Annotated in this window: 58 protein-coding genes and 1 riboswitch (1 of these 59 only partly in view); of the genes, 31 read left to right on the top strand and 27 right to left on the bottom strand. The window is 32.2% G+C overall.

The features are described from left to right. A protein-coding gene (locus HHX25_RS00295) for a metal-dependent hydrolase (RefSeq protein WP_169668905.1) crosses the window boundary here: on the top strand, positions 1–165 show its final stretch. It extends 858 nt beyond the left edge of the window; the window shows 165 of its 1,023 coding nt (coding positions 859–1,023); the start codon falls outside the window, past its left edge; its stop codon occupies positions 163–165. Here the strand turns inward: HHX25_RS00295 and HHX25_RS00290 are convergent. Further along, on the bottom strand, positions 152–1,381 hold the full coding sequence (locus HHX25_RS00290) for an aminotransferase class I/II-fold pyridoxal phosphate-dependent enzyme (RefSeq protein WP_169668903.1): 1,230 nt from the start codon (positions 1,379–1,381) through the stop codon (positions 152–154). The two genes, HHX25_RS00295 and HHX25_RS00290, sit on opposite strands and share 14 nt — an antisense overlap. 164 nt (positions 1,382–1,545) lie before the next feature. On the opposite strand from HHX25_RS00290, the gene HHX25_RS00285 reads away from it, so the two are divergent. The 8 genes from HHX25_RS00285 (at position 1,546) to HHX25_RS00250 (ending at position 7,512) form a co-directional block, all read left to right on the top strand. Continuing rightward, a complete protein-coding gene (locus tag HHX25_RS00285; RefSeq protein ID WP_169669844.1) occupies positions 1,546–2,004 on the top strand; it encodes an Lrp/AsnC family transcriptional regulator in 459 nt (152 codons plus the stop codon). A 10-nt stretch (positions 2,005–2,014) separates the two neighbouring features. After that, positions 2,015–2,641: a CPBP family intramembrane glutamic endopeptidase gene (locus HHX25_RS00280; RefSeq protein WP_169668894.1), complete on the top strand. Its 627-nt coding sequence runs from the start codon at positions 2,015–2,017 to the stop codon at positions 2,639–2,641. Positions 2,642–3,196: 555 nt separating this feature from the next. Next, on the top strand, positions 3,197–3,616 hold the full coding sequence (locus HHX25_RS00275; protein WP_169668891.1) for a hypothetical protein: 420 nt from the start codon (positions 3,197–3,199) through the stop codon (positions 3,614–3,616). A gap of 626 nt (positions 3,617–4,242) precedes the next feature. Further along, entirely contained in the window at positions 4,243–4,749 is a 507-nt protein-coding gene (locus tag HHX25_RS00270; RefSeq protein WP_169668889.1) for a hypothetical protein, read from the top strand. Between the two features lie 9 nt (positions 4,750–4,758). Beyond that, entirely contained in the window at positions 4,759–5,517 is a 759-nt protein-coding gene (locus HHX25_RS00265; RefSeq protein ID WP_169668886.1) for a hypothetical protein, read from the top strand. Continuing rightward, the gene (locus HHX25_RS00260; RefSeq protein WP_169668884.1) at positions 5,493–6,305 is read left to right on the top strand and encodes a sensor histidine kinase; all 813 of its coding nucleotides are present in this window, start codon (positions 5,493–5,495) and stop codon (positions 6,303–6,305) included. Before HHX25_RS00265 ends, HHX25_RS00260 begins: the two co-directional genes overlap by 25 nt. 340 nt (positions 6,306–6,645) lie before the next feature. Beyond that, on the top strand, positions 6,646–6,957 hold the full coding sequence (locus HHX25_RS00255; protein ID WP_169668882.1) for a GIY-YIG nuclease family protein: 312 nt from the start codon (positions 6,646–6,648) through the stop codon (positions 6,955–6,957). 249 nt (positions 6,958–7,206) lie between these two features. After that, positions 7,207–7,512, top strand: coding sequence for a GIY-YIG nuclease family protein (locus tag HHX25_RS00250; protein ID WP_317169053.1), 306 nt, complete (start codon positions 7,207–7,209; stop codon positions 7,510–7,512). Between the two features lie 70 nt (positions 7,513–7,582). Here the strand turns inward: HHX25_RS00250 and HHX25_RS00245 are convergent, their stop codons facing one another. Genes HHX25_RS00245 through panB form a run of 3 tightly spaced genes read right to left on the bottom strand, consistent with a single transcriptional unit; the run spans position 7,583 to position 10,566 of the window. Further along, complete coding sequence (locus HHX25_RS00245) at positions 7,583–8,962, bottom strand: aldehyde dehydrogenase (protein WP_169668880.1); 1,380 nt, start codon at positions 8,960–8,962, stop codon at positions 7,583–7,585. Between the two features lie 26 nt (positions 8,963–8,988). Then, a complete protein-coding gene (locus HHX25_RS00240) occupies positions 8,989–9,687 on the bottom strand; it encodes an RluA family pseudouridine synthase (protein WP_169668878.1) in 699 nt (232 codons plus the stop codon). Between the two features lie 60 nt (positions 9,688–9,747). After that, complete coding sequence (gene panB, locus HHX25_RS00235) at positions 9,748–10,566, bottom strand: 3-methyl-2-oxobutanoate hydroxymethyltransferase (RefSeq protein ID WP_169668876.1); 819 nt, start codon at positions 10,564–10,566, stop codon at positions 9,748–9,750. 120 nt (positions 10,567–10,686) lie between these two features. Between panB and HHX25_RS00230 the strand changes: the two genes are divergently transcribed. Then, positions 10,687–11,148 (top strand): nuclear transport factor 2 family protein, encoded by a 462-nt coding sequence (locus HHX25_RS00230; protein ID WP_169668874.1) that lies wholly within the window; start codon positions 10,687–10,689, stop codon positions 11,146–11,148. A gap of 102 nt (positions 11,149–11,250) precedes the next feature. Here the strand turns inward: HHX25_RS00230 and HHX25_RS00225 are convergent, their stop codons facing one another. From HHX25_RS00225 to HHX25_RS00195, 7 genes are all read right to left on the bottom strand, one after another. Next, entirely contained in the window at positions 11,251–12,348 is a 1,098-nt protein-coding gene (locus HHX25_RS00225) for a serine hydrolase domain-containing protein (RefSeq protein WP_169668872.1), read from the bottom strand. A gap of 163 nt (positions 12,349–12,511) precedes the next feature. Next, complete coding sequence (locus HHX25_RS00220; RefSeq protein WP_169668870.1) at positions 12,512–13,123, bottom strand: SRPBCC family protein; 612 nt, start codon at positions 13,121–13,123, stop codon at positions 12,512–12,514. A gap of 64 nt (positions 13,124–13,187) precedes the next feature. Continuing rightward, positions 13,188–14,036 carry a helix-turn-helix domain-containing protein gene (locus HHX25_RS00215; RefSeq protein WP_169668868.1) on the bottom strand — a complete coding sequence of 283 codons (849 nt, stop codon included), beginning with the start codon at positions 14,034–14,036 and terminating at the stop codon, positions 13,188–13,190. 76 nt (positions 14,037–14,112) lie between these two features. After that, entirely contained in the window at positions 14,113–14,748 is a 636-nt protein-coding gene (locus tag HHX25_RS00210) for a hypothetical protein (protein WP_169668866.1), read from the bottom strand. 78 nt (positions 14,749–14,826) lie between these two features. Continuing rightward, positions 14,827–15,393 carry a Crp/Fnr family transcriptional regulator gene (locus HHX25_RS00205; RefSeq protein ID WP_169668854.1) on the bottom strand — a complete coding sequence of 189 codons (567 nt, stop codon included), beginning with the start codon at positions 15,391–15,393 and terminating at the stop codon, positions 14,827–14,829. A gap of 38 nt (positions 15,394–15,431) precedes the next feature. Further along, positions 15,432–15,722 (bottom strand): hypothetical protein, encoded by a 291-nt coding sequence (locus HHX25_RS00200; RefSeq protein ID WP_169668852.1) that lies wholly within the window; start codon positions 15,720–15,722, stop codon positions 15,432–15,434. Between the two features lie 27 nt (positions 15,723–15,749). Further along, positions 15,750–17,171 (bottom strand): L-serine ammonia-lyase, encoded by a 1,422-nt coding sequence (locus HHX25_RS00195; protein WP_169668849.1) that lies wholly within the window; start codon positions 17,169–17,171, stop codon positions 15,750–15,752. 183 nt (positions 17,172–17,354) lie between these two features. On the opposite strand from HHX25_RS00195, the gene dnaK reads away from it, so the two are divergent. The 3 genes from dnaK to HHX25_RS00180 all read left to right on the top strand — a co-directional run bounded on the left by dnaK (position 17,355) and on the right by HHX25_RS00180 (position 22,205). Continuing rightward, a complete protein-coding gene (dnaK, locus tag HHX25_RS00190; RefSeq protein WP_169668847.1) occupies positions 17,355–19,265 on the top strand; it encodes a molecular chaperone DnaK in 1,911 nt (636 codons plus the stop codon). A 380-nt stretch (positions 19,266–19,645) separates the two neighbouring features. Then, complete coding sequence (locus tag HHX25_RS00185) at positions 19,646–20,842, top strand: T9SS type A sorting domain-containing protein (protein ID WP_169668839.1); 1,197 nt, start codon at positions 19,646–19,648, stop codon at positions 20,840–20,842. A 133-nt stretch (positions 20,843–20,975) separates the two neighbouring features. Continuing rightward, positions 20,976–22,205, top strand: a complete 1,230-nt coding sequence (locus tag HHX25_RS00180; RefSeq protein WP_169668837.1) for a class I SAM-dependent rRNA methyltransferase — start codon at positions 20,976–20,978, stop codon at positions 22,203–22,205. Between the two features lie 22 nt (positions 22,206–22,227). On the opposite strand, the gene HHX25_RS00175 is transcribed toward HHX25_RS00180, so the two are convergent. Continuing rightward, entirely contained in the window at positions 22,228–22,728 is a 501-nt protein-coding gene (locus HHX25_RS00175; RefSeq protein ID WP_169668835.1) for a nicotinate-nucleotide adenylyltransferase, read from the bottom strand. A 177-nt stretch (positions 22,729–22,905) separates the two neighbouring features. On the opposite strand from HHX25_RS00175, the gene HHX25_RS00170 reads away from it, so the two are divergent. After that, complete coding sequence (locus HHX25_RS00170; protein ID WP_169668833.1) at positions 22,906–23,853, top strand: NAD(P)H-dependent flavin oxidoreductase; 948 nt, start codon at positions 22,906–22,908, stop codon at positions 23,851–23,853. Here the strand turns inward: HHX25_RS00170 and HHX25_RS00165 are convergent. Further along, positions 23,846–24,202, bottom strand: coding sequence for a hypothetical protein (locus tag HHX25_RS00165; RefSeq protein ID WP_169668831.1), 357 nt, complete (start codon positions 24,200–24,202; stop codon positions 23,846–23,848). The genes HHX25_RS00170 and HHX25_RS00165 overlap by 8 nt on opposite strands. Positions 24,203–24,354: 152 nt before the next feature. Between HHX25_RS00165 and HHX25_RS00160 the strand changes: the two genes are divergently transcribed. The 3 genes from HHX25_RS00160 (at position 24,355) to HHX25_RS00150 (ending at position 26,713) form a co-directional block, all read left to right on the top strand. Then, positions 24,355–24,960: a pyridoxamine 5'-phosphate oxidase family protein gene (locus tag HHX25_RS00160; protein ID WP_169668829.1), complete on the top strand. Its 606-nt coding sequence runs from the start codon at positions 24,355–24,357 to the stop codon at positions 24,958–24,960. A 9-nt stretch (positions 24,961–24,969) separates the two neighbouring features. Further along, a complete protein-coding gene (locus HHX25_RS00155) occupies positions 24,970–25,956 on the top strand; it encodes an aldo/keto reductase (RefSeq protein ID WP_169668827.1) in 987 nt (328 codons plus the stop codon). 14 nt (positions 25,957–25,970) lie between these two features. Next, a riboswitch (cobalamin riboswitch) is annotated at positions 25,971–26,104 on the top strand. 114 nt (positions 26,105–26,218) lie between these two features. Beyond that, the gene (locus tag HHX25_RS00150) at positions 26,219–26,713 is read left to right on the top strand and encodes a PAS domain-containing protein (RefSeq protein WP_169668825.1); all 495 of its coding nucleotides are present in this window, start codon (positions 26,219–26,221) and stop codon (positions 26,711–26,713) included. A gap of 3 nt (positions 26,714–26,716) precedes the next feature. Here the strand turns inward: HHX25_RS00150 and HHX25_RS00145 are convergent, their stop codons facing one another. Continuing rightward, positions 26,717–27,601, bottom strand: a complete 885-nt coding sequence (locus HHX25_RS00145) for an AraC family transcriptional regulator (protein WP_169668823.1) — start codon at positions 27,599–27,601, stop codon at positions 26,717–26,719. A 103-nt stretch (positions 27,602–27,704) separates the two neighbouring features. After that, positions 27,705–28,340 (bottom strand): GyrI-like domain-containing protein, encoded by a 636-nt coding sequence (locus HHX25_RS00140; protein ID WP_169668821.1) that lies wholly within the window; start codon positions 28,338–28,340, stop codon positions 27,705–27,707. A 165-nt stretch (positions 28,341–28,505) separates the two neighbouring features. Here HHX25_RS00140 and HHX25_RS00135 point away from each other — a divergent pair, with 165 nt between their 5' ends. Continuing rightward, the gene (locus tag HHX25_RS00135; protein WP_169668819.1) at positions 28,506–30,269 is read left to right on the top strand and encodes a serine hydrolase; all 1,764 of its coding nucleotides are present in this window, start codon (positions 28,506–28,508) and stop codon (positions 30,267–30,269) included. 315 nt (positions 30,270–30,584) lie between these two features. Further along, a complete protein-coding gene (locus HHX25_RS21110) occupies positions 30,585–31,808 on the top strand; it encodes a hypothetical protein (RefSeq protein ID WP_205957964.1) in 1,224 nt (407 codons plus the stop codon). A gap of 19 nt (positions 31,809–31,827) precedes the next feature. Here the strand turns inward: HHX25_RS21110 and HHX25_RS00125 are convergent, their stop codons facing one another. Both HHX25_RS00125 and HHX25_RS00120 read right to left on the bottom strand, forming a co-directional pair. Then, positions 31,828–32,172, bottom strand: a complete 345-nt coding sequence (locus HHX25_RS00125) for a hypothetical protein (protein ID WP_169668817.1) — start codon at positions 32,170–32,172, stop codon at positions 31,828–31,830. Continuing rightward, the gene (locus tag HHX25_RS00120; protein WP_169668815.1) at positions 32,109–32,561 is read right to left on the bottom strand and encodes a hypothetical protein; all 453 of its coding nucleotides are present in this window, start codon (positions 32,559–32,561) and stop codon (positions 32,109–32,111) included. Before HHX25_RS00120 ends, HHX25_RS00125 begins: the two co-directional genes overlap by 64 nt. A gap of 185 nt (positions 32,562–32,746) precedes the next feature. Between HHX25_RS00120 and HHX25_RS00115 the strand changes: the two genes are divergently transcribed. After that, complete coding sequence (locus tag HHX25_RS00115) at positions 32,747–33,070, top strand: DUF1801 domain-containing protein (RefSeq protein WP_169668813.1); 324 nt, start codon at positions 32,747–32,749, stop codon at positions 33,068–33,070. Positions 33,071–33,180: 110 nt separating this feature from the next. On the opposite strand, the gene HHX25_RS00110 is transcribed toward HHX25_RS00115, so the two are convergent. Next, positions 33,181–33,816, bottom strand: a complete 636-nt coding sequence (locus HHX25_RS00110) for an alpha/beta hydrolase (RefSeq protein WP_169668811.1) — start codon at positions 33,814–33,816, stop codon at positions 33,181–33,183. Positions 33,817–33,868: 52 nt separating this feature from the next. Here HHX25_RS00110 and HHX25_RS00105 point away from each other — a divergent pair, with 52 nt between their 5' ends. From HHX25_RS00105 to HHX25_RS00085, 5 genes are all read left to right on the top strand, one after another. Next, a complete protein-coding gene (locus HHX25_RS00105) occupies positions 33,869–34,294 on the top strand; it encodes a PaaI family thioesterase (RefSeq protein WP_169668809.1) in 426 nt (141 codons plus the stop codon). Between the two features lie 3 nt (positions 34,295–34,297). Further along, entirely contained in the window at positions 34,298–35,431 is a 1,134-nt protein-coding gene (locus HHX25_RS00100) for a chorismate-binding protein (RefSeq protein WP_169668807.1), read from the top strand. 448 nt (positions 35,432–35,879) lie between these two features. After that, complete coding sequence (gene menD / locus HHX25_RS00095; RefSeq protein WP_169668806.1) at positions 35,880–37,634, top strand: 2-succinyl-5-enolpyruvyl-6-hydroxy-3-cyclohexene-1-carboxylate synthase; 1,755 nt, start codon at positions 35,880–35,882, stop codon at positions 37,632–37,634. Positions 37,635–37,732: 98 nt separating this feature from the next. Further along, positions 37,733–38,071 (top strand): DUF2853 family protein, encoded by a 339-nt coding sequence (locus tag HHX25_RS00090; RefSeq protein ID WP_169668804.1) that lies wholly within the window; start codon positions 37,733–37,735, stop codon positions 38,069–38,071. Positions 38,072–38,192: 121 nt separating this feature from the next. Beyond that, positions 38,193–39,023 (top strand): CvfB family protein, encoded by an 831-nt coding sequence (locus HHX25_RS00085; protein ID WP_169668802.1) that lies wholly within the window; start codon positions 38,193–38,195, stop codon positions 39,021–39,023. On the opposite strand, the gene HHX25_RS00080 is transcribed toward HHX25_RS00085, so the two are convergent. Further along, positions 39,015–39,443, bottom strand: a complete 429-nt coding sequence (locus tag HHX25_RS00080) for a hypothetical protein (protein ID WP_169668800.1) — start codon at positions 39,441–39,443, stop codon at positions 39,015–39,017. The genes HHX25_RS00085 and HHX25_RS00080 overlap by 9 nt on opposite strands. Before the next feature lie 315 nt (positions 39,444–39,758). Next, a complete protein-coding gene (locus HHX25_RS00075) occupies positions 39,759–40,187 on the bottom strand; it encodes a hypothetical protein (protein WP_169668798.1) in 429 nt (142 codons plus the stop codon). 386 nt (positions 40,188–40,573) lie between these two features. Between HHX25_RS00075 and mnmE the strand changes: the two genes are divergently transcribed. Together mnmE and HHX25_RS00065 are read left to right on the top strand one after the other, a co-directional pair. After that, positions 40,574–41,971: a tRNA uridine-5-carboxymethylaminomethyl(34) synthesis GTPase MnmE gene (mnmE, locus tag HHX25_RS00070; RefSeq protein ID WP_169668796.1), complete on the top strand. Its 1,398-nt coding sequence runs from the start codon at positions 40,574–40,576 to the stop codon at positions 41,969–41,971. A gap of 370 nt (positions 41,972–42,341) precedes the next feature. After that, complete coding sequence (locus tag HHX25_RS00065; protein ID WP_169668794.1) at positions 42,342–43,484, top strand: ankyrin repeat domain-containing protein; 1,143 nt, start codon at positions 42,342–42,344, stop codon at positions 43,482–43,484. A gap of 317 nt (positions 43,485–43,801) precedes the next feature. On the opposite strand, the gene HHX25_RS00060 is transcribed toward HHX25_RS00065, so the two are convergent. The 7 genes from HHX25_RS00060 to HHX25_RS00035 all read right to left on the bottom strand — a co-directional run bounded on the left by HHX25_RS00060 (position 43,802) and on the right by HHX25_RS00035 (position 51,903). Next, a complete protein-coding gene (locus HHX25_RS00060; protein ID WP_169668792.1) occupies positions 43,802–45,394 on the bottom strand; it encodes a tetratricopeptide repeat protein in 1,593 nt (530 codons plus the stop codon). Between the two features lie 746 nt (positions 45,395–46,140). Beyond that, a complete protein-coding gene (locus HHX25_RS00055; protein ID WP_169668790.1) occupies positions 46,141–47,040 on the bottom strand; it encodes a 3-keto-disaccharide hydrolase in 900 nt (299 codons plus the stop codon). A 303-nt stretch (positions 47,041–47,343) separates the two neighbouring features. Beyond that, on the bottom strand, positions 47,344–48,648 hold the full coding sequence (locus tag HHX25_RS00050) for an ArnT family glycosyltransferase (RefSeq protein ID WP_205957963.1): 1,305 nt from the start codon (positions 48,646–48,648) through the stop codon (positions 47,344–47,346). A 77-nt stretch (positions 48,649–48,725) separates the two neighbouring features. Further along, on the bottom strand, positions 48,726–49,520 hold the full coding sequence (locus tag HHX25_RS00045; RefSeq protein WP_169668786.1) for a glycosyltransferase: 795 nt from the start codon (positions 49,518–49,520) through the stop codon (positions 48,726–48,728). 241 nt (positions 49,521–49,761) lie between these two features. Continuing rightward, entirely contained in the window at positions 49,762–49,962 is a 201-nt protein-coding gene (locus tag HHX25_RS21505) for a GDCCVxC domain-containing (seleno)protein (RefSeq protein WP_394352849.1), read from the bottom strand. A gap of 6 nt (positions 49,963–49,968) precedes the next feature. Further along, positions 49,969–51,219 (bottom strand): sensor histidine kinase, encoded by a 1,251-nt coding sequence (locus HHX25_RS00040; protein WP_169668784.1) that lies wholly within the window; start codon positions 51,217–51,219, stop codon positions 49,969–49,971. A gap of 3 nt (positions 51,220–51,222) precedes the next feature. After that, positions 51,223–51,903 (bottom strand): response regulator transcription factor, encoded by a 681-nt coding sequence (locus HHX25_RS00035; RefSeq protein ID WP_169668782.1) that lies wholly within the window; start codon positions 51,901–51,903, stop codon positions 51,223–51,225. A 436-nt stretch (positions 51,904–52,339) separates the two neighbouring features. Between HHX25_RS00035 and HHX25_RS00030 the strand changes: the two genes are divergently transcribed. The 4 genes from HHX25_RS00030 to HHX25_RS21135 form a co-directional block, all read left to right on the top strand. After that, on the top strand, positions 52,340–52,783 hold the full coding sequence (locus HHX25_RS00030; protein ID WP_169668781.1) for a hypothetical protein: 444 nt from the start codon (positions 52,340–52,342) through the stop codon (positions 52,781–52,783). Positions 52,784–53,217: 434 nt separating this feature from the next. Next, a complete protein-coding gene (locus HHX25_RS00025) occupies positions 53,218–54,522 on the top strand; it encodes a hypothetical protein (RefSeq protein WP_169668778.1) in 1,305 nt (434 codons plus the stop codon). Between the two features lie 170 nt (positions 54,523–54,692). Next, the gene (locus HHX25_RS00020) at positions 54,693–56,144 is read left to right on the top strand and encodes a T9SS type B sorting domain-containing protein (RefSeq protein ID WP_169668776.1); all 1,452 of its coding nucleotides are present in this window, start codon (positions 54,693–54,695) and stop codon (positions 56,142–56,144) included. A gap of 43 nt (positions 56,145–56,187) precedes the next feature. Continuing rightward, a partial coding sequence (locus HHX25_RS21135; RefSeq protein ID WP_240964182.1) for a PorP/SprF family type IX secretion system membrane protein occupies positions 56,188–57,671 on the top strand: 1,484 nt, incomplete at its 3' end.

Here is a 57,671-nt window from a genome sequence, read left to right as displayed (position 1 = left end):
GATTTGAGGTACCCGATTTTAGATGAAAACAATCCGAATTCTTCTGTTTTTAGTTTGACACTTTATAAAGACAATGATCGGTTAAATATAAAACCTTTCGAACCAAAATTTGATGATTTTGAAACAGCTATGTCCAATTTATGGGAACGTATTAAAGGGATTTAACAGTTGCTGTTTTTGCATTTAGAATGTTTAGGGTTTCCATACAGGCTCGCATCATTTGATAAGTGCGTTCAATATCTGCATCCAAGCCTATGGAAAAACGGATTAAACCATCGCTCAGTCCCATTTCTTTTTGTGCTTCCTCTGGAATTTCAGAAGAGGTAGAACTGCCAGGAGCACTAAAAAGCGTTTTGTAAAACCCGAGACTTACGGCTAAATACCCTAAATTTTCATCTTGCATCATTTCCATAAGTTCGTTCGCCTTATCTAAGGAACCAACATCAATGGTTAGCATGCCTCCAAAACCATATTTTTCATTCATCATGCTTTTAAATAATTCATGAGATGGATGTGATTTTAATCCGGGGTATACCGTTTTTAAACCGTCCGCTTCAAATTTTCTAGCCAAATAAGTTGCATTATGGCTGTGTTGTTGCATTCTAATATGTAATGTTCTTAGGTTTTTTAAAATGGATGCCGCCCTCAAGCTGTCCATTGTAGAACCCAATAACATAGAAGCGCCATCATTCACGTTACGTAATTCATTTATAAATTCTTGAGTTCCGCACACAACACCACCAACAGTATCACTAGACCCATTAATGAATTTAGTTAAACTGTGTATAACGACATCGGCACCTAGCATGGCTGGAGATATCGATAATGGAGAAAAGGTATTGTCAACCACTAATGTCAAGTTATGTCTCTTGGCTATATTTGCTAAACCTTTTATATTCGCAACCTCTAAAAGCGGATTACTCACAGATTCGCAATACAATACTTTTGTGTTTTTTGTGATGGCATTTTCAACAATGTCTAAGTTGGTGATATCTACAAAAGAAGTTTTAATATTAAATCGAGGCATGAAATTTTTTAAAAACGCATAGGTACCCCCATAAATAGTCCTACTGGAAATGATATGGTCTCCTGTATTACATAATTGTAACAGTACGGGGGTAATGGCTCCCATTCCAGATGCAGAAACATTGGCAGTTTCCGTGCCTTCCATAGCAGCTAAGGCTTCCCCTAAATATAAATTTGAAGGCGATGAGTGACGCGAATATAAATAGCAACCATCTGCATTGCCTTCAAAAGTATCAAACATCGTTTTTGCAGATAAAAAGGTATAGGTTGAAGAATCCGAAATAGAAGGGTTTACACCTCCAAATTCTCCAAAATATTGTAAGTCTTGTATACTGTTTGCAGGTTTAAAAGCCATCTTGTTTAAGTTTTGATTAATTCTATAACAAAATTCATCATTATAAGATTATAAAACAATGAATATTGAGTTATTTAGAAAATAAAACTTGTTTATTTGGTTTTTGTAGATTTTTATATGGTAATTAAGATGTTTTTGTATACCTTAATGAAAAATTTTCAATGATGATATTTGATGATACCGACAGGAAACTCCTGTATTATTTACAAACAGATAGTAAACAGACCAATAAAGAACTTTCAAATAAATTAAATATCTCTGTAACAGCAGTTTACGAACGTATAAAAAAACTAGAAAGGGAAGGGTATATAAAAGGATATGTGGCCCTGGTAAATAAGGAACAGGTAGATAAGGCTTTTGTGGCATTTTGCCATATTAAGCTTATACAGCACAGTCAGGAGTATGTTATAAAATTTGAAAAAGAGGTCGCTAATATAAAAGAGGTGTTAGAATGTTATCATATTAGTGGTGATTACGACTACTTGTTAAAAGTTTTAGTAAAAGATATGAAAGCGTTTCGTGGATTTATGGTTGAAAAATTAACAACAATCAACCATATAGGGAGTACACATAGCATGTTTGTAATAAACGAAGTAAAACATACCACAGCAATTAAAATTTAATTGGTATAATATGAGCACAACAACTTATAAAGGGATTGAATTTTTAATCATTTTTATTTTATTACCAATTAGTTTTGCTATAGACTATTCCATAAAACTGAAAATGGGTATTGGACTCATTGGTTTTTTATATGTTATTTACGTATTGTTAAAGGTTGAAAAGAAAAAAATTAAAATAGCTCCAGATTTAAAATGCCAGATATTCTGGAAACAAACTATTTTAAAGTTAGTAATTATTGGGATCCTTACCTTTTTATTTGTTTGGCTAACAGATAATAAATCACTTTTTAATGTACTGTTGAATAAGCCTAAATTATGGCTCTTTATATTGTTTGTTTATAGTTTCTTTTCTGTATACCCTCAAGAAATAATTTACAGAACTTTTTATTTTGAACGTTATAAAGAGTTATTTAAAAATGAAACGTTATTTATTTTTCTAAATGCTATTATATTTTCTTTAGGACATATCTTTTTTAGAAACAGTTTAGTGATTATACTCACATTTTTAGGCGGATTGCTATTTGCAACAACTTATGTTAAAACTCAATCTACCATATTGGTATCTATTGAGCATGCTATTTATGGTAGTTGGCTGTTTACCGTGGGCATGGGAGCGATGCTTGGTTTTCCTACTTGATTTTTATGATATTTTTTTTGAATATCCGTATCAATCATAAGGAGCTACGTCAACCTGAACTTGCCTGTGCTGAACTTGTTTCAGTATTTCAGGTTCTCATTATAATGGTTTTACAATCAGCTTAATGTGATTCCGAAATAAATTCGGAATGACACTAAAAGTATCATTCTGACACAAAACAGACATTCGATTATTTTTTTAACACAAATTTAGTTTTGCAGTATTTTATATTTTAAGATGCCACGAATTAGACTTTCGGTCTATCGAAATGAATCTATTGGGCAGGTCTGTAGCGGAGTATAAATGTCCATTATTCTTAAACAGCACAAGTATAAGATACCATGAAAAAGTAGCTGCCAGTAGGGATGGATAGCTTTAAGACACTTTTTATTTATATAAAAAAATGATTTTAATTGCTTTAAAAATTTTACATAACTAATTTAAAATCTATTTTTGATAAATTTTAAAAATCTAATTTTATGAAAAATAGATTGCATTTCAAAAATGCATGTATCTACTCATGTATGTGTATATCTATTTTCAGTTGTTCTAAAGATGAAAAAAAATAACAAAGACTCTAATTTTCGCGCTCCAAAAGGCGTTATTACAGAAGATCGCGGTAAAGAATTAAGTAACGCATGGTCTTCAAAAAATTCGGCATTATTTAGTAAATCTGGAAAAAAAGCGGGTGAAGGTGAAATAAAATATTTAAGATGGTCGCTAGAAGATTTACGTAACTATCTAGATTACGCCGAACACGAAGCAAATAAAAAGGGGTATGACATGACAGGTGTGCGGGTTTATTTTGCTGCTTATCCAGAAAAAAGAGGGCAGAATACCCTGTTTTTTGCACCAGAAGGGCGTAAATTGGTTTCCAATACGCGTAAGATTTCAGCTAGTTTAAGAAGTAAAGATGAAGAAAATATCCCTATCCCTCCTTTTAATAATGGTGAAGGAGGTTCTGGAGGTTATTAATCGAAAAGAATTCCTCGACGCTCTGTGTCGGGGTTTCCGTTGAAATTGTCATTCCCGTGAAATCGTAAGATTCATGAATTCATTATTATAAAAATATAAGGCAATGAATAAAACGGGAATCTAAATAACATAATTTCGATTTTTGCCTGAAAAGGCAAAATGAAACAAGCGAAATACCTCAATGACTCTGCCTCGAGGATAGTTCGTTTCAAGAAATTACTTTATTAAGTTGATATATGGATGAGTTATAAGACAAAACGATAGTTTTTAATTCTGTGGTGTATAATTATTAGCAGCTTATAAGTTTACTTCTTTACAAAAAGTGCAAATTTATAAGCTGCTTGATTTTATGGTTTTTAAAAGCAGTTAAAAGCTGAGTTCTTATTTTTAGGAATTATTATTCGCAAGAACTTAAGAGAAAACATAATCTACCTTACTGATATCTATGGAGCATGCTATTTATGGTAGTTGGTTGTTTGCTGTAGGTATAGGGACTGTGTTAGGTTTTCCTACTTGATTTGTCTGCTGATGTGTTATAGTACTTTGGGTTTTGGTAAAAGACTACGTTATTAAATCTTTTTCTTATTTTTGGTCAGCTATTTATTAACCATTAACCAATTAACAACATGAAAAAATTAAGTTACATTATTTTGGGATTTATTATTGGAGCTGTATTAACCTATTATTTTTGTCCGAGAGATATTGGTGACACTAAACCTCCAATGGCAGAAAGACCAGATAATGCTATAGAGATGAGCAAGGCGCAAGAATTGAATAATAACTGGACAGAATATAGAGAAGCAGCAGTAGATTCTGCAGCACAGCAGCAAGGGAGAAAAAAAGACAACCGTTGGACTCTTTGGTCATTAAATGAAGTAGAGAAATATTTGGCTTACTCACAGTATCAATCTTATAAATTAGGCTACGAGATGACAGGTATTCGCGTTTATTTAGGTGTTTATGGAGACAATGCAGGGCGAAAGAAAAAGAATTTAACAACGATGTTTATGGTACCTACGGGTAAAAAATTACACGATAAAGCTAGTATGGTACCATTTAGTTTAAGAGGCAATGATGAAGATATTCCTGTGCCTCCTTTAAATAATGGAGAAGGAGGTTCTGGAGGTTATTAATAAGATGATATGGATGAGTTTATAAGGCAAAACTATAGTTTTATAACTCATAGTGTAGAATTATTAGCAGCCGTAATAGGTTTATTAGTTTTTAGAAAGTATAAATCTACGGCTGCTAAATATTTCATTTATTTTTTAGTCTATCTAACTCTTTGTGATTTTATTAGCATGTATGCTAGAGCAGTAAGACCCGATAGGTTTTTAAATTTTCTCATAGGGACCATTTTTGAAAAAAATTATTGGTGGGCTACATTGTATTGGAATGTAGGAGCTATTTTATTTTTTGCTTTTTATTATTATAAAATCCTCAAAATAGGACTCTTCAGAAATGTTGTAAAATTCGCTGCCTATATTTTCTTTGTTTTTTCAATAATATATATAGCTCTAAATTGGGACGACTTTTTTGTTCGTTTTTTTCCTGTAATAAGTATACTAGGAGCTATTGTTATATTATTATGTGCGGTATTTTATTTTATTGAAATATTGCAAAGTGATAAAATCTTAACTTTTTATAAATCAATAAATTTTTATATAAGTCTGGCTATATTTATTTGGTGGCTTATTATCACACCCATAGTATTCTATGATATATATTACACATATGATATCAAGAGTTCTACTAGCTTAGATTCTGTGATGTTAAAGCGGGAAGTATATAGAGATTGGGATTTTGTAATATTAAGACGGCAAATTTATTTATTTGCTAATGTATTTATGTATTTAACTTATACCTTTGCTTTAATATGGTGCAAACCGGAGAACGATTAGCCAGTACAGCTTCCGAACGTTATTTATTAATATATATGATTGCTGTTTTAGCGATTATCACATCGTTGGTCATTATCTTTTTTATAGTATTTCAAAAACGAAAAAATAAATTGTTGTTAGATCGAATTAAGCAGCAACAGGCTTTTGAAGAAGAAATAGCACAGGCGCAAACCGAAATACAAGAACAAACACTTAAAAACATTGGATGGGAATTACATGATAATGTGGGACAATTGTTGTCGTTTGCCAGTATGCAACTAAGTATTTTAAAAATGCAGGTAGCAGATGATGTTAAAGAAAAGTTTAAGGATACTAGTGAGGCACTTAAAAATAGTTTATCTGAAGTACGGGCACTTTCAAAAACATTAAATAATGAAGTTGTTTTAAATATAGGTTTTGAAAAATCTATTACTAATGAGTTAGATCGACTTAAAAAGATGAAATTTGCTTCTGCCGAACTTAAAACTATAGGAGCGAAAATCGATTTTTCGAATAGAAAACATGAAATCATTATTTTTAGAATACTACAAGAGTTTATGTCTAATTCGGTGAAATATTCTGAGGCTGAAAACCTAGCCATTACCATTGAATATCAAATAAAAAGTTTAAAAATTACTGCCAAAGATGATGGTAAAGGGTTTGATATGAATGATATAGAGAAGGGGTCTGGGTTGATAAACATGAAAAGTAGAGCGTCGTTAATTAATGCAGAATTTGAATTATCGTCTAAACCAAATGAGGGGGTTCAATTGATAATAGATTACCCTATTTCCTATAGCAATACCTAGAATTTTCAAAACCCATAAATAATTGGTTTTAGTTTTTAATATGTGTGTAATCATGATATCAATGTTTCGTGTTTTTGAGTGATATGTGAAAATTAGGTAACTAAAACGAAGTCTTAATTGATTATCGTTTTTTTGAATAAACATCGTTTGTCATTCCTGCGAAGGCAGGAATCCACTTATAAAAGTATAATGCTCATGTATAAAACCTACCTCCAATATTACTTATACATCTTAACCAACAAAACTTGTAGCATCCTATTAATTATTGTTTTCTATTGCCTGAATGTCGTTTGTCATTCCTGCGAAGGCAGGAATCCACTTAAAATAATATAATGCTTCAATGTATAAAACCCACCACCAATATTACCTATACATCTTAACCAATAAAACCTGCGGAACCCTATACATTGGCGTAACAAACGATTTAGAAAGACGCATGTTCGAACACAAAAACAAATTAGTTGAGGGTTTTACCAAGAAATATGGATTGTATAAGTTACTGTATTTTGAAACTTATCAGTATGTTAACGATGCCATTAGGAGGGAGAAAAATATGAAAAAGTGGAAACGCCAATGGAAAATAGACCTCATAGAAAAAGATAACCCTAATTGGAAAGACTTATCTAAAGATTGGTCTTACGTACTTGAATAGGATTATTTGATTTACGAGTGGATTCCTGCTTTCGCAGGAATGACATGGTTTTTTAAAAGCATATAAGTGATTGATCATTGGTTTTTTAATATGTTTGTAACCATTATCAGCGCTTAGAATTTCGAGTAATGAGGAAAAGATTAGATGACTAAAAATATGTCTTAATCGATTATTGTTTTCTATTGCCTGAATGTCGTTTGTCATTCCTGAGAAGGCAGGGATCCACCTATAAAAGTATAACGCTCATGTATAAAACCCACCGCCAATATTACTTATGCATTAACCAATAAAACCTGCGGAACCCTATACATTGGCGTAACAAACGATTTAGAAAGACGCATGTTCGAACATAAAAAAAAATTAGTTGAGGGCTTTACCAAGAAATATGGATTGTATAAGTTACTGTATTTTGAAACTTATCAGTATGTTAACGATGCCATTAGGAGGGAGAAGAATATGAAAAAGTGGAAACGCCAATGGAAAATAGACCTCATAGAAAAAGATAATCCCAATTGGAAAGACTTATCTAAAGATTGGTCTTATTTACTTGAATAGGATTATTTGATTTACGAGTGGATTCCTGCTTTCACAGGAATGACAAAATAAATTTAAATAAGCAATATAATTAGGAAAAATACTTAAACATTTTTTTTAAAAGCCCCAATTTTCCTTTATATGGCGCATATCTTACGCCTGGGTCAGACCAGTTTCCTCGCTTGGATATGGCTTTATGGTGTGAAAATGTATCGAAACCAGTTTTTCCATGATACGCTCCCATACCACTGGCACCAATACCTCCAAAAGGTAATCTATGATTTCCAAAATGGATTAACAGATCATTTATCACGCCACCCCCAAAACTATACTTTTTAATGGTTTGTTCAATAAAGGTCTTATCATTAGAAAACACATAAAGTGCTAAAGGCTTGTCGTAATGCCAAATAATATTTTCTATATCCTGTTCAGTATCGTAAGTTAAAATTGGTAAGACTGGTCCAAAAATCTCATCGCTCATTATTTTACTATCCAAATCTGGAGAATCAATTAATGTAGGCGATATATAGCAATCTTCTATATCTATATGACCACCATAAATTATTTGAGATCCTTCCAACATATCTGCAATTCTAGAAACGTTTCTTTTATTAATAATTCTTGGTAAGTCTGGAGATTCTTTTGGATTATCGCCGTATCTTTTTATAATTTCGGTTTTTAAGGCTTCAATAAATGCATCCTTGATATTTGATTTTACTATGATGTAGTCCGCAGAAATACATGTTTGTCCAGCGTTTAAAAATTTTCCCCAGGAAATGCGCCGGGCGACTAGTTTTAAATTGACTGTATCATCAATAATGCATGGTGATTTTCCACCCAATTCTAAAGTAACAGGTGTTAGGTAGTTTGCAGCTGCACGTGCCACAATTTTTCCAACAGAAACGCTGCCTGTAAAAAATATATAATCCCATTTTTGAGCCAGTAACGCTGTTGCCGTTTCAACACCACCTTGTATTGATTTAGCTATGGTTTCTGGAAATGTTTTTTGCACTATATCCGTGATAAGCTGTGAGGTGTGCTTAGTGAGTTCACTAGGTTTTAAAACAACTGTATTTCCTGCTGCAATAGCCATGATTAAAGGCTCCATGGCTAATAAAAATGGATAATTCCAAGGAGCAATAATTAATATATTTCCGTAAGGTTGTTTGTAAATATAATCTCGAGATGGAAATGTTAACATTGACGATTTTATTCGTTTAGGAGCTGCCCACTTTTTAAGATGTTTAATAACTAAATTCAACTCAGAAATAACGAGTCCAAATTCACTGATATAGGTTTCGAATTCTGGCTTTTTGAAATCTTTTTTTAGGGCGTCATAAATGGCTTGCTCATTAGAAAGTATTTCCTGTTTTAATGTCTTTAAAAGAGATAGCCTATACGGGACCTCCTTCGTTTTTTGAGACTTAAAAAATTCCTTTTGTTTTAAAAGTATTTCAGGTATGGTATTCAAAAGTGTTTTTTATAAAGATATTTAAATTATAGGAAACAAGCATCCCAAATAGCATCTTTTGGTAGTGGTGCCGAAATAATTATCGGTTCTTTTTTAACGGGATGGATAAACGCTATGTGTCTTGCATGTAAATGGATACTGGCATCTTTGTTGCTTCTGTTGAAGCCATATTTTAGATCGCCTTTAATGGGGCATCCAATATTTGATAATTGGGACCGTATTTGGTGATGTCTACCAGTTTCTAAGTTAACTTCAAGTAAATAATAGTTATCCAACTTCTTTAATAATTTATAATGAAGTATGGCTTTTTTACTGTCTTTAACCTCTTTTGTGTAAGCCGTGGATTTATTGTTTTTCGGATTTTTTTTGAGCCAATTTGTTAAGGTGTCTTCAGCTTTTTGAGGTGTATTTTTAACTACGGCCCAATATGTTTTTTTTATATCCTTTGAAAGAAACAATTTATTAAGCCTAGGTAGGGCTTTACTTGTTTTTGCAAAAATAACAAGCCCTGTAGTAGGTCTGTCTAAGCGGTGTACAACGCCTAAATATACATTTCCAGGCTTGTTGTATTTATCTTTAATATATTCTTTTACAATATCACTTAATGGTTTATCGCCTGTTTTATCACCCTGAACAATATCTCCAGCACGTTTATTGATAATAATAATGTGGTTGTCTTCGTAAAGAACCTGCAAATTAGATTTCTTGGAGACAACCTTGGACATTTTTGATTTGTTAAATAGAATTTTTAACCACTAATACACGAATAATTTTACCTACTATGATTAGTACTGTTCACTATCATTTGGAAAATCAAGGTTTTTTACATCATCAGCATACTTAGAGATGGCATTGGTCATATCCTCATATAAATTCATATAACGGCGTAAAAAACGCGGATTAAATTCGTGGGTCATTCCTAACATATCATGCAAGACTAATACTTGGCCATCTACACCATTTCCAGCTCCTATACCTATAATAGGAATGCTTACACTTTCTGCGACTTCTTTGGCCAACTTAGCAGGTATTTTTTCAAGTACGATTGCAAAACAACCTATGCGTTCTAACATTTTGGCATCCTCTATAAGTCGCTTGGCTTCTTGTTCTTCCTTAGCTCTTACGGTATAGGTTCCAAATTTATATATGGATTGCGGCGTTAAACCTAAATGTCCCATGACGGGAATACCAGCATTTAATATGCGTTTTATTGAATCTTTTATTTCTTTACCCCCTTCTAATTTAACCGAATGCGCACCACTTTCTTTCATAATTCTGATAGCAGATCGCAAGGCTTCTTTGGGATCGCTTTGATAGCTTCCAAAAGGGAGGTCTACAACCACTAGGGCACGATCTATAGCACGAATTACAGAAGAGGCATGGTATATCATCTGGTCTAAAGTAATTGGCAATGTAGTTTCATGCCCAGCCATAACATTACTTGCAGAATCTCCAACAAGGATAACGTCAATACCTGCTTCGTCAACAATTTTTGCCATGGTATAATCGTATGCTGTTAACATGGATATTTTTTCTCCATTGGCTTTCATATCAACCAATGTTTTAACAGTGACGCGCTTGTATTCTTTTTTAGCTACAGACATAATTTTTCTGATTTTTTAAATAGTACGTAAAAGTAATGAATTAAGTATATATGTTAAACTTTTCTTTAAGTTGTGTCGTCATTAAGTATGTTATTCTATTTTAGTTAAAATTTATATATCATGGCTAGAACAATATTCTATTTATTTGTCTTAATTACATCTACGATTTATGCTCAAAAAGATGAGCAAACAAAAGCAAAAAAGGCAGTAGATACATTTTTTGAAGGATTTCATAAAGGTGATACCGCACTCATGAAATCTGTTATGATGGATAAAATAATCATGCAAACAGCTTATAGAAATAAGGAAGGAAAGGATGTTTTGGTTACTGATGAACCCGAAAAACTTATAAATACCATAGCGAACAGGCCAGAAGATCAAAAATGGGATGAGCGTTTATTGGATTATAGTATCCAAATTGATGGGAATATGGCCAACGTTTGGACACCCTATGAGTTTTGGTTTAATGACAAATTTAGCCATTGTGGGGTCAATTCCTTTCAATTGTTTAAAGATGGGGATACTTGGAAAATTATTTATCTAATTGATACAAGACGTAGGTCTACTTGCGATATTAATTAAGCTTCAATCTTATTCCGAAATAATATCATATGCTACTCATGTTTCACTAGTATGAAACACTAAAACTGAATTTAATCTTATAAAGTTAGTTGTTTGGTTGATTTAATTTTGAAACAATTCTGCTATTTCATAAGAAAGTTTTTCGGCAACAAAAAAGTCTCCTGTAGTCATTGCAATAATTGAGTTTTTTGTTTTTAAATCATAGAGCGTGAATGAAAAGTAACCAGCAACACCTCCGCCATGTCCGTAGTAAATTTTACCGTTGTGCTCTATTTTGTAAATACCAAGCCCGACATATTGATAAAATTGGTCTGCATCCCAAGGTTTAAATGAAATAAATTCATTGAAGTAAGTTTCAGAAAGAAACTTATGGTTAAATAAAGCCTGATACCATTTCATCATATTTTTAGGTGATGAGATCATAGCTCCAGCTGCCCAAGTAGAAGTGTATAGTGCTGTGCGAGGGACATTGTTTAGATCTTTATCACCTACCCAGGGATGTGTAAGTGTTTTTGGATTGGACTCATAAACTTTAAAATAGGTATCAGTAAGCTCCAGTGGTTCTGTGATATATTTGCGCATAGCAACATGGAGTTGCATTCCTGTAACTTTTTCAATAATTATTCCTGCAATTATAAAGTTAGCATCTGCATAATAATCTACAGTGTCTGGTTTTCCAATAGGTTTTGGAATGTAGTTTAAAGCTTCCTTTGGTTCCCATTTTTTTAAAGGAAAACTGGAAAGTTGTTCTGTGAAATCTTGAGACTCATAAATATTTACTAATCCGCTATGGTGTTGTAAAATTTGTCTAATGGTAATATTGGAATCAATGTTCTTATACTTTGGGATATATTTCCCTATTTTATCATTAATATTTAGAAGTCCTTCTTCTGCTAATTTTAAAGTTAAGACAGCAACAAATGTCTTAGTATTACTTCCAATACCCCAGAGCATGTCTTTAGTTACGCTTTGATTGTCATGAGAAACACCATTAACGCATTGAATAAAAGTGTTGTTTTTATAGTTATATATACCAACAGATATGCCTTTTACACTGGTACTATCAAAATACTTTTTAGAAAGGTTTGTTATTTCATTACAGTGATTTCTTTCTGTTTTAAATGAAATATTGAAAGCAATTAATAGTGTAAGTAAACTTAATAGAATTCCAGATTTGAATAATATTTTAAATTGTTTCATTTTATGAATTTGAAAATTGAAAAAGAGCATTGAGCTAAATTATTTTAAATTTATTACAAACCCAATTCTAATCAAACAAATACAATTATATAATTGATGGTTTATGAAACTAAAGTCTATACTTTATTTATACAGTATATACTTAATAATGATATGTTTTGAATTAAAAAATATTTTTCTTTTTCAATTTAACCATCCTTTCTTTTTTAGCTTGAGATACATCACCTGTTTCTGCATATACTTTTAGCTCTTGTAGCGCTTCCGGTAGCTGCTTTTCAATGGTTCTTTTCAATTTGCCCCCAAACAGAAAACCCATAAACCGTTTCATACGTATGGAGGCATGCATCTTTAGCGTACATTGGTTCGGGCTAATTTCTTTGATTGTCCAATGGTTACCAGCAAATATCATAAAACTTGGGGCACCAGAAGTAAGCTCATAAGCAAGTTCTCTTTTTTCTTCATCAAATAGGGTGAGCTTTTCATGTATTTCACTGTAGCCTTTTAAATTTACATAACAGGTGCGTTCACTACAGGTAGCACCTTCAAATTCAGGTTCACCTTTACCAACTGCATGGTCAATACCGCTAAAATATACGCCCACATTATCGAACTTTTTAACGATATTCCATAGAGAGTCTGCAGATACATTTATAGTGTCACTTGCTTTAATGATGTTAATTTCCTTGTACTTTTTTTTCTTTTGTGCCATAACTGTTAAATTAAATAGAAATAATGCACCTATTAGAGTTAAGATGCTTAATCTGTTATTTTTCATATCGTTTAATTTGATACTCAAAAATAATAGCGTTATGAAAATGGGATTTAACTGAGAAGTTTTATTACTTGTCTGAAAAGTTTAATCGGTACTCAGAAGGAGATACCCCATATTTAGTTTTAAAAACTCTGGACATGTGTGCTAGTGTTTTGAATTCACAATCGTAGGCGATATTGGTAATTGGTTCTTCTGACTTGGGTAATAATTCAGCAACTTTTTCTACTCGTTTGTTTATAATATAGTTGTTAGGTGTGTCATTATAAATTCGCTTGAATTTTTTCTTAAAAGTAGAAAGACTCATGTTGTTTAAACTGGCTAATTCTTCTAAGCTAACAGAAGAACAGATGTGGGCTTTTACTATTTCTTTAAATTCAAAAGTTTTTTTCTCAAAGAGATTGGTCATTATACTTTGAACTTTGGATGTGTCCTCTGTTTCTAAAAGTAATAAAATAACTTCTTTAAGTTTTAATATTATAAGATCATCGGTTAAAAGTTCGGTATTATTAAAATAAGTAATGAGATTTTCAAGGTATTGTTTGAGTAGCATATTTACATTTAACTTAACACTATTTGCTACATTATTTTCACTTTTAATTTTATAAAAGGGGGCAGGTGTATCTTTATAAATGTTTTCTAGAGTATCTTTATAAAAGCGTATTGAAATGGCACTATATTTTGGGTTTTTATCAACTGCAAATGTTTTCAACGAGCTATTGCCACATTTAGCAAGTATAGCATCGCCTTTTTTTAGTTTAATTTCTTCTATTTCAGAATAACTTACACAAGCACCTTTTAAAGTATATACAAATGCCGCTTCATTTTCGGGCATTGGTGTTGGCATTGATACCAGATTATCAAATGTTATCAAAATAAAAACAGGCTTCCCATATAAATCAATAGATTTAATATTCATTTTTTAGAGGTTAAGATAAATAAAATATGTTTTATATAATTTGTCTGAGAAGCTTATTTTTTTGTCTTAAAAGTTTTTAATTTTTTGACCTTATTAATGACGCTCCTGTGCATAAAATCCAACCAACAATACTAAAAACAAAAACTCTAAACCCTACAAGATTAGTAAATGCGAACCCAGTAATAGCTCCAATAATAGTTGAAATTAAAATGATTATACCTAAATAACCAATCCATTTTGATAATTGTTCTAACAGAATTATGATAAATGAATAGATAGCAATAGCAGTGCACATACCAGCAATAAACACATAATCTAAAGCTTTATTAGTAGCAAAACTATAATGGGTTATAAGCTCTAAAGTGTCTAAGTTTTGCTCAAAACTTTCAGAAAATTCACCTAGAAAAGATGGTAGCACTAAACCATTAAAAATGGCAGCTAACATGGCAGCTATAAATGCTAAAGAAATAATTAAGAATGCCAACATTGATAGTTTCCATTTGCCTAATAATTTTAGAGATACCCCATAAAAACCAAAAAGAATAAATGGTATGCATAAAATAGCTAATGCATGAGCAAATTTCATGGGAGTAACTATTTTAATAAGATATTCAATACTTCCTCCAGAGGGGTGAAGTATCATTGTAATTATGGCTAAGGTAGATCCTACGAGGAGCGAAACTCCAGTACTTTTGTGAAAATTTGTTTCCATTGAATATAATATTTTAGTGAAAAGCAAATATCAATGGATGTTGTAGAATCAACACTTGATTCAAATCAAGAAATACGTTTAACCAAGTCTTTTTCTAACTCTACTTAAGGTTTCAGGGGTTATTTTGAGGTAAGATGCTATTAGCTTCTGAGGAAATGTTTGAAGCAATTCAGGTTTGTTTTCCAGTATGTAAGCATACTTTTCATCTGGAGTGTAGTTATTATCAAAAAAGCTCACTCTGGTAGTAGATTCTTCTAGAATTCTCATTAATTGTAAAAACGTCTGAGATTTGCCAATAAGTTTATGTGCAGATTCTATGGATAGTTTATAGATAATACTGTCTTCAAAAGCTTGAATGATATGTTTTGAAGGTTGTCTAGACGAAAAGCTTTTATGATTGAGGGCCCAATCATTTTCTACACTAAGGTCAATAATGTGGATATTAAGATCTGTATCAGTATAATATTGATAAAAACTTCCAGAAACCACAAAACAAGCAGAAGAGCAGATGTCACCTTCGTTAAGTAGAATGTCATCTTTCTTCAATTCTTTAAGTTGAAGCTCTTGTTTTAGTAGTTGCTGTTCTTCTTTGGAAAAAGAACCTATTGAACTTAGGATTTTTAGGAATGATGAATGTACTGACATGTTTGTAAATGTAATCTAGAACTAGTCCTTTGTCAAAACTAATTAGCCGTTTTAGTTAATTCACACCAAATTTCTGTTCCAGGTGAAAAGTCTTCTTGTCTTCCAGATTTCAACATAATTAAATATTGAATTTCTTCTTCTTTTGATTTTAATCTAGGAATTGTAAATATAATTTTTCTCTTTTCAAAAGAACCATTAGGTAGACGCAATTCAGCATATTCTGGAATTTCATGGCTATTAAAGAACGAAATAGGTATCATAGGGAGAAATATTAAACCTCTTTTATTACCCATATTTATAATTTTTTCTATGGTTAGTATCTTTTGCATTTTCTAAAGAAAAGTTTGTTATTTTGTTTAACAATCACTCAAATGTACTCCAACCGCCAAACCACCTTCACTGGTTTCTTTGTATTTGGTATTCATATCTTTGGCAGTTTCCCACATGGTTGAAACGACTTTATCTAATGGGACTTTTGCATTTTTAGGATCCGTATCCAAAGCCATTTCGGCAGCGTTTATAGCTTTAATAGCCCCCATGGCATTACGTTCAATACATGGTATTTGTACCAATCCGCCAATAGGGTCGCATGTTAATCCTAAATGGTGCTCCATAGCTATTTCTGCTGCAACAAGCACTTGTTCTGGAGTGCCTCCCAAAAGCTCGCAAAGTGCTCCAGAAGCCATGGCCGATGATACCCCTATTTCTGCTTGACATCCCCCCATGGCAGCACTAATTGTAGCCCCCTTTTTAAAGATGCTCCCTATTTCTCCTGCGACTAATAAAAAACGCTTGATATCTTCAAAATTGGCATCATGATTTTCGATCACCAAATAATACATTAAAACTGCTGGGATAACTCCTGCACTTCCATTTGTAGGTGCAGTAACAACTCTTCCCAGGGATGCATTAACTTCGTTTACGGCAAGCGCAAAACAACTTACCCATTTTAAGATTTGTCGAAACTTAACTTCAGTATCTCTTATGGCATAAATCCACTCAACAGGGGTTGTATATGTAGTACTACCTTTTAAGCTCTGATGCATATCGAAAGCACGACGTCTCACATTTAACCCACCAGGAAGACTTCCTTCTGTGTGGCAGCCTATGTACATGCATTCAAGCATGGTATTCCAAATACGCTTTAATTCTTTATTTATGTCTTTTTTGGAACGAATCGATTTTTCGTTTTCCAAAACAACTTCAGAGATGGGTTTGTTCAAGGTCTCGCAAAATTGTAAGAGTTCCGTGCCTTTTTCGATAGGGTAGGGAAAAGAGCACTTAATTTCAAAGTTTTTCTTAGAGTTTTCAAGGGTTTCTTTAACTACAAAACCCCCTCCAATAGAATAAAAAGTCGATTTTATGTGCTTCCCGTTTATGGAAGCAGTAAAAGTTAATCCGTTTGAATGAAACGGTAAAAAGGTTTTATGGAACACAACATCTGTTTCTATATTAAAAGCTATAGTTTTTTCATTGTTAAAGTTTAATGTTTTGGTCTTTTTTATTTCAGAAATAATAGAAGTAATGGTTTCTGTGGGAATCGTTTCAGGGTCAAAACCACTTAATCCAAGCATAACGGCATAATCTGTTGCATGCCCTTTACCTGTTAATGATAAAGAACCATATAAATCAACTGAAATAGATTCAACTTTATCAAATTCACCTGTATCTTTTAACTCCGTAATCCAACGCTCTGCGGCTCTCCAAGGGCCTAAAGTATGGGAACTAGAAGGTCCAATACCAATTTTTAGCATGTCAAAAACAGAAATACACTCCATAAAATTGTTAAATCGTTATAGTAAAGCAAATATAAATGGTTTCAAATCAAAAGAAGTCCCTTTTTCTATTTAGATGCGATTCAATAAATGACAGCTTGTCAGTATTTTTCAAATGGCATAATGATTGACTATTACAAACCGAGTTTAACAAGAACATTGAACACAAATAAAGTATAAAATATTATGAGTAAAATTATTGGAATTGATTTAGGAACAACCAACTCTTGCGTTTCTGTAATGGAAGGTAACGAACCTGTTGTAATCCCAAACGCAGAAGGTAAGCGTACAACTCCATCTGTGATTGCTTTTGTAGAAGGAGGAGAAATTAAGGTTGGTGATCCAGCTAAACGTCAAGCAGTAACAAACCCAACCAAAACGGTTTATTCTATCAAACGTTTTATGGGTAATAAATACTCTGAATCTAAAAAAGAAGCAGAACGTGTACCATATACAGTAGTAAAAGGAGATAACGATACACCTCGCGTAGATATTGATGGTCGTTTATATACACCACAAGAATTATCAGCTATGATTCTTCAAAAGATGAAGAAAACAGCTGAAGATTATTTAGGTGCAGATGTTAATGAGGCTGTGATTACAGTTCCTGCTTATTTTAACGATTCGCAGCGTCAGGCAACAAAAGAAGCTGGTGAGATTGCTGGTTTAAAAGTTCGCAGAATTATAAACGAACCTACGGCTGCAGCTTTAGCTTATGGTCTAGATAAAAAAGGACAAGATCAAAAAATAGTTGTTTTTGATTTTGGTGGTGGAACCCATGATGTATCTATCCTGGAATTAGGAGATGGTGTATTTGAAGTATTATCTACCGATGGAGATACGCATTTAGGTGGTGATGATGTTGATGAAAAAATCATTAACTGGTTAGCAGACGAATTTAAAGCTGAGGAGTCTATGGATTTAAGAGAAGATCCCATGTCTTTACAACGTTTAAAAGAAGCTGCAGAGAAGGCTAAGATTGAGTTATCATCGTCAGCACAAACAGAAATTAACTTACCATATATTACGGCAACAGCAAGTGGGCCAAAACACTTAGTGCGTACATTAACACGTTCTAAATTTGAACAATTAATAGACGATTTAGTAAAACGTACAATAGAGCCTTGTCAATCAGCTTTAAAAGCTGCAGGTTTGTCAAAAAGTGATATTGATGAAGTTATTTTAGTAGGTGGTTCTACACGTATTCCTGCTGTGCAAGATGCTGTTGAAAAGTTCTTTGGTAAAGCCCCTAGTAAAGGTGTAAATCCAGATGAGGTTGTATCATTAGGAGCAGGTATACAAGGAGGTGTTTTAACAGGAGATGTAAAAGATGTATTGCTTTTAGATGTAACGCCGCTATCACTTGGTATTGAAACAATGGGTAATGTATTTACAAAGCTTATTGAAGCCAATACAACCATTCCTACCAAAAAATCGCAAGTATTCTCTACGGCTGCAGATAATCAACCATCAGTTGAGATTCATGTATTGCAAGGAGAAAGAGCTATGGCAGCGGATAATAAAACTATTGGACGTTTCCATTTAGATGGTATTCCACCAGCAAGGAGAGGAACACCACAAATTGAAGTAACTTTTGATATTGATGCTAATGGTATCATCAAAGTAAGTGCTGAAGACAAAGCAACTGGTAAGAAACAAGATATTAGAATTGAAGCCTCTTCTGGTTTAACGGAAGAAGAAATTGAAAAAATGAAAGCGGATGCTGAAGCGAATGCAGAAGCAGATAAAGCAGCAGCAGAAAGTGCTCAAAAATTAAATGAAGCCGATTCTATGATTTTCCAAACAGAAAAATTATTGGAAGAGTCTGGTGATAAATTATCTGAAGATAATAAGTCTAAGATTGAAGGTGCGTTAGAAGAATTGAAGAAAGCTTATGAAACAAAAGATCTAGCAACCATCCAGCCAGCTTTAGATAATATTAATGAGATTTGGAAAGCTGCAAGTGAAGAGATCTATAAAGCGCAAGCTGCAGAAGCACAACAAGGTGGTGGTGCTCCGGGACCTGATGCTAGTCAAAATGGACAGGGAGAAGAAGGAAGTGATGTGGAAGACGTAGACTTTGAAGAAGTCAAGTAGCTTGTCCTGAGCGAAGTCGAAGGGTAGACTTTGAAGAAGTGAAATAAGCCTGTCCTGAACGACTTGTATTGAGTGAAGTCGAAATAAGTAGAAGGATCTTAATATAAAAAACTATGAAGTCGAAAGACTGAAGCAAGGAGTAAAACGCAACCATTATAGGTTGCGTTTTTTTATTATCAATAATGGGGTGAATGGTTATTCAATTGAGATGAAAAAATTTCCATAAAAATCTGTCATAGCCATTTGGTTTGTTATATCTATTCAATAGAATGTAATAAAAATCACTATTTCTAGTGATAGGGATTTACTAAAAAAGGGGGTAGGAGTTTATGCAATGAGGCTGTTATATTGAAAAAACCAAATCATTAAATAAAAACCAAATGAAACACCTACTACAATTACCCTTACTACTTTTATGCATTGTTATTAGTTCTAAAGCAATGGCACAACAAAACAAAACGATGTATATTTTTGGCCACAGTCTTATTGTACATGATCCACCAGCGATATCGACCCCGAGTAATGAAACGACCGTTCCGCATTGGTTACACTTTTTAGCTGGTGAAGCAGGAAACTCTATTGCTGTAAGTGGGCAATATGGTTTTTTAGAACAGCATGATGATCTACCTCCTATTTCTCAATGGGGGTTTGATCATGTAGCGCCAGCTTGGGAATCGGATACAGAAAACTTTACTGACGCAAATTTTGATACTTTTTTGTTAACCGCAGGATCTCATATTCAAGGTCAGCCCGCTAACGTTAATTATTATAATAGTAATGTATCACCTTTGTCTGCAACTTTAACTATTTTAGATTGGATTGATAATCAGGAACCAGGGGCTGTTACTTATATTTATGAGAATTGGCCAGAATTAGCCATTTTTACAGATCATAATCAAGGATTTCCACCAACATCAGAGGATCTTGAAAATTATCACGAACGCACATTGGGATCCTTTCATGATTGGTGGATTGAATATCAGGATTTTGTTCATGCCGCACGTCCAAATGAAAATATTAGAATGATTCCTGTTGGCCCAATAATATCTAAATTGTTAACGGAAACAAACCTGGATCAAATACCTGCTTTAGATTTATACGAAGATTCTGCTTCACACGGCAGACCAACCCTTTATTTTTTAGCTGGTTTAATAACTTATATGGCTGTCTATGAAGAAAAAGCTCCGTCTACATATACAATTCCCAATACAGTAAATTCCTTAGTACAAGATAATTTTCAGAGTACTATAGATTTTATTTGGAATGAATTATTGGCCTTTAATTATAGTGGAGGAAGTAGTCGCGTTTTTGCTAATAATGTGCTACATGTTATCTCCAACGATTCTCAAACCAATAACATATCGGTAGTTCCAAATCCAGCAAAAAACTTTGTGGATATTATAAGCAATCATTCAGATTACAGTGTAGATTTGTTTGATGTAAAAGGCATAAAAATAAATATAAGCCCAGAAATGACTCATAACAGGGTTGATATTTCAAATCTACCAGATGGATTGTATTTCTTGAAAATAAATATAGATGGAAATCAGGTCGTTAAAAAGATTTTAAAGAGCTAGCTGTTAATAATTATTTTGATCCAAACGCAACTAATTGATAATCTATCACTTGGTTGCGTTTTTTTATTAGTGTGAGGTGATAATTTTTTAATCGCAATAAAACTGATACTTTTGATGGAAATATAGTAAGGGCATGTCATTTTCATCACAAATAAAATCCACTTATCAACCTAAACGTTTAGCTGTAAAACTTAATGCTAAAGGAGAACAGTTTGTTATTAAAAAGCACCCTTGGGTTTTTTCAAATAGTATCGTTAAAATTAATGATGGAGCAAGAACAGGAGATTTAGCAATTGTCTTTAGTAAAAATAAAAACAAGGTTATAGGCTTGGGCCTGTATGATGCCGATTCACCCATTCGTATTAAAATAATTCATAGTAGTACCTCAAAAGCAGAAATAAATGCTGATTTTTTTCATAAAAAAATAGAAGAGGCCTATAAAAAACGATTTGAGCTATTACAGACAAACACGACAAGTTATCGTTTATTATTTGGAGAAAACGATGGGTTTCCTGGTTTAATTGCAGATGTTTATGACACTGTTTTAGTAGTAAAATTATATTCTGAAATTTGGCTACCGTATTTAGAATCTATTTTAAAAAGTTTACAAGTAGTTTCTAACGCTTACACCATAGTTATTCGTTTAAGTAGGGGGCTACAACAACCTAAAAACCATCAATTAAAAGACGGCGATGTGGTTTACGGTGTGCTGGAAAACGAAGTGGTTCAGTTTATCGAACATCATGTGAAATTTTCAGCGAATGTGATTAAAGGTCATAAAACAGGCTATTTTTTAGACCATCGAGCTAATAGAAAGCAAGTGGGTGCTTGGAGTAAAGGTAAAACAGTTCTGGATGTTTTTTCCTATGCGGGAGGATTTTCGGTTCATGCATTATACAATGGAGCGAAAGAGGTAACCAGTTTAGACATAAGTAAACAAGCACTAGAAATTGCCTTACAAAATGGAAAACTAAACGACTATATTGGTAAACATAAAACTATTGCAGGTGATGCTTTTAAATCGCTTAAAGAACTCATAAAAAACAAGATCACTTTTGATGTAGTTGTTATAGATCCTCCAAGCTTTGCAAAACAAGCTTCCGAGATAGAATTGGCTAAGAAGAAGTATGCCCAATTAGCCGAACTAGGAATCAAGCTAACTGCTAGCAAAGGACTTTTGGTCTTAGCATCTTGCTCATCAAGGGTCCAGGCACAATCATTCTTTGATATTAATCTATTCGTATTAAATAATCAATCACGACCATTTGAAAATATTTTAAATACATATCATGATATAGATCACCCTATTAGTTTCCCTGAAGGTGCTTATTTAAAATGCGGATATTATAGATTCGGTAATTAGTTTGTTTAAAAACAGAAAGGTTTCACAAGAATGTGCCTTTTTCGTCGGTGATTACCAGAATAGATTTATCATTATTTTTTATTTTGACTTTATATTCTTGCTGTAAAGTATCCTTGTTGTAATGATATCTAATAAGATATGCATCTTCAACAATTCCCCAATTTGGAAAACGTTTCGATATAGCTTGCATAACCTCCAATGGTAATCTCACATTGTTATACTTTTCTTTAGTTCTTATTATTTTTCCATGTTTATCATATGCAGCAACTATTTTACCTTGAGGAACGTTAAAAGATACTTCGTAAACCTCATTTATATCATCGTAAAGCTTAGAGAGTTCCTTATGCTCGTAGTTTAGAATTTCATCTTCTAACCTTTTAACACGTTCAGGCATATTGTCAAAACCTGTAGCATCTAAATATTTGTAATTTAAAGAAATGACTGTGTTTGATAATTCAATTGTTTGCGAGTAGGCTTGGATGGTAAGTCCAAAAATAAATAAACCAAGAAGTATTTTTTTCATGACGAACTATAAATTGAGTTATTGGTAGCTAAAATTAACTATGCACGCATAATAAAACAATGATAAAAGTCATAATACCAGATATTTATAAGTAAATTTTATGTCGTTTGTCCAACTAATTGAATCTCAGTTACTATGCATGCATAATATTTGCTATATTTGTTCAAACTTTTATTAATGGCTACTAAACTTACCAAATTACTAAGTATAAAACACCCTGTGATACAAGCTCCCATGTTTTTGGTGTCTAATGTTGCTATGGTGACAGAGGCTATGAAAGGAGGCATCGCAGGCTGTATTCCTGCATTGAACTACAGAACCCTTGAAGAATTACGAGCAGCAATAAAAGAATTGAAGTCCAATAAAGTAGAAGGCGGATCTTTTGGATTTAACTTAATTGTTAATAAATCGAATGTTAAATATAAAGGACAATTAGAGGTGCTTTGTGAAGAAGGTTGTGATTTTATTATTACATCTTTAGGAAGCCCAGAGCAAACAATTAATCAAGCACATAAAGTTGGTATAAAAGTTTTTTGTGATGTGGTTGATTTAAAGTTTGCAAAAAAGGTTGAGCAACTTGGAGCAGATGCTATTATAGCTGTAAATAATCAGGCAGGTGGACATCGAGGTGATATATCGCCAGAAGATTTAATTAAAGAATTAAGTACAAACTGCAACATTCCCATAATTTCTGCGGGAGGTGTTGGAACGAAGTCAGATATAGATAACATGCTGGGTTATGGAGCAGCTGGCGTATCGGTTGGAAGCCCCTTTATTGCATCTATAGAGGCTAATGTTACGAATGAATATAAGCAAGCTTGTGTTGATTATGGGGCCAAGGATATTGTCATGACCGAGCGTATTTCAGGTACACCTTGTACCGTTATTAATACGCCATACGTTCAAAAAATAGGGACTAAACAAACTTGGTTAGAGTCCATACTAAATAAAAATAGAAAACTAAAAAAGTGGGTGAAGATGATTCGGTTTTCCATAGGTATGAATGCAACAAAAAATGCGGCGACCAAAGCCACTTATAAAACGGTATGGGTTGCAGGCCCTAGTATAGAACATACTAAAGAAATCCTACCAACAAAAGACATTATAAACCGCTTGGTTAATTAACGAGGGCAATTTTAGCAAGTTTTTTATTTTTGTTTTTTCCAACAAACAAGCTAATGGTCGCACTCGCTGTTAAACCACCTAAAGAGGTTGCAGCTAACTCACCAGTATCAAAACGATTATTTTCTTTACTGCTATCTAAAACCTCTTTAGTCAAACCAGCTAATGTTGAGGAGCCCAAGCTATACCAAAAAGCCTTTTTCTTGTTTTTTGTAGCAGAGTATACTACGGTATATGTGGTTGCAGATATGAGAGCTCCAACTCCAAAATGTAATTTATGGTCGGATGTGATAGACTGAGAACTACATAACCCTGTGAAAGACAGTAATATAATTGTAATAATTGTTTTCATTTAAATGATTGGTTTTTAGTTTCTTGAGTGTAATTTTATATAATATTTACAATAAGATTCATAAATACCTGATGAAATACTGTTTTATTTGATTATAAGCTAATATCTTTAACATAATAGCTACATTTGAGGAGTATTTTATAATTATTATTATGCAAATTAAAACCGAATCACAACTTCGCGAGTTATATGGTTTTCCCAGTGGAAGAGCTAAGAACAAAGGACTTTCTAGCTTAGAAAAGCATACGATGCATTTTATTGAAAGATCTCCATTTTTAGTAATGTCTACATCAAATAAAGCAGGTGAATTAGATGCGTCTCCAAGAGGAGGCATCCCCGGTTTTGTAAAGGTGATTGGTAAAACAGAAATAGTGATTCCTGATGCCAAGGGAAACAATAGACTGGATAGTCTTATCAATATTGTAGAAACAGGAAAGGTTGGCTTATTATTTTTGATTCCAGGAGTCGATGAAACTTTAAGAATTAATGGCCAAGCTTCTATAAGAACTGATGCTGAATACCTAAATTTATTTGCCTCAGAAAATAATCCGCCAAAAACATGTATTGTTGTTACAATTGAAGAATTATTTTTACATTGTGCCAAGGCTTTTATGCGTTCTAGGTTGTGGGATGAAAAAGCTAAAATTGATAGGGGTTCATTTCCAACAATGGGGCAGATGTTAAAAGATCAGTTGGGGGGGAGTGAAACTCCAGAATCTAGTGAAGCTATGATTAAACGTTACAAAAAAGATTTATAAGATTTATTTATGAAAACAAGGAAATTAGGGAGCAAAGGATTTGATGTAAGCGAAGTCGCTTTAGGGTGCTGGCAATTGGGGGCAGATTGGGGAAACTCAATAACCGAGGAAAAAGGTTTGGCTATATTAGAAACTGCGGCTAACAATGACATTACTTTTTTCGACACAGCAGATGTTTATGGTGATGGAAAAAGTGAAACGCTTATAGGTGAATTTTTAAAAAATACAGCTAAAAGCATACAAATAGCCACTAAGTTTGGTAGGGCTGCTGATGCTTATCCAGATAAATATTCCAAAGATGTTTTACGTAAAACAGTTGAAGGTTCTTTAAAACGTTTGGATGTTAATACTATCGATTTACTTCAGCTGCATTGTGTGCCCGAATCATTGCTGCTAGAAGGAGATATATTCCATTGGCTTCGTGATTTAAAAAACGAAGGACTTATTAAAAATTTTGGAGCGAGTGTAGAAACTGTTGAGCAAGGCTTGATGTGTTTGAAGCATGATGACATCCTTTCGTTACAAGTTATATTTAACGTTTTTAGACAAAAATTAGTTAAAGAATTATTACCTCAGGCTCAAGAAAAGGGCGTTGGTATTATTGTAAGGTTACCATTGGCTAGTGGTCTACTGACAGGAAAATTTAATAAGGACACAACATTTCCTGAAGACGATCATAGGAATTATAACAGAAACGGAGATATGTTTAATGTTGGAGAGACATTTGCGGGGTTGCCTTTTGAGAAAGGTTTAGAGTTTGTGGATACCATTTCCAATACGATTTTACCAGAAGGTTTATCGATGGTCGAATTAGCATTGCGTTGGATTTTAGACCATGAGGCCGTTAGCTGTGTTATTCCAGGAGCTAGCTCTGTAAAACAGGTTTTATCTAATGTAGAAGCCTCTAGTTTAGAACCTTTGTCTGCCGAAATACATCAAGCACTATCAAAATTGTATACGGAAGATGTTCATCAGTATATTAGAGGTGTGTATTAATTATAAAAATGATATATTTGAGTATTATTTAAAGGTTTAATTAAAGTAGATAATAAGGAATTGTGTTAAAATCACAAGCTGTCGCGCAACTGTAAGTAATATTATAAATTATTAAAAGCCAGATACTTCCCTTTAAAAATGACAAATGTGCTTTCGCGATTTAAAGCCAAGTCAAGACGAATAAAATTACAGACAAGCTTAATTTGTTAAGGATATTGTTGGTGTCTTGCTTCTTTTTATCTCTGCACAAAATATAGAAGCAATGAAAGTAAAATCAAAAACCTTACAGGGACCATTAAAATGTTGGGATATTTATGCTATGTATTTAGCGGAGCAAGCTGCTAATTTTGAAAAGCAAAATGATTTAGAAGTTTTAAAAACGTATAAAACCAAGTTTGATTGGTTTTTTGATGTTGAAGAGATACTTAACAACAATGAATTTGAAGCTCTGGTGCTTACCGATTTTAAACAAGAAATTAAGTGGGTAAACAAAGGGTTTACAAAAATGACAGGATATTCCTTTAAAGATGCATTAGGAAGAAAACCTAATTTTTTACAAGGTGAAAATACTTCTCTCAGGACTTTAAACAATATACGTAACTATTTAAAAAGAGAGGTTCATTTTAAAGAAAGTATTATTAATTATAGAAAGAATGGAGAGATGTATCATTGTAGTATTGAAGTCTACCCTTTAAAAGATAATAATGATATTACGACACATCTTCTAGCTTTAGAAAATGAGATTAGACTTTACTAGAACCTATTTTATTGGCAAATAAAATTCTGTTTTTAATTTATGAGGTTCTACACGCTCAGGGTTGCTAATGTATTTTTCTCTAACAACGTCATCGCGCAACTCGAAATCATTATTTAACAGCCAATCATTAAAAATATAATCATAAACATTGGCAAAATATTCATAGCTTCCTTGGTATAAAAATACCGCAAACTTGCCACCTTTAAGTGTTTTAACACCAATGTTGCCAGTGGCTTTGGCATTTTTATGTATGATTAAACAAGAATCATATCTAATTTTATCCTCGTCGGTTACTTTTGGATCATCATAAGGCAAACCTATATGTTCTATACCAGCGGTAAATAGTTTTTGTTCTTTTACTTGTTTCCAGAGTTTTTTCCAAGTACCTATATAATCCAATGATTGGTAGGCGCCCTGCATACGGATGTAGATACATTTTTTATCTTCTAGATCTATAATTTTTGGCTTTTTTATATTTAAATTTTGATTGTGTTCTGTACTGGAAATTGCTTCCATGGTGTACGATTTTTTAATTGTAAATAATTTGTTTTTACGATACGCAGTTGGAGATACTCCAAAATGATTTTTAAACTTTTTAGAGAATGACGATGGTGTTTCATAACCAACATTATAAGCAATACTTTCAATATCTAAAGACGTATAACGAATCATTTTAGCAGCTGTTTCTACACGCGTTCTGGAAATATAGGTTCCAATGGGTTCTCCTAAAAGCGCTCTACTAATACGATGAAAATGAAACGGAGAAAAATGTGAGATCTCAGCCAGCGTTTTTATGTCTATTATATTGTCTAAATTATTATGTATATATTCTATAATAACATTTAGTTTTTGTTCATAAAAAGCCCTGTTGGTTGGTTTCTTTGTCATTTTTAAAGTATTGATGTTGATAATGTATTTGTGAATAAATGTATTAACTTTCCTAAAGTTGCCAATGTGGTTAAAATAGGAATATTTTGTTAATGTTTATACCTCATTTTTTGATATCAAGTTGAAAACGCAATACAGTTTTTAGCCTTTCTTCGGATACTTTTCTAAAATCGGAAAGATAAATCTCTCGATGAATTTTAGATTGGCGATTTAATCCTTGGTCATTGGCGAATGCTTCCATCTTTTTAAAAGTTGCAGCTTCATTATCATAACTGCCTATATGTAGTGCTTGGATGCATTTTCCTTCGGTTATTTTTTTAAACTCTAAACTGTTTAAAAGTTTATGCGGTTTTTTCTTTTTGGTAAGTTCCAGCATGTCATTAAAGAAATCGTAGTCTATAAAACCAGGTTGCCTAATCATCAAATCAAAAACAAGATCGTCTTTATTTATTTGTCCATTAAAGTTTTTCTTGGCTTTTTCAGAAATATCCCAAACGCCCTCTAAAGGGTAAACAGTCCAATCTTGATATTTTGAAGGTTTTTTATCTACTGTTTTTAGTGTCATTTTTATCGCATAAGATACACTATACAAAACGCCTATACATTCTGCAAAAAATAGACTGTTAGGATTGCCTTCACCACTAAGGGTTATAAAACTATATTCTGGAATATCTACTAATTCTGGAGTTTCTTTTGGTAGATAAGTCGCTTTTTCCTTTTTTCTCCATTCGTATTTCATAAATGTTAAATTTTTAAACCATAAATATATTTACAAGAAGGGAGGAAAACTTTTCCAAACTTGCTGAATGGTAATTATTAAGGATTGTGTGTAACTTTTTATGGTTATTGTGCGTCTTACTTTTAATTAAAAAAGTATAAGGCAAATTAATTAAAGACTTAAACCATGAAATCAAATTCAAATTATCTATTATTTAGAAAGCGTATTTTACCACTTTCTTTATTATTTGTGTGCAGCATATGTTTTGCTCAAACTAAAGTAGAACAAATCGACAAACTTATAAGTATGTATAAGGCCTATGGGAAATTTAATGGTTCTGTTTTGGTATCAAATCAAGGTAAGGTTATTTATAAAAAAGGCTTTGGGATGGCCAATATGGAATGGGACATTGCCAACCAACCAAACACAAAACATCGGTTAGGGTCTATTACCAAGCAATTTACAGCAATGCTTATTTTGCAATTGGCAGCCGAAGGAAAATTAGATTTACAGGAACCTATTACAAAATACCTTCCGGATTACCCAAAAGAGAGCGGCGATAAAATAACAACACATCATTTATTAACACATACTTCTGGAATACCTAACTACACAGCATTTCCAAAGTTTTTTCAAGAAGAAAGCCGTAACCCTTACACGCCCGATGAGTTTGTAAAAAAGTTTCAAGATAAACCATTAGATTTTTCACCAGGAGAAAAGTTTAACTATAGCAATTCTGGGTATTTTCTTCTAGGCGTTATTATTGAAAAATTATCTGGGAAAACTTACGAGCAGATGCTTCACGACAAAATTTTTATACCACTAAAAATGAATGAATCTGGTTATGATAATCATAGAGATATTTTAAAAAATAGAGCTACAGGTTATCAAAAAAGTGGCAATAAACTTATTAATTCAAATTATTTAGATATGTCAATCCCTTATGCGGCAGGGTCTATGTACTCAACCGTTGAAGATTTATATAAATGGGATCAGGCTTTATATACCAATACCATATTGCCAAAAGCCTACATGGACCTGTATTTTAAACCTTATATATCTGCTTTTGGTAATAATCATTATGCTTATGGTTGGGGAGTGGGGTATAGCAAAATTGGAAAGTCTACAGATAGTATTTATACCATAGGTCATGGAGGAGGGATTAATGGATTTAATACCAATATTTCCAGGACACCTTCAGATAAGTCATTAGTAGTCCTTTTAAACAATACAGGAGGTGCGCCACTTAATCAAATAACCAATGCTATTCGAGGTATTTTATATGACAAGGACTATAATTTGCCTAAAAAACCAGTAGCAAAAGAGCTTTTAGGTGTTATAGAAAATAAAGGTATTAATGCAGGAATAGCACATTATAATGTCATTAAGGATTCTGAAGCTTATGATTTAAACGAAAGGGAAATGAATGAAATTGGTTACCAATTAATGGGGGCTGGTAAAGTAGATGAAGCAGCAAAAGTATTTAAGCTTAATATTGATGCATTTCCAAAATCATCCAATGTTTATGATAGTTATGCAGAAGCCCTGATGAACTTAGGAAAGAACGATCTGGCTATTGAGAATTATAGAAAGTCTGTTGAACTAAACCCTAACAACCAAAGTGCTATAGAACATTTAAAAAAGTTAGGAGCTGATATTAGTGATTTGGTAAAAGAAGTTATTGTACCTGAAGATATTTTAGAGACCTATTTAGGAAAGTTTGAACTCATGCCAGGTTTTATTATTACCATAACAAGAGAGGGGCGTCAATTAAAAGCGCAAGCTACAGGGCAGCCAGTATTTGATGTTTTTCCTAAATCTAATCATGTGTTTTATTTTAAAGTTGTTGAGGCGCAACTCACCTTTAATAAGAATGAAGCTGAAGTCGTAGATAGTGTAACACTTTTGCAAGGCGGGAGGGAGATTACAGGTAAGCGATTAGAGGAATGATTTAAAACTATTAAATGGAATATTTATGAACACTTTCTAATTTTAGAGAGTGTTTTTTATTTACAAAGTGTTGGTATATTTGAAACTAAGATTAAGTACATATTGTTTTTGTATCTGAAAAATATAAAACAATGAACTCATTTTGATTTTTTGTTTTTAACCGAAAATGAGTTGAAATTTAACCAGAAGAGGCATTTTTTGAAGCTCATAGCAGTGCTACGGACAAAAAAAGTAACGAAATATGGGTGAATTTCGGCCATTTTTTAGGAAATAGAAGAAGTCAAGATGAGTTCAATAATATATAACTAAAAATTCATGCAAGACGAGGAAAAAAATATTCATTATAGAGCCCAGGCAAAAAAACTCTATAAGGAGGCTTTGCAACAGATAAACGAATTGGTTGAAAGTACATCCAATTATATTGACCTTTTCCATGACTTAGATCATATGTTGGGCAGTACAAGAGAAAAATCAAGAGCGGCCTTTGGTGATGACTTTTGGAAATATCAAGAAACAATCCATAACCTTATTGAAGCGCACACGGAAGAAGCCTATAAAACTGCTGCCGAGAAATGGCGTCATGATCCGCAGCTTAGAGACAAACTTTTCAATTTCTTTATGAGCCCATATAAAAGACCCGATAATCCATATAGTGGGTTAAGGACTCGGTATGATCTGATTGCCCGATTGGAAGATGAAGCATCTACAGAGATGGTATTTAATCAAGTGCTCGAAACTTATAATATGGGAGTTGAAGAAGATATAGACCTTTCCGCTTTCTATGGATTGGTATATCTATCAAACATACCTAAACATAGATCAAGAGTTATAGAGCTTCTTAGGAATGGTTTTTTTACAGTTATTTCCAATACTGAAGATGACGACCTGGTTAATGACCGAGTATTTATTTGTATAGGTCGTTCTTTGGCCATGATAGAAGAGAAAACTACGGTTTCTGAAATTTACAATGCTTTTATTTTTGCCTCAGATAAAGATCAACATTATGAAATGAATGTAGCAGCCTCATACTTAGCTCTTAATCTTGTAGCATTGGATTATACTGGACCAATTGATGCTTTACACAATTTCATTAAGGAATTTGAAAAAAACTATAAGGGCGATAGCTTTGTTGTACGTGTTCAATATGCGCTTTGGGTGCTTGCCAATGATGGAGAAAAAGCCCTGGAATATTTAGAAGAGAAGTCCCATACAAAAAATCTAGGATTAGTTGCTTCAGCTCTAGCAGACCTAGATTATAAAAGTGGCTTAAAGACATTACAAAAATACCTGCTCGAAATAAAGAATGATGTAACCTATGAAGTTTTTAAAGAGGCTATTACTAGGTTACAAAATCAAATTGGTAGGCCATTAAATGAAAATCGAATGGTATGGTTATTCGGGTTTTTACCACGTGTAGAAATTGCCTTGGGTGATGAATCGGATAACGAATTTTTGCATAGAGCAAAACTACGTTCGGAAGAGGTTATGGACTATTATGAAGTTTTTGAAGTTGATGATAGTGCTCCAGAAGATTTGTAATGAATATGTTCCATATGCACTAAAAAGCCTTTTTCCATTTTTTGAAATTGTCTCCTTCTACAAAACCTGAATGACTTTCTAAAATATTCAAAAAAGGAGATAGTTTATTTTTTTCAGAATTGTCAGGCATCGAAAAAGCAAAATCTAGAGCGATTTCAGCTGTAAGACCTGGAGAAGCTCCCCAGTTAAGTAACTTATCAAGCCATTTAAGGTTCTTATCATTGGGCGTACTATGTGAAACTAGATAACTTGCTGGAGTTTGAAAAAGCTTGCTAACGGTGTTTACAGTATTTATGGTATTTATATCTGCTCCTTTTTCAACAAGTTTCTGTGAAATCTCTTCAAGTTGAAATCTACTCGCCATAAAGATGGCAGGATCCCCCAAATACCATGAGGTATACTTCCTTTATCTAAACCTTTTAAAATTCTGGACGTTGCTATCTTTTCACTTTCAACGTTCCAACTTCCCCAGTTCATCAAGTAATAATTAACATCACAAATATTATCTTCCATAGATGCGTGGCATGTTCTCATATAATCAGAACCAGTATCAAAAAAATCTCTTTGCAGGTGTTTATATATTTTATCCCACCAAGCGTTATATGCCTCCTCCATGTTTTTATACTTAATGGATACTTCTTTCTGCCCGTTTTCACTAAAGATCAAATGATGTTCTTTTATCTGGATATTAAGAGAGTTATTATATAAACCGAATAGCTGTAAAGGTAATTTGGAGACTGTAAGATGATCCATTTATAATTTTTTTAGTAGCTAAAAATACTACAAACGAACTTAGTAGGTACTTATTTTATGAAAAATATTTTATGCTATTCATTATGTTCTTAATAGCTAATATCAATATGTAAAACAGCAAGAATGGCATATTAATTGAAAATATCAATACCTAGTTTTGTAGCATCACTCCCTATTAAAAATGTATGCAATACGACAAAGACTTAAAGTCAGAACACAAAGATTTATTTATTCAAGCAAGAGAATTTTTATTATCTTTTGAAGGTATCATAGAAGCGAAAAAAGAAAGAATCACAACTTATTTTAACGCAAAAGGAGGAATTTGTCATATGAGAACCATGCCTTATGGCATTGATTTAGGTTTTTTAAAAGGAACAAAAATGAAAGATGATTTAGGGTTGCTCACAGGCAAAGGAAAAGCTATAAGGGTTTTGCCTCTAAAAGAATTGGATAAAAAGGCCATTGAATATTATATAAAACAGGCCATAGTAATAAACTCAAAAAAATAAGTGACTTATACTGAAATTATTGAATACCTCTATGACTTGCAAGACGCATAAAATGTACGAATGTTTCATTATCCAAGGACAAAATATGGAAATCCTACAACTAACAATTCTTAAACTAAATTTTTGACCAATGCTACGTTAACCTCATGGATACCATCAAATGGTATTATATTTATACCATTCCCAAATAACTCATAGGCTCTTTTTGTTTCAATAGCCATACGTTCTTTATTTAAATAAGCATCATTTTTTCCATAAATCAGAGATACTTTAGCTTTTAAGAACCCTAAGTCTTTAGCAATCAATTCTTTTGGGATGCCTCCTGAATGCAGGACGAGTTGATTGCATTGTAATTTTCTTCTAACCACGTAGCGAACTGCTATGCTGACACCTTGTGAATATCCAAAAACGATTAATTTTTTACTATTTGGAATGTTTTCAGCTTTTAAAACAGCATCTAAATAAGACATCACGTTTTCGGTTTCTGCCAATGTATTTTCTTTGGTCAACCAACTGGCACCTACATGTTTAAAATTAGCATGTAAATAATACTTGCTACTTGCCTGTGGTGCGATAATATAGTTTTCTTCAGCATCTAGCTGCTTAAAATATTTTAAAAAATATCGGCTCAAATACCCCATACCATGGCAAACCAACCAGACATGTTTTGTTTTACTAGTTAATGAATTTAACGTGGAATAGGTATTTGTTATTTGATAAGATATTTCTTTTTCACTAGAATTCATTTGTTAAACTGGTTTTGTACTTTTGTTTCGCACATTAAAAGTAAATTATTCTATGCAATTATCTAAGGAAAAAGTCTTAGCCCAAGCAAATGCCGCTTGTAAAAATACTTTAATGGAAACCTTGAGTATTGAAGTTATAGATTATGGGGATAATTTTTTAATAGCTAGAATGCCTGTAACCCCCAGAGTACATCAACCAGATGGTGTATTGCATGGTGGTGCCACTGCTGCTTTAGCAGAAAGCGTGGGTAGTTTTGCATCGCATGTTTTTATAGATACAGAAAAATTCTTCGTACGGGGAATAGAAATTACAGCAAATCATATAAAGAGTATTAAGGAAGGGTTTGTTTATGCCAGGGCTACTTTTTTACATAAAGGCAGAACGACGCAATTATTAGATATACGAGTTACTGATGAAGCAAATAATTTGATTTCAATTTGCAAATTATCTACGATTGCCTTACCTAAAAAGAAATAGTTAATGACGTTGGATTTTTTTTTTAAACGTATTGAAACGCAATACCAGAATGAATTACCTTTTGTTGTATATAGAAAACCAAATAAAAATCGGATAAATGCTTTATTGCAACAAAGTAACGATCTACATTTTACAAGTGATTTTTTAGAAAAAGGATTTGTGTTTTCTCCTTTTGATAATGCTAATAAAACAGTTTTAATACCTTTAGAAAGTTCCGAAAGCTTATATGTAAACACCATTACCACTGCTGATTTTACAGCATACCAAAAAGAGAAAAAAGAGAGCTACCAAATAAGAGATCGTACAGAAGAAAAGCAACAACACATTAGTTTGATTAAAAAAGGTGTAGAAGCTATAACTAATAATCAATTTAAAAAGGTGGTGCTGTCCAGGCAGGAAGTTCTAACCATAACAGATCCCGACCCATTATCTATTTTAAAGGATCTTCTAAGTACATATGTTTCTGCATTTGTGTATTGTTGGTATCACCCTAAAGTAGGACTATGGTTGGGAGCAACACCAGAAACGTTAATAAAGATTGAAGGCAATCAATTCTCAATTATGGCACTAGCAGGTACACAGGACTATAAAGGAACTTTAGATATTGTTTGGCAGGATAAAGAAAAACAAGAACAACAATTTGTTACCGATTTTATAATAGATAATTTAAAACCTGTGGTTGCGAGCTTTAAAGTATCAGATACAGAAACTGTAAAAGCTGGAAATTTACTGCATCTAAAAACAATGATTTCTGCTCGATTAAAATCAGGATCAAATTTAAAAGAGATTGTATCTGTGTTACACCCAACACCTGCAGTTTGTGGCTTGCCAAAGCAGGATACTAAACAGTTTATTTTAGAGAATGAACCCTATGACAGAACATTTTATACAGGTTTTTTAGGAGAAATTAATATGGAAACCAAATTAGAATCAAGATCTGCAAAACGTAATATTGAAAATAGGGCTTATACCATCAATAGAAAAAGTACACGATTGTATGTAAACTTAAGGTGCATGCAATTAAAGAATACCGAAGCGATTATTTATGTTGGTGGGGGTATTACAAAGCATTCCGATCCAGAAAAAGAGTGGGAGGAAACGGTATCCAAATCTTTAGTCATTAAAAATATTTTGTAGTTGGATGCTCTTGTCTATTTAAAAATCGGGAAAACAAAAATGAAGCCAGATCTGGATTAAAGAAAGCCATCCAGGAATATAATGAGGGGGAAACTTATAAGTTCTTTGTGTACGGATATAGGCTTGTTTTTTGTTATAAAAATCTATGATTTCTAACTTTTTAATACTCGAAGCTTTATTGTGTTCGATATAGAGCAGACTTTCCATGATATGTCGTTTTTGTCTAAAAGACTCACTTTATTTCATCTTTTAGATATTAGATATCACAAATGTATCTCATGTATTAATTGTTAGCTTTTCCAATCTTGCTGAATACATTTACTGAGGGTTCTTAATTGTAAAAAAACATATTGCATATTTCTAACTAAGTTTCGTAATAGTAATTAAAAGCGTTTTGTAGCTAAGTATTTCTACCTATTTCTTATTTTTGCGATTAGATTACTACCACATGATTTATCCAAAAATCCCACTAGCACAAACCGTTGTACAGTTATGTAAAGCAAAAGGTGTTAAGCATATTGTTATTTCTCCAGGTAGCAGAAGTGCACCATTAACCATTGGTTTTTCTAATGATGATTATTTTAAATGTTATAGTATTGTAGATGAGCGTTGTGCAGCTTTTTTTGCCTTAGGAATTGCTCAGCAATTAAAAGAACCAACAGCCGTTGTTTGTACATCTGGTAGCGCATTATTAAATTATTATCCTGCTGTTGCAGAAGCATTTTATAGTGATATTCCTTTAATTGTTCTATCAGCCGATAGACCAAAGCATTTAATTGGCATTGGGGATGGCCAAACCATCAACCAGAAAAATGTCTTTGAAAATCATGTTTTGTATACATCAAATTTAAAACTCGATTTAAAAGAAGACGATGTAAATGGAGTAGAAGAGGTTCCTATTTTTCAAAATTTAGAAAATAAGGTTGAGACTTTACTTGGGTTAAAGAAAGGAATTCAAGAATATAATGAAGAAGCAGTCGATGCGGCCATAAATATAGCACTTGTTAAAAAAGGACCTGTACATATTAATGTGCCGTTTGACGAACCATTATATGAAGTGGTCAATGAGCTGTCTGTGAAACCAAAAGTGACCATAGCTGAAAAAAAATTATTGCAGGTTGATGATTCTCTTTTAGAAGATTGTGTTAAAGATTGGAATGCTGCTTCAAAAAAGATGGTACTTGTTGGAGTTAACCAACCTAACCAGATAGAGCAGCAATGGTTGGAGACCTTAGCCGCAGATGATAGTATTATCGTGTTTACAGAAACTACATCAAATTTACATCATAAAGCCTTTTTTCCAAGTATAGATAAACTAATAGCTCCTTTAAACGATGAAGGGTTTGAAAAACTTCAGCCAGATATTTTACTCACATTTGGAGGCTTGATAGTTTCAAAAAAAATTAAAGCCTTTTTGAGAAAATATAAACCAGAACAGCATTGGCATATCGACCAAAACAAAGCAAACGATACGTTTTTTAGTTTAAATAATTTTATAAAAACAACGCCCAATTATTTCTTTTCTAAATTGTTACCTAAAACAGCTCCAATAAAAAGTGATTATTATCCTTATTGGAAATATACACAAGAATCGAGGCTTGTTAAACATGATGATTACTTAAATAGTATAGGTTTTAGTGATTTAAAAGCGTTTGATAGTATATTGAAATCCATTCCTAATGATACAATCTTACAATTGGGAAACAGCTCTACTGTGCGATACGCACAATTATTTGACTTAAATAAAACATTAGAAGTTTTTTGTAATAGAGGGACTAGTGGTATAGATGGATGTACAGCTACTGCTATTGGTTGTGCGGTTGGAAACAACAAACAAACAACATTAATTTCGGGCGATTTAAGTTTTTTATATGATAGTAATGCGCTTTGGAATAATTACATCCCTAATAATTTTAGAATTATAGTCATCAACAATCAAGGAGGAGGCATTTTTAGAATTCTTCCAGGGCATAAGAACACAGAAAACTTTGATACCTATTTTGAAACATACCATCAATTAACAGCAGAGCACTTGTGTAAGATGTACGGTTTTAAATATGAAGCTGTTTCAGATGAGGCTGCGTTAAAAGCGTCATTAAATTCATTTTATTCAGAAGATAACCTGCCCAAGTTATTAGAGGTTTTTACCCCAAAAGACCTTAATGATGAAGTGCTTCTAAATTATTTTAAGTTTATTGGGTAAAATAAAATGTAACAGGTTTCTATTTTTTGCGTCTAAAAAGCAGCTATATTTAAAACAATTATTAATATTTTACTAACACATATTATAAACATATTATTATGAATAAAAGAGATGAGCTTATTGCTAAGTATGCTTTAGATTTAAAGGATAAATTTGGTGTTATTGCAGATATGGACTTATTAACCAAAGTAGCTATTGGTTGTGGCCCTTCCATTTATAACCCAGATTCATCAACAGTTTCTAGTTCGGACGAATCTGAACTTGCTACAGTAAAAAACAATTTCCTGATTAAAAAATTAGGATTAAAGGATAGTACTGATTTAGACGAAGGTATATCTACAGTTATGGATAAGTATGGTAAATCTAATCGTAATAAGTATAGAGTTGTTGTATATTATTTATTAACTAAGCATTTTAAAAAGGAATCAGTTTTTTAATCGATTTTCTGCATAGAAATTATTAGCACTACTAATTTTGTGGTGCTTTTTTATTACCATTTTGATTTATAAATTGTTTTAACTCCAATAAAACTCAATCGAATATCATTACCTTTGTTGCATGATACATTTAGGACAGACCAATACATTAGAAATACTTCGTGAAACAGATCATGGCGTGTATTTAATTGATGAAGAAGATAATGAAGTATTATTACCCAATAGGTATGTACCAGAGACTTTTAAAATTTGGGATAAGCTAGAAGTATTTGTGTATTTGGATAATGAAGAACGTCCTGTAGCTACAACGGATATCCCTTATGTTAAACGTGATGATTTTGCTTTGTTGCGTTGCAACCAAGTAACTGATTATGGTGCATTTTTGGATTGGGGATTGGTTAAAGAATTATTTTGCCCGTTTAAAGAGCAGGCTTTTAAAATGAAACCTGGTGGCTGGTATTTGGTATATTGCTATTTAGATGAAAAAACCAATAGGTTAGTGGCTTCAAGTAAAACAAACCAATTTTTGGATAACAGAGATCTTACGGTGCGTGAGTTTGATGAGGTCGATTTAATTGTGTCACACCCTTCAGATATTGGGATGAATGTTATTGTAAATAAAATACACTCAGGACTTATCTATAAAGATGCTATTTTTTCAGATCTAAGTGTTGGTGATAAGTTGAAAGGTATTGTTAAAAAAATCCGACCAGGAAATAAATTAGACATTACCTTAGGAAAAATAGGTTATAGAAATATAGAGCCTAATGCCCAACATATTATGAATGAGCTTCATGATAACAGTGGTTATTTAAATCTTACAGATAAATCAAGCCCTGAGACTATAAAAGATACGCTTCAAATGAGTAAAAAAAGTTTCAAGAAAGCGATTGGAACATTATATAAACAACGCCAAATTGAAATAAAATCTGATGGAATTTATTTAGTGTAAAGAATGTAAGATGTCTTTTTTTACTTTACCATAAATTATATTCATAGCTTCATGAATACTGTCATAGCTAATTTTTTGCGATTTACAGAACCTATTCTCAATTTCGGCATTCATCTTACTGGCAGTATTATGTCCTACTACAGCATAATAGCATAAATTTTTTACCTTCTCTCTAAATAATTCTGCATCCAGTAGTTTCACAGAATATGAATTTATTCTGTTAGCAACAACTCCAAATGGTCTGGAATTACCAAAGAAATTTGTTAGTTCTTCAAAGATTTCAGATGAATTGTTTATGTCTATATGCACACCTTCGCTAAATTCTATAACGGCAATGTGATTAAAAAAGAATATGTTTCCTAATTTATTATGTACAGATTTTACAATATGGCTTGCAAAATCAGATTCAGCAATTTTCATATACTATTATATACTTCTTTTTATTAAAAATGAGAGAATGGAAGTTATAATTTCTGTCAACTTATAATTGACTGGTCATATAAATAACAATTTACAAATATAACATGTGTGTATAAAATATTCAAGAGTAAATAATATTTAGTCATATTATTATGAAAAAATCTTTATTTTTTATTGAATCTTGTTTTTTTGTTAAGCTTTTTTGTTAAATGTTATTAAATATTTATGATTTTTGTATTTGTTGTTTTTAAATAGGTTTTGTAGTTAGCTATACAGATAGATAGCAATTAAGAAAACAAAGACTGCAAGCCTATTCTAATTTAAAGAAAATAAAATATCACTTTTTACTTTGCTATAGACATTGTTTAAAGCTTCATGTATGGTATCATAATTGATATTTTCAGAAATACAAAAACCATTTTCTATCTCAGCATTCATTTTGCTAGCAGGATTGTGTCCTACCACTGCATAAGCACATAAATTTTTTACCTGTTGTCTGAATAGGTCTGCGTCTAAAAGTTTAACAGAATATGAGTTAATTCGGTTTGCAATGACTCCAAATGGTCTAGATTCTCCAAAATAAGATTTCAGTTCTTCGAAGATTTCAGATGAATTATTAATATCTATATGCACACCTTCGTTAAATTCCACAACCGCTATGTGGTGAAAAAAAAATATGTTTCCTAATTTTTTTTCTACAGATTTTAGGATATGACTTGAAAAATCAGATTCAATTATTTTCATATTTATACTAAATTATATACCTCTTTAAATTTTAGTCAGTTAGAAGTTATAATAACCGTTCTATTTTTGGTTTCAAATTAAAAAAACAGCTTGCAAATATACTATGTATGCATAATATAATAAAGTTAAATACCTGTAAATCAAATTTTTATCAAATATTTTAAAAAATAGTAGGAAATTTAGGAGGCTTTCAGGATTTTCACTTTAATAGTATTAAATAGTTAATATTTTTGCGAATTTGTTATTTTATATTCATGGCCGAAAAATAGATTATATATTAATTTTTGATGAAACCTGCTTCCAAGGAGCGTATTTCATGTTTTAATACAGTTCTTTTGTGACATAATTTGTAGGTATTAGCATTTCAAATTTAGTATTTTTACCAGATGATTAATCAAGATACCATAGTGGCTTTGGCAACACCATCTGGAGCAGGAGCTATTGCCGTTATAAGATTGTCTGGAAAAGAGGCCATATCAATAGCAGAGAAGCAATTTAAATCTGTTTCTGGCAAGTTACTTTCTAAGCAATCTACGCATACTATTCATTTAGGACATATAGTTGATAGAGATAAAACTTTGGATGAAGTACTGGTATCTATATTTAAAGACCCTAATTCTTATACAGGAGAAAATGTTGTTGAGATTTCTTGTCATGGTTCTAATTATATTCAGCAAGAAATTATTCAGTTGTTTTTACGTCAAGGATGTAGAATGGCAACTGCAGGTGAATTTACATTACGAGCTTTTTTGAATGGTAAATTAGATTTAAGTCAGGCGGAAGCTGTAGCAGATTTAATAGCTAGTGATAATGAAGCATCGCACCAAATAGCAATGAAACAAATGCGTGGTGGGTTTTCTTCCGAAATAGCTAAATTAAGGGAGGAACTTTTAAATTTTGCCTCTTTGATAGAATTAGAACTTGATTTTGCTGAGGAAGATGTAGAGTTTGCGGATAGAACACAGTTTAAAGAATTAATAGAAAGAATCATGACGGTTTTAAAACGATTGATTGATTCCTTTGCGGTTGGTAACGTTATAAAAAATGGTATTCCTGTAGCTATAGTGGGAGAACCCAATGTAGGGAAATCTACCTTGTTGAATGCCTTATTGAATGAAGAAAGAGCCATTGTTTCCGATATTGCCGGTACTACTAGAGATACTATTGAAGATGAAATTTCAATAGGAGGCGTAGGGTTTCGGTTTATTGATACGGCTGGTATACGTGAAACCAAAGATGTGGTTGAGAGCATTGGTATTAAAAAGACCTTTGAAAAAATAGACCAGGCTCAAGTCGTAGTTTATTTATTTGATGCCGAATCTATTTTTTCGCACAAGACATCAGTGGAAGCCATTGCTGTTGAAATTGAAAAAATAAAGAATAAATACCCTCAAAAACCTTTAGTGGTTATTGCTAATAAGATTGATACCATTTCTGAAAAGGAGCTTAATGAGCTAATATCTAACATTCCTGATATTAAATTGATTTCTGCTAAAACAAAGAAGGGGGTTGAGGATTTAAAAATAACTTTATCTAATTTTGTAAATACAGGCGCTTTGCGTAATGATGAAACCATAGTTACTAATACAAGGCACTACGACTCTTTACTAAAAGCTTTGGAAGAGGTTTCAAAGGTGAAAGATGGTCTTGAAACTGGTTTATCAGGAGACCTTCTAGCCATTGATATACGTCAGGCACTGTTTCATTTTGGCCAGATTACAGGGGAGGTTACCAATGATGATTTATTAGGTAATATTTTTGCTAATTTCTGTATCGGGAAATAGCTTGTTTTAATTAGATACAATAAAATTCAATGAGAGTTAATCTAATCTTGCCCAGACCTAAAATAACTCATTTTTACGACCAATATTAATTTTTACGCGTATTAAATAGACTAATAGGGATACATTTTTTTGTACCTCCAATTTTCATAATTCATATATGTTTAAAACCAATGATCTTTAAATTTTAAGTGTTGGACTTTAGCAAATTTATAATCGAATAGTTTAAGTTTATAAACGGATAAGTTCTGCAAAACAATGGTAAGTTATTGAAAATCCCTTATCATTTTGTGCGTTTAGGTAGTGAAATTATCAAGATTATTTGTTCTTGTTTTAAAGATTTGATACATTTAAAATAGTATTAATCACTCGCATGACAGAAGAAGAACTAAAGCAACTTTATCAATATTTTGAAAATAGCGAATTTGCCAGGTGTTGGAATTATCTTCAAGAAAAGGAAGACCCTAATTTTATTGAATTCGTAAAAAAGTCCATTGTTCCTATCAACCCAGATGATGCCTTTCCTGTATTGTATAACGACCTGAAAGACTCTGATGGGGTTCTTTTTTGGATAGAAGCAGGAGAGTCTATGGTTGTTCGTGCTTTTGGCCTTGATGTGAAAGAGGAAGAGGAGGAGGTAATCGTTTCTATTGATGAGAGTAAGTTCAATTGTTACATCTATTCCGAAGACAATGATAGTGAGTCCAAAAGTAAATACTACCAGTTTGTAAGTGATGAAAATTTCACTATGGACAGAGTAAAGTATTTATCTGGTAATTACCTGAAAGCGACTCTAGTGGTTCAACGCCTTTTTGTTTTTCTACAACAGTTTTCTGATTGGTCTGAATTAAAGAGTCTCAATAAAGATTTTGAATTTTGGATTCGTTTTAATAATGCACAACAGGAGCATTTTTGTGAGTTAGGTAATTACAGTAAGAAAACTGAAACACTAAAAATCACAGCTGATACCTTTGTGTTTGACTCTCTTTTGCCAAAGGAACCAAACCTGGAACTGATAGCAGAACGAATTATTCTTAATAGTTTATATTTAGCTGCAAAGAGAGATGATCTTGATGCTATTAAAGAACTAAAAGAACAAGGTGCTCCTATTCATCAAAAACGACATGGTTTGAGCTTATCTCGGATCGCTCTTAGGGAAAATGATGCATCACAAGTCGCCTTTTATTTATGTGAATTTGAGTCAGAAGAAGATCAACTTTTTACACTTCAAGAAGCAGTTAGTGTTGGTGATCAATTGGTTATTAAAAAGATTGTAGAAGACTTACATATTAACCCTAATCAAAGAAGTAAGAGAAAAGGTTTTTCGCTTTTACATATTGCCGCACAATCATGGACACTTGATGAAACAATTATTATAGATATTATGGGGTATTTGCTTAGTAAGGGACTGCAAATTAATCAACTGAATAATGATAACGAAACGCCACTTCAGTTGGCCAAAGAAAATGATTTATCCAAAGTCTCTGAGTTTTTAATTAGTAAAGGAGCTAGATGATTATATGATATTGACAATTAATGGGAACACTTTTAAAGAACATTATTCTTATCGATTATATTAATTTTTAGTTAAAGGTGAATAAATATTGATAAGAATTTACCAAATCTATTTTTTAAAAGAAAAGATTTAAAGGGCTTGAATCGTATCCGAAAAATTAGTTGTATAAATAGATTTATATAATTTTAATAAAGAATTGAAATATTGTATCGAGAGTAAAATTATATTTAGAAATTAAAATCAAGTGGTCAAATTTTGCTTAAATATTACTTTTATATATAATTGTATTAAATTATGAAGCTCTTGCTCAGGGCGGGTCAAAGTGAAGAAATAAATTTTTCTAAATTTTCACCTCGGGCTATTCCCATTTTTTTTCTTAATCTGTATCGGGTTGTATGAACAGATTCCACTGAAATACTTAATAGTCTAGCCATATCCTTACTTGAAAAATTTAATTTTACCAATGCACAAATTTTTAAATCGGTTTGACTTAAATTTGGATATTTTTCTGTAATCTTTTTATAAAACGTTTCATTGATTGCAGTAAACCTTAACCTAAACTCTTCCCAACTTACATTATTGCTAACAGATATGGATTTAAGAATTTTGTTAATTTCAAAGGAATTTAATCCGTCCTCACTTTTTAATTTATTTTTTAAATCTCTTAAAAACTCATCTTTCTCTATGAGTTGCAATGCAGAAGTTGCCAATTCTTTATTTTTAAGTTCTAAGAGCTCTTTTGCTTTTCGCACTTCTAGCTCTTTATTTTTTCTAATAAGTTGTTTTTCTACTTGATGCTTTGCTCTTAAGTTTTTTAAATATATAAGCCCAACAACAATTATAAATACAATGGCGCCTATTAATATCACGCGTTGCAGGAAATATATTTTATCTTCCTGCTCTAACTTTTCTAATCGCTGTTTTTGAATAAGCCTTTCCTGACGTTCTTTTTCTAAAAGATACACACCTTTAATTTCTAATAATGGCCTATTATTTTCACTTCTACTATCAAAAAACTGATCATCCAAAGATTTGGCTATGGTAAAATAATTAAATGCTTTATCCATATCTCCCTTGGAAGAATAGAGGTTTGAAAGCTTCCCATAAATGAGTGGTGTGAAATCTATATGACTATTATAGGTTTTAGAAAAATCAAGGGCTTTGCTATAGAATTTCTCGCAAAGTTTATAATTATTTAGAGCTTGATGAATATCTCCCCAATATGTATATACTAGAACCAGATAAGACGGTTGGTTATTTAAAAACCAAGGCTCAATAGTGCGCATGATCTTTAAAGCTTCCTGCTGATCCTTTTTTTGTGCCAACACATAAGCTTTTTCAAATTGAAGGTATTTTTTATTTTTCTCTAATAATGATTCATCATAATACAAAAAGCAACTGTCTAAATATTTTTCAGCCATTTCAACATTATCAAACTCCCTATATGTTGAACAAAACGCATGATAGTTATTAACAAGAGAAGCAGGTTTTCTTTTCTTTTTTTCGACTAAAGATTTACCTATTTCTAAAGAAGCTTGTAGATATTTGAGAGCTTGATCTTCTCTTTTGTAAAAACTATAGAGTCTTCCTAAATTGTTGTAAACAGTCCCTTTTAGGGAGTCATTTTTTATATCTTCAGTTAAAAAAAGAGCCTTCCAGGAGTCATCGTAGGCTTTGGCATAACGAGCTTGATTAGCATGAATAATTGCGGCTTCTATTAAAGACTCTACAGCTTGAGTTGTATTTCCTGAAATTATAGACTTATTATAGGCTTGTTTTAATAAAACTAAGGCACTATCTGGGTTTTTATACCTTATTTTTTTAGCCTCATGAAAAACTTGATTAGAATTATTATGAATAGAATCTTGCATAGTAGTATTTGCAAAACCACTAAGGCTAGAAACTATCATGACCAGCTTAAACCCATAATATTTCATTATTTGTGTATCAAAAAAGACATAGCGAAATTTCAATTTAAGAAAGATATTCATAAGAGACTACTAAAATATTTGAACGCGAAGCTTTAAAATTGAAATTTTCATTAAAATCTGTAGCAATAGTTTTAACTTCTAGTAATGAATAAAAAACTTATAGGTTTATTCTTTGCTAATATATTAAATCAGCCTAGTTGAAAAATTGAATATTTATTAATATATGTGATTCCACAAAATTACATAAATATAATGATACAAATAAAATTTTACTAGACAATCATTAAATATAAACTAGACTATTATTGGGTAACAATACTAAAAAAACGATGTTTTCATGCTGAAATAGGTGGTTGAGTTTATTATTAACAACTATAAATGTTGAACATCTAACTAGACACTTTGTATTAATTCAAAAGAAAACACTATTAGAGTTTTTGCAATAGTTTAATGCAAATTATTGAAATGATCGTGTTGAAATCTCTGGTTATTTTTAGAAAAATTAAAGCATTTGCCAATATTTTTGTAAGAGTAGAAGTTTGATTAAACTCTGGAATCTATTCAAAGATATTCCTGTTATAGTTTGGTTCTTGTAGTTCCAACTCTTACTAAAGATTCTCTCTGTGGAAGGTATCCTTATGTTTGATTATTATTAGGATCTTGAAAAGGACTTTTAACGAGTGAATTCCTTAAAATTATTTATATATATGTTATTTTTTCAAAAATTAGAAAAGAGCATTTTGCTTTTGAGTTAGTGAATCTATTTTTCTTATTTTAATGTCCTTAAAAAATATTTCAGCAGCTTCACTTTGTAATTGAATCTTTCCTTTTGTTAATGGAATACTTTTATCGTTTTCGTCTATATATCTTGAATTTTTTAAAATCATTACCACTTTGCCATTTACCATATGCAAACTTTTACCTTCAAAACAAAACAGATCAAGTGTATTCCATTCATCATGGGGTTTTTCATAATTGCTGCTTCGTAAACAATAGTTTCCATATGGGCCATGCATGGTTATGGGTAAATAATCTTGGGATTCATGAGCCAAAGGATCTAAGTTTGACTCAGGCTTATAAGCTTTTATATCAATAGCAGAATTGGCCTGGCTCCAAAAGTCACCTGTATGGCCTTCCATAATTTGAAATTCTTGAGAAAGCATCCAAGATCTCCAATATTCAGCTCCCATTGGGCCAATTGAATGATATAAAATACCAGAATCTTTAAGTAGATTTTTCCTATAAGCCCATTTTTTATCTCCCCATTTATATTTCAATTGAAAATGATAATTTTCATAAACATCTTTGGTGATTAAGCAGCCATAGTATTCACCACTATTTATAATAATGATGTCATCACCTTCTTGCTTCGTGGTGAAAACGTTATATCCAGCTTTATTTAGTCCTATTGGGGGAATTAGTTCACCTTGTTCATTTTTTGGTTGTGTTCCATCGTATCCAGGTTGTATTTGGTAGCTTAAATAAGTATCCCATTTTGATAAATCAGCATCAATTAGTTCATCCCAATGATGTTTTTTATGTTCATTTGAATGTTTTTCGTTTTTTACCTGAGAACAGGAAATTACAAGAAAAAGAAAGTAAAAGGGAATATTTTTTAACCTCATGTTATTACTAATTTATTTAACTGAATATTGACTCCATTTAATATAACATTCGCAATGAATCAAAACAGATATTAAATTATTTCATCTTGATCGCACATTAATGGTACTGTAATATTACAAAACTTTACTGTTTTTAAAGTTGAAAAATGAGATGTAAATTGAAAATTCAGTTTTTGTTCAGTTATTATATCGTCTTTTTAGTATTAAATATGACAAGTAAACAGGCTAAAAAATAGCATGAACAAAAAGTTGAAAATTGAGGTTTATGTTAGGCTGAAATAAAACGATTTTAAAAAATAAAACCTATCTATTGGAATAAATGCTTTTATATTTATTACTTTCTAATTTTTTTAGTTTACTCCTGAGGACTTCTTTTAAAGATATTGAGTCACGATGAGAAATAATGACTAAAAACGGATTCTTATTTTGTGTGATACTACTTAATTGATTGAGGGTAATCTGCTTAATACTCCCTTTAGAATAGAATCTACTAGAATAACTTTCTTTAAATAAATGATAAACAGGGACCTTTTCATTTGTAGCGTTTTCCAATAAATATTTATCCGTTTTACTATAATACGTTATGCTTTTGTTTAAAAGAGAAATAGAAAATATAATAGTTAGAGCAATTGGTAGTATGATACCAACAGTTACATAAATTTGCTTCCATTTTATAGATTTCCAACCATAAACAACTAACAATGCTAAAGGCACCATTACTGGCATAATATAAGGATGAATTAGGCTTTTTGAAGGCGTAAAGAAAATAGGCGTCCACAATAACCACACAACCAAAAATAACAACCATTTGTATGATTTTAAGTTTAATCGCTCATTCCATATCTTTCTAATTACCAAAAGTATCCATGGAAGCGTAAATAAAATAAGGAATACCCATACCATGCCTATAGGTTGAGACTTAGGGAAACCATATTTATCCCCATTCCAACTAGAATCAAAAAAACGTTTAAAATGTTCGCCTACAATAAAATAGTCTAAAAAACCAGGAGTCGCTTTTTCTGCAAGGTAATACCATGGAAAACTAAGCATAGCTACAATAAGAATACCAATTAACCAGGGCATCGATTTAATTGTTCGGATTTGTTCTTTAAAAAAGAACAACCAAAGAAGTAATGGAGGTATGGTTAAAATTAGAATAATAGGACCTTTTGCTAATAACCCTAGTCCAATTCCAACAAAAAAAAGGTAATTCCAAACGTTTCTTTGATGCATTCTGCTACTTTCCCAAAACGAAAGCATCGTAAGAACTACACAAAATGTAAGAGTCATATCTGTAGATACAACTCCCGCATGTAGTAAAAATTCAGGAACACATAATAAAATAAAAGCGGGTAAAAAGAAAGGTAATCCTTGTCTTTTAGCATACTTGCCTATCATGGCTATTATTAAAATAGATAAGACCAAAGCAGGTAACCTAGCGGCAAATTCGTTAACTCCAAAAGCATTCATACTCAAAGCCGATAACCAGATTGATAAAGGTGGTTTTGCCCAAAATGGAAGATTATAATCTATTTGTGGTATTATCCAATTATTGGTTTCACACATGATTCGGGCAATCTCGGCATATCGAGCTTCAGTTTTATCCATTAGTGGAAGCGTCCCATTTATAAAAGTCCTTATAATTAATAGGAAGAGAGTACTTAATGTATAAAATAAAGGGTTCTTTAAAAGTTGTTTTGAGGAATAACTTTCCATGAACTTATAGCTTGTTTTTTATATTTTCTTGAAATCAGTATAAAGTCGTACCATAAGGTAAAGAAATAGGATGTCTTAACTTTAGAGTTGCTAGCATCTATCCAAGACTGCAAAGGAATTTCTCTTACGGTGTTTTTAATACTGCTTTTTCCTATAAGATGAATCAAACGGTGGAATAATTCAACATCAAATAGCCATTTAGAAATAAATTCTTCTTTAAACAATTGTTTGGCCAAATCGGCTCTAAAGATTTTGCAACCACATTGCGTATCATAAACAGAAAGCCCTAATTGTCTTGAAATAAAGGTAGCAATAAATCGGCCAGTAAAAAATCTAAAGAACTTTCTACTAATAATATTGTCAATTTTAGAAATTCTGGAGCCAAATACAAAGAAAATTTTTGAATCAATGAATTCGCTTAATTTTAGGCACTCATCTAGAGAAGTAGATAAATCGGCATCCAAATAGGCTATCTTATCAAAATTTAAATGTTTTTCTGCATATAAAAATCCTGAACGGACTGCAGCAGCTTTTCCTTTATTAGTTTCAATATTATCTATAAAAACACGATCAGGGGCTTTTCCTCTTATCTCCTGAAGTACATTAAGCGTATTGTCGCTTGAGCCATCATTGGAAAATAAAATAGCAATATTTTTATGCTTTTGTAGAAAAGAATAAAATAGTTTAGGTTGTAACCTGTCAGACTCGTTATAGCATGGAATAACGAGCACCAAAGAAAAATTATTAAATCTAAGTTTACCCATAAAATTTTTTATCACCGATTATTAAAATTTCTATTTAAGCTCTATCAAGTAATTTTTATGGTATTATCTTGTCGAGAGGAATAGAAATAACCTATAAATAGAATCCCCGTATAAGCAAAGCATATTTATATTTCAAAGCTAAAAGCATTGGTTTTCTAATAAAAGGCGAAAGTAGATGCAGAATCTTAAGTAGTTCTTAAGACAACCTTAAGTAAATTTATAGTTGTAAGTCAAGGTATAACTATTTATCCTGAAATGCTTTTTGAGCACTGGGACATTTCCTAGTACCATAGGAACAAAAAATACAGCAATTATCTTTCGGTACCCTCAATACCTTGAAGCAATTATTGCATTCATGTAGATAATGAATGCTGGTTTGCGACATCTTTGTGGTCATTTTATGATGGCAATATGGGCAAGAAATAGTAGTTTTTAATGACATACACTATTATTTGAAAGTTAATTTAAAAACATGTTTATAGTCATCAAAGGAATAGTAGATAGTATGTCCAAAACGATCACAGATTTTTTTCACAATAGCAAGTCCAAGACCAAGAGATTTCTTGGTTGTATTTTCTTTATAAAATCGATTATATAGTTTTTCTGGATTTTTAATCGGTGTTTTGCCAGTATTTGAAATAATGAATTGATTGTTGGTCGCTTTTATTATAATTTCTCCACCAGAAGTAGTGTACTTTATGGCGTTAGATATTAAATTATCAGCAATAACCCCTGCTAAATATTCATCAAAATAAATTTCAATAGGGGTCATTTCTTTAGTTAGAATAGGTAGCTCACTTAGCCCATCAAAGTTTTCTATAGATTTTTTTAAGACTGCGGTAAAATCAATTTTATTAGAAGATTTAAATTGTTGATTTTCAATTTTGGCTAATAAAATTAATTTTTTATTAAGAGTGGCCAACCTTCGTGCATTATTGGAGATATCAATTAATAGACTGTATTGTTTTTCGTTTATTTGATTTTCATCAAATGCATTATCAATCTTGGCTTGAATAATAGCTAAAGGCGTTTGGATTTCATGAGAAATATCTTCAGTAAAATGTTTTAAATTTTCATAATCTGCAATAACTTTATTGGTCAAAGCCTTGATTTCTGTATTTAGTTCAGAAAACTCCTCGATATCTGTATCCTCAAAATCTATGGATTGTTTGTCCTGTATCGAGAACCCTTTGATTTTTGTGAGATTATCGAAAAAAGGTTTCCAGACCGACTCTATATTTTTTTTATTCAAATAATAAAGACTTAAAAAGACTGTCAGGAAAATTATTGAGGATAAAACAATAGCCTGTAAAACGTCATGTAGCTCCACCATTTTTGCTCTAACCGAAATTTTATAAGAGTGACCATTTATCTCTCTGTATTTGGTGAGTTCCATATAAGGCTCTAGTTCTTCTTCTGCTGGATCGTATAAAAGCGTATCTTTTATATTTTGAGATTTTAAGTTTGTAACTTTTTCGGTATTGATTATTGGATGAATATTAATAAGGCTTCCGTCCTTTTCAATTAGTTTCTCAATTCTAAATGCGGCAGAATTTAAAGATTCTTGTGTCTCATCATCAATTATATATTGTGTTATGAAATAGAGAGCTACGACACTTAATAGCATGGCTGTCAAACTATAGGTGAAGAAACTTCGAGTTGTTTTTTTTAATAATTTTACTTTTTTTTTCCGACTCATTGCTTACATGTCTTCATCCGTAAATTTATATCCAATCCTATAAACTGTTCTAATATAATTAGCAGCGACTTTTGTTAGTTTTTTTCGTAAGTGATTAATGTGTACATATATAAAATCAAAATTATCAACAGCATCAATATTATCACCCCATAGGTGTTCTGCAATAACCTCTTTTGAGAGGACCCTATTTTTATTAGTGATGAAGTAAACCAGTAAGTCGTACTCTTTTTTTGTTAATGGTATCGATTTATTATTTACATAAGCCTGCATGCCTTCCGTGTTAACTTTAATTTCGTTAAAAGTTATATTGGTATCACCATCATATTTGCCTCTGCGCATAACAGCTTTAATACGAGAATTTAATTCTGTAAGATGAAAAGGCTTGGTTAGATAATCATCGGCCCCTAGATCTAAACCTTCAACCTTGTCGTCGATTGAATTATTTGCTGAAATAATAATAACTGGAATTTTTTTTCCTTCCCTTTTAATTAGTTTTAATAAATCTAACCCACTACCGGTTATGAGATTAATGTCTAAAAGAATAAGGTCGTATTCATAAATTGAGATTTTAGAGACCGCTTCATGATAATCTGAAGCAGTTTCACATACATGCGCATCCCTTTTTAAAAATTTAACGATAGATTCTTGTAATATTATTTCATCTTCAGCAATTAAGATTTTCATATACAGTTTATATTAATTGGGCAAGATATTTATAAAATCTTAACAAACTCTTAAGTGTCTATAAAATAAACTTCAGGATATTATAATTTTTTGAAACTTCGAAAATAGTTTTAAATCTAAATTCTAAACGAAATTTTAACATATATATAATATGTATAGCAGTGAAAGTAAGAAAACAAATAAATTAGTCTATAAAATGAAGTTTTTTTAATAAAAATTCCCAACTTTTTAAAATACAAGACGATTATTGTAAGTAACATTTTACATTTGTGAATAATGAATTTTATTTTTTAGATATTTTTATCCAATTGTAACTCACTGTTATACCACAGATTTCTGTCAAATTCAGGATAAAATGCAAAAAAATCGGTTAAAATGTTGTTTTTTAAGATAAATTGCATAGTTTTGCTATTCATAATCAAGAAAATTTTGTAATATGAAAATGAAAATTATTTTTTTAAGTCTCAGTTTATTTTTAATTACTGGAGCAACTTTTGCTCAAAAGGATGCAGCAAGAAGCATTATCAGTGAAAAAGTAGGTATAAAAAAATACCATGATAAAGAAGAATTGGATCGCATGCAAAAAGGTCAATTATTAGAACTTTATATTGAGCGAATAAAACTTCTTGTAAAAACATTACCTTATATAGCATTTGCTACAAAACCAGGTGTAACCATGACTACTTTGGGAATTCCAAATACCAAGGATAATAGAGAAACTTTAGAAGACGAATTCGAAGCCTCGGATGCCTTTCTTGAAACCACCCTCAATTTCCAGAGAACCATGTTGCCCTATTCAGATAAAAGTAATCTAATAGCTGCTATTATATTTTATGAGGATACCATGAAAGCACTGCATCAATACAGTGAGTTTCATTGATAATTGATTTGCTATTATCTCAATGCTTCGATTTATTTTAAATAAATAATATCTGAGGGAAATTTTTCATTAATTATTATAACAAGGTTTAAAAAATTAGGTTAGTTAGACCTTACAATCCTATTTCTTATTTTCTTTATAATAGGCATGCTGTTTGTTGTACATGATAAAGTAAGGATTAGTCATCATAGTATTATAGATTTTCTTTTACATTAATTTTTAGTCAAGATTTTTTAATTAAACCAAGAACATGAATATTAAGATTCTGTATACATATAGAGTTATTAAAGACTTACATGCATTATATCGAATAAATAATAAGGAAAAAACTTACAATATTTTGCATTTCATCGAATTTATTAGCTTTTTATGGAACTTAGTTGTAAATAATCGTAAATTTGAATACAGAACTAAACAAGTGTAATACAACTGTTATGAAAAGAATAACCCAAATCATGATGTTGCTTCTACTGATTGGAAGTGCATCAGCACAGCAAGAAAAAGGTATAATTGGTACAGAGAATTGGTTAGATAATTGGACGGATTTTTATCCTAAAAATGCAGACTATGGTGAACCTAGCCAGATATTAATAGGTAACATCACTCAAGATACTAAATTATCTAAACGAGATACGTATTTATTACAAGGCAATGTTTTTGTTACAGATAGTACAACCTTAACCATAGAGCCTGGAACGGTAATTATTGGTGATTTTGAAACTAAGGGATCATTAACTATTGCCAAAGGAGCAACCATAATAGCAGAAGGTTTAGAAACCGACCCCATTATATTTACTTCTAATAGAAGTGTTAAAAAAGCAGGCGACTGGGGAGGCTTAATTATACTAGGTGATGCTCCAACAAACAAATTTGGAAATGGTTCTGTTGCATCCATGTATTCAAATCTTGATCCAGCATCTTATAGATTCACAAACTATGGTGGCGAAAACACTAATAGTAATTCTGGTATTTTGAAATATGTAAGAATTGAATATGCAGGGAAGAAAAGAAGAGGCGGAGAAAACTTTGATGGTTTACTTTTAGCTAGCGTAGGAAACGAAACCGTGTTAGAAAATATCATGGTGAGCCATTGTGCAGGCGATTCTTTCGAAATATTAGGAGGTGAAGTTAATTTACTTAAAGCAGTTTCTTATAAATCAAATAGTAATGACTTTAAGTTTAATTTAGGATCACAATCTAGATTAGATAATTCATTGGCCATTCGATCTCCATATGCAACTAGTAGCAATGGCGCAAGATGTTTGGAAATTACTTCATATGATAAAAAAGAAGAAGTCGATTTTACCAAACCAGGAACATCTGTAATAGCTAAAAACATGACCATGTTCAATAGTAGTGAGGATTTAAGTTCTCATATTAAAATGGGCTTGATCAAAGAAGCAGTCTTCATAGGAGAAAATGCTTCGCTAGATATGAATAAAAGTGTTATTTCTGGATTTAATCCAGCAGTAATATTAGATGATAAAATTACAATTAATCAAGAGAATTTAGAGAAAATTAAGTTCGTTGATATGTATTTCAACAATTGTAATGGAAATATATTTAAAGAGTATAATTCTAATAATGAGGATTTAGAAAACTGGTATGGTAACAGATCTTTTTATAATGTATATGCGAAAAGTCAAAATTCAGAAACATTTATTGATTTAAAGAATAAGAGAAGACCTGACTTTAGATTACGTATTAATAAGATAATAGCAGCCAATAGCAAAAATTAAAATGTAGGAAAGATTTTTATATGATTTTTTCCTTGATTTAGAAAAAACGAGTTCTTTTATTAAACCAACCAACAATTATTATAAAAGTGAGTTTCAATTCTAATAATAACAGTATTGTTAGAGCGATAATTGTTTCTAAAAGTTTCATTTACTAAAAGAGAAAGTATCGTATGAGAAATTTTACTATTATTAATAATATAGTTGTTTTTGTATTTCTGTTTGTTACAGGACAAATAATGAATGCGCAAGTTGTGTTTCCGCCTACATTTGGATTTACTCAGACTTGTGCTAGTCCTTCTTTCAATACTTTTAATACTACATTTGAATTTAATGCAGGTGCGATAAATTTAGCAACCAATCAGTTTATACTGGAACTTTCAGATGAGACAGGGAGTTTCTCTAACCCAGAAGTGCTTTTTACTTCAAATACAGGTGCCATTACAGCATCTCCAGCTACAATTACCTTTTCTGTACCCACGACAGTTGCAGGAGAAGGGTATAAAATTAGGGTGAAAAGTACCTCGCCAGGTTCGACGGGAGGTAGCTCAGTTGCCTTTCCCGCATATTATAAATTCCAAGACACCCCTTTTTCAATTAATAATTTAAATGATACAGCCGTTTATTGTGCTGGTGGAAGTTATTTGTTAACAATAGATAATCCTGGAGTAGGAGATAACGATTCACCATTACAATACCCTTCATTGACATTTAATTGGTTTAAGGAAACTAGTGAAACTACATCGGTTTTTGTTGCGGAAGGTCCGAGTTTGGAAGTCAGTGAACCAGGAACTTATTTTGTCGAAACAAATTATGGATCCTGTACTTCGAATTCATTTTCAAACAGAGTCACTGTAAGCCAGGCCACTTCTGGATCCTCAACTACTATAAGTTCAAGTTTGGGAAATCCATTTTGTTCAGGGCAAGGATTAACAACATTAACAGTAACGTCAGGTCTTAGCTATCAGTGGTTTAAAGATGGAAATGAGATTGATGGTGCTACAAATCAAACCTATGAAACCAACGAGTCAGGGTTATACTCAGTGAATGTTTCCTTAGGTACCTGCTCAACGAGCGGATCTATTGATTTGGATGCCAATCAATTTTCTAGCAGTATTGATGTTCAAGAAGCGCCAGCTGTCAATTTATTACCATCGGAAGGCACATTGACCGTTACTGTTACCGATGATGCCGACACTCCAGAATATGAGTGGTATTTAAACGATAATTTAATAGCTAGTGCCAATAGTGATAGCTACGAAGCAACGCAAGTTGGTAGCTACAAAGTTGTTATTAATCAAACGGTTGGCTGCGTGTCATCAAAGCAATATCTTTTTGAGATAGAGGAAACATTTCCAGATGTTGATAACATACCCAATTTAATTAGCCCTAATGGCGATGGCATAAATGATACCTGGGTAATTCCCAAAGCATATGTGAGTGGAACTAATACAGAAATTATGTTGATTAGTTCGCAAGGAGAAATTGTATTCCAAACAAATGATTATCAAAATAATTGGCCAGCAGAAGGATTGGATTTCAAAGATGTAAACCCAGTTTATTATTATATAATAAAAACCGAGGACCAACAAACAAAAAAAGGTTCAATAACGGTGATAAAATAGCGTGAAAAAATATTTATTACATATCATTATATTTTTGTGTTTTATGCAGCAATTCCATACTCAAGAAGATGGAGTTGTTTCGTTTGTGCTACCTGTTAGGAATTCTTTAAAATTCAATAAATATATTATCAACCCAACCTTTAGCTTTGTAAGGGAGCAAAATAAATATATAAGCTTTAATAATAAAAGGCAATGGAGTCAGTTTGATGACGCTCCACAAACATTCTTATTTGGTTATTCGGGAAGGTTTAGAGAAGATATAGGTGTTGGTGTTGGACTATTTCAACAAAACTATGGTGTATTAACGACCTTTGGAGGTGTTTTAAATTTTGCTTACAATGTGACTTTAAACAGAGATAGCAATTTAACTTTTGGGATGAATTTAGGGTTCTATAAAAGTGGTCTAAATGATGGTAGAATAGTAACAAACTTTTCAGCAGACCCGTCCTTGGAGAATATCCCTTCAAATTCTATATTAACAGTAAATCCTGGAATAAATTACGGTACAGATTTTCTTGACTTCGGATTATCTATTAATAATGCTGTTTTATACAATATAAAAACATCCAAAATTGTTGAAGATGACCCAGAACAAAGTATTCAAGCCCATGTTATGTATACAGGTTATGCCAATACCCGTGGTTTTCTTGATGAAAGTAAGTTTTCAGGATTGATAAGATCGGAATTCAAAAAAGAGAAAACGGTTCTTTCTGGAATTGCTATGTTAACAATCCCTATGGGAATCTGGGCTCAAGTAGGATATAATACCTTATATGGATTATCGGGAGGTTTAGGAATTAATATAAGTACTCAAATTTCTATAGAGTATAATTATGAAAAAGCTATGGGTAATTTAATAGATTTTGGAAACTCCCACGACATTACCTTAGCTTATAAATTTAAAAACAGACATAGATACAGATATAGTGGTGATGATGAAGAAAGTTCGCTTATTATCCCAGAAAAAAGGAAAAAACGACCGATAGTAAGACGTACAGTATCAACCACACCAAAAGTATCTGCTAAAGAAAGAGCAGAAATAGCAGCAAAAAGAAAAGCTGAAGCAGTGGCAAGAGCAGAAGCAATTGAAGCAAGAGCTAAAGAAAGAGCGGCTACAGCGGCCAAGGCCAAGGCAGAAGAAGAGGCCAGAGCCGAAGCAGCAGCAGCCAAGGCCAAGGCAGAAGAAGAGGCCAGAGCCAAAGCGGCAGCCGAAGCAGCAGCAGCCAAGGCCAAGGCAGAAGAAGAGGCCAGAGCCAAGGCAGCAGCCGAAGCAGCAGCAGCCAAGGCCAAGGCAGAAGAAGAGGCCAGAGCCAAAGCGGCAGCCGAAGCAGCAGCAGCCAAGGCCAAGGCAGAAGAAGAGACCAGAGCCAAAGCGGCAGCCGAAGCAGCAGCAGCCAAGGCCAAGGCAGAAGAAGAAGCCAGAGCCAAGGCAGCAGCCGAAGCAGCAGCAGCCAAGGCCAAGGCAGAAGAAGAGGCCAGAGCCAAGGCAGCAGCCGAAGCAGCAGCAGCCAAGGCCAAGGCAGAAGA

The organism is Flavivirga algicola (assembly GCF_012910715.1).
Classification (GTDB): Bacteria; Bacteroidota; Bacteroidia; order Flavobacteriales; family Flavobacteriaceae; genus Flavivirga; species Flavivirga algicola.
This window is presented reverse-complemented; position numbering and strand designations above follow the sequence as displayed.

Excerpts from the sequence above, each read along its gene's own strand:
- HHX25_RS00025 (WP_169668778.1), top strand. The coding sequence starts at position 53,218 with ATGAAAAGAATAACCCAAATCATGATGTTGCTTCTACTGATTGGAAGT.
- dnaK (WP_169668847.1), top strand. The coding sequence starts at position 17,355 with ATGAGTAAAATTATTGGAATTGATTTAGGAACAACCAACTCTTGCGTT.
- HHX25_RS00080 (WP_169668800.1), bottom strand. The coding sequence starts at position 39,443 with ATGAAAATTGCTGAATCTGATTTTGCAAGCCATATTGTAAAATCTGTA.
- HHX25_RS00105 (WP_169668809.1), top strand. The coding sequence starts at position 33,869 with ATGCAATTATCTAAGGAAAAAGTCTTAGCCCAAGCAAATGCCGCTTGT.
- HHX25_RS00280 (WP_169668894.1), top strand. The coding sequence starts at position 2,015 with ATGAGCACAACAACTTATAAAGGGATTGAATTTTTAATCATTTTTATT.
- HHX25_RS00270 (WP_169668889.1), top strand. The coding sequence starts at position 4,243 with ATGAAAAAATTAAGTTACATTATTTTGGGATTTATTATTGGAGCTGTA.
- HHX25_RS00035 (WP_169668782.1), bottom strand. The coding sequence starts at position 51,903 with ATGAAAATCTTAATTGCTGAAGATGAAATAATATTACAAGAATCTATC.
- HHX25_RS00255 (WP_169668882.1), top strand. The coding sequence starts at position 6,646 with ATGTATAAAACCCACCACCAATATTACCTATACATCTTAACCAATAAA.
- HHX25_RS00055 (WP_169668790.1), bottom strand. The coding sequence starts at position 47,040 with ATGAGGTTAAAAAATATTCCCTTTTACTTTCTTTTTCTTGTAATTTCC.
- HHX25_RS00050 (WP_205957963.1), bottom strand. The coding sequence starts at position 48,648 with ATGGATAAAACTGAAGCTCGATATGCCGAGATTGCCCGAATCATGTGT.
- HHX25_RS00170 (WP_169668833.1), top strand. The coding sequence starts at position 22,906 with ATGGCTACTAAACTTACCAAATTACTAAGTATAAAACACCCTGTGATA.
- HHX25_RS00285 (WP_169669844.1), top strand. The coding sequence starts at position 1,546 with ATGATATTTGATGATACCGACAGGAAACTCCTGTATTATTTACAAACA.
- HHX25_RS00110 (WP_169668811.1), bottom strand. The coding sequence starts at position 33,816 with ATGAATTCTAGTGAAAAAGAAATATCTTATCAAATAACAAATACCTAT.
- HHX25_RS00155 (WP_169668827.1), top strand. The coding sequence starts at position 24,970 with ATGAAAACAAGGAAATTAGGGAGCAAAGGATTTGATGTAAGCGAAGTC.
- HHX25_RS00125 (WP_169668817.1), bottom strand. The coding sequence starts at position 32,172 with ATGGCGAGTAGATTTCAACTTGAAGAGATTTCACAGAAACTTGTTGAA.
- HHX25_RS00060 (WP_169668792.1), bottom strand. The coding sequence starts at position 45,394 with ATGATAGTTTCTAGCCTTAGTGGTTTTGCAAATACTACTATGCAAGAT.
- mnmE (WP_169668796.1), top strand. The coding sequence starts at position 40,574 with ATGATTAATCAAGATACCATAGTGGCTTTGGCAACACCATCTGGAGCA.
- HHX25_RS00075 (WP_169668798.1), bottom strand. The coding sequence starts at position 40,187 with ATGAAAATAATTGAATCTGATTTTTCAAGTCATATCCTAAAATCTGTA.
- HHX25_RS21110 (WP_205957964.1), top strand. The coding sequence starts at position 30,585 with ATGCAAGACGAGGAAAAAAATATTCATTATAGAGCCCAGGCAAAAAAA.
- HHX25_RS00290 (WP_169668903.1), bottom strand. The coding sequence starts at position 1,381 with ATGGCTTTTAAACCTGCAAACAGTATACAAGACTTACAATATTTTGGA.
- HHX25_RS00185 (WP_169668839.1), top strand. The coding sequence starts at position 19,646 with ATGAAACACCTACTACAATTACCCTTACTACTTTTATGCATTGTTATT.
- HHX25_RS00085 (WP_169668802.1), top strand. The coding sequence starts at position 38,193 with ATGATACATTTAGGACAGACCAATACATTAGAAATACTTCGTGAAACA.
- HHX25_RS00175 (WP_169668835.1), bottom strand. The coding sequence starts at position 22,728 with ATGAAAAAAATACTTCTTGGTTTATTTATTTTTGGACTTACCATCCAA.
- HHX25_RS00145 (WP_169668823.1), bottom strand. The coding sequence starts at position 27,601 with ATGACAAAGAAACCAACCAACAGGGCTTTTTATGAACAAAAACTAAAT.
- HHX25_RS00160 (WP_169668829.1), top strand. The coding sequence starts at position 24,355 with ATGCAAATTAAAACCGAATCACAACTTCGCGAGTTATATGGTTTTCCC.
- HHX25_RS00165 (WP_169668831.1), bottom strand. The coding sequence starts at position 24,202 with ATGAAAACAATTATTACAATTATATTACTGTCTTTCACAGGGTTATGT.
- HHX25_RS00090 (WP_169668804.1), top strand. The coding sequence starts at position 37,733 with ATGAATAAAAGAGATGAGCTTATTGCTAAGTATGCTTTAGATTTAAAG.
- HHX25_RS00115 (WP_169668813.1), top strand. The coding sequence starts at position 32,747 with ATGCAATACGACAAAGACTTAAAGTCAGAACACAAAGATTTATTTATT.
- HHX25_RS00135 (WP_169668819.1), top strand. The coding sequence starts at position 28,506 with ATGAAATCAAATTCAAATTATCTATTATTTAGAAAGCGTATTTTACCA.
- HHX25_RS00100 (WP_169668807.1), top strand. The coding sequence starts at position 34,298 with ATGACGTTGGATTTTTTTTTTAAACGTATTGAAACGCAATACCAGAAT.
- HHX25_RS00140 (WP_169668821.1), bottom strand. The coding sequence starts at position 28,340 with ATGAAATACGAATGGAGAAAAAAGGAAAAAGCGACTTATCTACCAAAA.
- HHX25_RS00030 (WP_169668781.1), top strand. The coding sequence starts at position 52,340 with ATGAAAATGAAAATTATTTTTTTAAGTCTCAGTTTATTTTTAATTACT.
- HHX25_RS00265 (WP_169668886.1), top strand. The coding sequence starts at position 4,759 with ATGGATGAGTTTATAAGGCAAAACTATAGTTTTATAACTCATAGTGTA.
- HHX25_RS00150 (WP_169668825.1), top strand. The coding sequence starts at position 26,219 with ATGAAAGTAAAATCAAAAACCTTACAGGGACCATTAAAATGTTGGGAT.
- HHX25_RS00040 (WP_169668784.1), bottom strand. The coding sequence starts at position 51,219 with ATGAGTCGGAAAAAAAAAGTAAAATTATTAAAAAAAACAACTCGAAGT.
- panB (WP_169668876.1), bottom strand. The coding sequence starts at position 10,566 with ATGTCTGTAGCTAAAAAAGAATACAAGCGCGTCACTGTTAAAACATTG.
- HHX25_RS00120 (WP_169668815.1), bottom strand. The coding sequence starts at position 32,561 with ATGGATCATCTTACAGTCTCCAAATTACCTTTACAGCTATTCGGTTTA.
- HHX25_RS00240 (WP_169668878.1), bottom strand. The coding sequence starts at position 9,687 with ATGTCCAAGGTTGTCTCCAAGAAATCTAATTTGCAGGTTCTTTACGAA.
- HHX25_RS00195 (WP_169668849.1), bottom strand. The coding sequence starts at position 17,171 with ATGGAGTGTATTTCTGTTTTTGACATGCTAAAAATTGGTATTGGACCT.
- HHX25_RS21505 (WP_394352849.1), bottom strand. The coding sequence starts at position 49,962 with ATGTCATTAAAAACTACTATTTCTTGCCCATATTGCCATCATAAAATG.
- HHX25_RS00225 (WP_169668872.1), bottom strand. The coding sequence starts at position 12,348 with ATGAAACAATTTAAAATATTATTCAAATCTGGAATTCTATTAAGTTTA.
- HHX25_RS00215 (WP_169668868.1), bottom strand. The coding sequence starts at position 14,036 with ATGAATATTAAATCTATTGATTTATATGGGAAGCCTGTTTTTATTTTG.
- HHX25_RS00205 (WP_169668854.1), bottom strand. The coding sequence starts at position 15,393 with ATGTCAGTACATTCATCATTCCTAAAAATCCTAAGTTCAATAGGTTCT.
- HHX25_RS00275 (WP_169668891.1), top strand. The coding sequence starts at position 3,197 with ATGAAAAAAAATAACAAAGACTCTAATTTTCGCGCTCCAAAAGGCGTT.
- HHX25_RS00260 (WP_169668884.1), top strand. The coding sequence starts at position 5,493 with ATGGTGCAAACCGGAGAACGATTAGCCAGTACAGCTTCCGAACGTTAT.
- HHX25_RS00180 (WP_169668837.1), top strand. The coding sequence starts at position 20,976 with ATGTCATTTTCATCACAAATAAAATCCACTTATCAACCTAAACGTTTA.
- HHX25_RS00020 (WP_169668776.1), top strand. The coding sequence starts at position 54,693 with ATGAGAAATTTTACTATTATTAATAATATAGTTGTTTTTGTATTTCTG.
- HHX25_RS00065 (WP_169668794.1), top strand. The coding sequence starts at position 42,342 with ATGACAGAAGAAGAACTAAAGCAACTTTATCAATATTTTGAAAATAGC.
- HHX25_RS00230 (WP_169668874.1), top strand. The coding sequence starts at position 10,687 with ATGGCTAGAACAATATTCTATTTATTTGTCTTAATTACATCTACGATT.
- HHX25_RS00200 (WP_169668852.1), bottom strand. The coding sequence starts at position 15,722 with ATGCAAAAGATACTAACCATAGAAAAAATTATAAATATGGGTAATAAA.
- HHX25_RS00210 (WP_169668866.1), bottom strand. The coding sequence starts at position 14,748 with ATGGAAACAAATTTTCACAAAAGTACTGGAGTTTCGCTCCTCGTAGGA.
- HHX25_RS00220 (WP_169668870.1), bottom strand. The coding sequence starts at position 13,123 with ATGAAAAATAACAGATTAAGCATCTTAACTCTAATAGGTGCATTATTT.
- menD (WP_169668806.1), top strand. The coding sequence starts at position 35,880 with ATGATTTATCCAAAAATCCCACTAGCACAAACCGTTGTACAGTTATGT.
- HHX25_RS00045 (WP_169668786.1), bottom strand. The coding sequence starts at position 49,520 with ATGGGTAAACTTAGATTTAATAATTTTTCTTTGGTGCTCGTTATTCCA.